The sequence below is a fragment of the Nesterenkonia ebinurensis genome (assembly GCF_008711175.1).
GTDB classification, from domain to species: Bacteria; Actinomycetota; Actinomycetes; order Actinomycetales; family Micrococcaceae; genus Nesterenkonia; species Nesterenkonia ebinurensis.
On sequence record NZ_VWNF01000041.1, the window covers coordinates 229883 to 287553 of the forward strand.

Consider the following 57671-nt stretch of genomic DNA (forward strand, 5'->3'; position numbering starts at 1 on the left):
CGAGGCAGACTGAACTTCAGCGTGGTGACCGGGAAGAAGGCACCGAGCTCGGCATCAGCACCCCCAGTGCCTGCCTCAGGCCCGCCGAAGCAGACCTCCCCACCAGCCTCGATGAGCCGCTGGACTGCGGAGGCCACCTCTTCCTGCTGGTCCTTGGAGGCCAACGCACCCACGGTGGTGGCCGGATCGCGCGGGTCGCCCAGCACCGCACGGGACTCCACCCGGGCGCGCAGGGCCTCCACCACCGCATCCACATGCTCACTGGGCACAATGGTGCGGCGGATCGCGGTGCACTTCTGGCCGGCCTTGACAGTCATCTCCTGCACCACGGCCTTGACGAAGGCCGCGAACTCCTCAGTTCCGGGTGCGGCGTCGGGGCCCAGGATCGCCGCATTGAGTGAGTCGGTCTCAGCGGTGAACCGCACGCCTTCCTGCTGCACATTCTGATGCGAGCGCAGCAGTTGAGCGGTGCCCGCCGAACCGGTGAAGGCCACATGGTCGCGGTAGTCCAAGTGGTCCAGCAGGTCCCGGGCAGAGCCGGAGATCAGCTGCAGGGAACCGGCCGGCAGCAATCCGGAATCCAGCATCAGCCGCACACAGGCCTCAGTGACGTAGGCGGTCTGACTGGCAGGCTTCACAATGGTGGGCACCCCGGCGATGAAGCTGGGCGCGAACTTCTCCAACATGCCCCAGACCGGGAAGTTGAAGGCATTGATCTGGACCGCCACCCCGGTCAGCCGGGTGTAGACGTGCTCGCCGATGAAGCTGCCGTCCCGGGAGAGCTGTTCGACTTGCCCATCGATGATGACGTTGGAGTTGGGCAGTTCCTTGCGTCCCTTGGATGAGTAGGCGAACAGGGTGCCGATCCCGCCGTCGACATCGATGAGATGATCCTTGCGAGTGGCTCCGGTCTTGTCCGAGAGCTCGTAGAGCGGCTCTTTGTTCTCACCCAGGTGAAGGGCCAGCTTCTTCAGGATCAGGGCCCGCTGGTGGAAGGTCAGTTCACCCAGCCCGGCCTGACCCACCGTACGGGCGTAGTCCACCGCAGCAGCGGCATCCAGGCCGTCAGTGGAGATCCGGCAGACCAACTCCCCGGTGGCGGCGTCGTTGATTTCAGAGACCCTCTGTGGATTTTCCGGAGTCCACCAGGAATCCGCAATGAAGCTGGGCAGGATGGCCTCGGGGCTGTGCGGGCTGGTCTTCGAAGTGCTTGCGGCGGGGGTTTCGACGGTCATTCGGCGTCCTCAATTCCACGTGCTGAAGGCTGGCTTCTCGGTAACACAACACGTTACCGACCAATCGGTCAGTATTTACGATACACTAGCGTGACAGGTATCACACAATGACGTGCGCCCAGTTAAGCGCCCATCGAAGAGAGGGGGATCATGGACGATCCCATCACCAGCCCGGAGCAGGGTCACCAGAAGGCCGAGCAGGCTTCCCGGATCCTCGAGACCAGCAGAACCTTCGGCATCTCCCCGGAACAGTACATGCTGCCGGCCCAGCAGCAGATCCGCATGCTGGACCCGGACGGCAGCCTGGTTCCCGAGGACCAGCAGGGCACCGGCCCCGGGCACGAATACCCGATCCCGGAGGATGATGTGCTGCTAAAGGCTTACACCACCCTTGTGGCCGGCCGCCGCATCAATGATCAGAACTACGCCCTAGTCCGGCAGGGCCGGATGGCTGTCTACCCCTCCTCGCACGGCCAGGAAGCCTGCCAGGTGGGCGCCGCGCTGTGCCTGGGTGAGGGCGACTGGATGTTCCCCACCTACCGAGACTCAGTGGCAGTGATCTCTCGCGGAGTGGACCCGCTGGACGTGATGGTCTCCTTCCGCGGGGACTGGCACTGCGGCTACGATCCCAAGGTCTACCGGGTGGGAGCGATGTCCACCCCGCTGACCACCCAGCTGCTGCACGCGGTCGGTGTGGCCCATGCCGCCAAGCTGCGCGGTGAGGACACTGTGGTGCTTGCCATGTGCGGCGACGGGGCCACTTCCGAGGGCGATTTCCACGAGGCGCTGAACTTCGCCGCAGTCTTCGAGGTGCCGGTGGTGTTCTTTGTGCAGAACAACGGCTATGCCATCTCGGTGCCGCTGTCCAATCAGTCCGCCGCACCCTCCCTGGCGCATAAGGCCATCGGCTATGGGCTCGCCGGGGAGCAGGTGGACGGCAATGACATGGTGGCCGTGCTGGCCACCCTGCGCCGGGCAGTGCACCTTGCCCGGGAGAACTCCATGCCGCTGCTGCTGGAAGCCGTCACCTACCGGATGCAGGCCCACACCAACGCCGATGATGAGACCCGCTACCGCGACCGGGAGGAAGTGGAGCAGTGGAAGCGCAAGGATCCGCTGCTGCGCATGCAGAAGTTCCTCACCGCCAAGGGGCTGCTGGACGAGGCCGCCGAGACCCAGATCGCCGCAGCCGCCGAGGAGGTGGCCGCCTCACTGCGCCAGGCGATGTCTGCCGAGCCGGAGGAGGATCCACTCGAGATCTTCGATCACGTCTACACCGAACCCACTGCCCAGCTTTCTGCTCAGCGTGCACAGTTGGCCGATGAGCTGGACAGAGCCCATGGAGAAGCTTGGGCCGGCACCGAGGAGGGCACCCGCTGATGAGCACCGCGACAGCAACGGAAACCACCACCTTCGCCTCCGCCCTGAACACCGCGATGTCTGACGCCATGGAGGCAGATGACTCCGTGGTGGTCTTCGGCGAGGACGTCGGCACCCTGGGCGGGGTCTTCCGGATCACCGACGGGCTGACCAAACGCTTCGGGGAGAACCGCTGCTTCGACACCCCGCTGGCCGAGTCCGGAATCGCCGGAACTGCGGTGGGCATGGCCATCAACGGGATGCGCCCGGTGATCGAGATGCAGTTCGACGCCTTCGCCTACCCGGCCCTGGAACAGGTCTTCAGCCATATCGCCAAGATGGCCAACCGCACCCGGGGACGGGTCCGCCTGCCGATCGTCATCCGCATTCCCTACGGCGGTGGAGTGGGCGGGGTGGAGCACCACTGCGACTCCTCCGAGGCCTACTACGCCCACACCGCCGGACTGAAGGTCTTCACCCCAGCCACCGTGGCCGATGCTTACCTGATGCTGCGCGAGGCCATTGACACCGAGGATCCGGTGGTGTTCTTCGAGCCTAAGAAGCTCTACTGGTCCAAGGCCGGCGAGGACCTCTCCGCGCTGCGCCAGCAGTACGAATCCTCTGCGGACACCGCCGAAGCCGACAGTCCGCGGGTGGGACCCACCGGCAATGCCAAGGTGGTCCGTGAGGGCACCGATGTCTCGATCATCAGCTACGGACCCTCGGTCTCCACTGTGCTGAAGGCTGCTGAGGCCGCCGCTGAGGACGGGATCTCCGCCGAGGTGCTGGACCTGCGTTCCGTGGTGCCCTTCGATGAGGAGGCCCTGGTGACCACGGTGGAGAAGACCGGCCGCGCCGTGGTGGTGGCCGAGGCTCAGGGCTTCGTCTCAGTGGCCAGTGAGATCACCGCCCGGATCCAGGAGCGCTGCTTCCATTCCCTTGCCTCCCCGGTGCTTCGGGTCACCGGCTTCGACATCCCCTATCCGGCACCGAAGCTGGAGGAGCACCACCTACCGGATGTGGAGCGGATCCTCGATACCCTCGACGAACTCCAGTGGGAGGACTGAGCATGACCACTTTCAATCTGCCCGATCTGGGCGAGGGCCTCACCGAGGCCGTGCTGCTGAACTGGCTGGTGGCCGAGGGCGACCCCGTGGAGGTGGATCAGCCCATCGCTGAGGTGGAGACCGCCAAGTCTGCCATCGAGGTGCCCTGCCCCTACGCCGGGCTGGTGCAGACCCTGCACGGTGAGGTCGGAGAGACTCTCGAGGTGGACAAACCGCTGATCACGGTCACCACAGGGGACGACGACGCACCCTCAGCTGCCGCTGACGAAGACGCAGGTGCCTTGTCCTACCGTGAGGAAGAGCGCGCAGGCACCGCCGCGCCTGAGGAAGCTGGATCGGAAGGCTCCGGGAACGTGCTGATCGGTTACGGCACCTCAGCATCCAGCAACGGACGACGCCGCCGCCGCAAACGGCAGGTGCCCACGCAGGCCGCACCGGGCGAGACTGCCCCGGGCGAGCCCCAGCTGGTGGAGGCCACCCCTACTCAGACTCCAGCCGTGGAGGCCACACCCTCCGGTTCGGCCAAGGCTCCCCGGGTCTCCTCTCCCCTGGTGCGCAAACTGGCCCGGGAGCAGGGCGTGGCCCTGGATTCGCTGCCCGGCAGTGGGCCGGACGGGCTGATCATGCGCCAGGATGTGCTCACTGCCGCTGGCGCTTCCACCGACGGGGTGGCCGGCTCTCCAAGCGAGCCTGTCGCAGCCCAGGCCGCAGGGACGTCGTCATCGGTTGATCCCGACCCGACCACAGGGTTGGCGGTGCGTGATCAGACCCCGGTGACCGGGATCCGCAAGGCGATCGCCACCAAGCTTTCGCAGTCACGGGCCGAGATCCCGGAGGCCACCGTCTGGCAGGACATCGATGTCACCGCGCTGCTGGATCTCCGCACCCAGCTGAAGGCCTCGGATCAGGGGGCGCCCTCGGTGCTGGCGTTCCTCTCCCGGTTCGTGATCGCCGGGCTGCAGCGCCACCCTGAGCTGAACTCCCGGATCGACTCCGATGGGACTGGTGAGACCATCACCCAGTTCCAAGGGGTGAACCTGGGCTTCGCCGCACAGACCCCTAAGGGACTGCTGGTTCCGGTGCTGCGTCACGCGGAGCAGCACTCCGCCCGGGCGCTGCATACCGAGATTCGTCGGCTGGCTGAGGCTGGCCGGGAAGGCACACTTTCCGGCAAGGAGCTCTCCGGCGGCACGTTCACGGTGAACAACTATGGGGTCTTCGGCTCCGACGGAGCCACCCCCATCATCAACCATCCGGAGGCCGCGATCCTGGGCATCGGCCGCATTATGGACCGGCCTTGGGCGGTGGACGGTCAGCTTGCTGTGCGCAAGGTGACCACTCTGACCCTGGCCTTTGACCACCGGGTATGCGACGGTGGTTCCGCCGGCGGGTTCCTCAACTATGTGGCCACCTGCATGGAGAACCCCGGAACGGCCCTGGCTGACCTCTGACCCTGTCTATCTCAATCACTAAGGAGAACGTTCCGTGTCTCAACCTGCTTTTCTCCTCGAAGGCACCCGCACTCCGGTGGGCCGCTACGGTGGCGCGCTGTCCTCGGTGCGTCCGGATGATCTGGCCGCCCTGGTGATCCGCCGGGTGGTGGAGGAGTCCGGGGTGCCCTCAGCCGAAGTGGATGAGGTGATATTCGGCAACGCCAACGGTGCTGGGGAAGAGAACCGGAACGTGGCCCGGATGGCCTGGCTGCTGGCCGGGTTCGAGAACACTGTTCCGGGGATCACGGTCAACCGGCTGTGCGCCTCCGGAATGTCTGCTATCGCACAGGCCCATCACATGATTGCCGCCGGTGCGGCTGATCTGGTGGTGGCCGGCGGGGTGGAGTCGATGTCCCGGGCACCCTGGGTGATGGCCAAGCCGGAGAAGCCCTTCGCCCGGCCCGGTGAGGTGGTGGATACCTCCATCGGCTGGCGGTTCGTCAACCCGAAGCACTTAGAGCACCGGGGCCGGACCTTCTCCATGCCGGAGACCGCCGAGGAGGTGGCCCGGGTGGATGGGATCACCCGGGAGGATGCCGATGCTTTTGCTCTGGCCTCTCAGCAGCGCACTGCTGCAGCGATCGAGGCCGGCCGGCTGGTCCGGGAGATCACCCCGGTGGAGGTGACCGGACGCAAGGGCCAGGTCACAGTGGTGGACACTGATGAGGGTCCCCGCCCCGGGACCACACTGGAGGCGCTGGCTGGTCTGCGCCCAGTAGTCAAGGGCGGTTCGGTGGTCACCGCGGGAAACTCCTCAACCCTGAACGACGGCGCCTCCGCGGTGATCGTGGCCTCCGAGCGTGCCGTGGAGCGTTACGGTCTGACACCCCGGGCCCGGGTGGTGGGCTCAGCGGCTGCCGGGGTGCCCCCGGAGATTATGGGCATCGGTCCGGTGCCGGCCACCCAGAAGGTGCTCGAGCGCACCGGCTGGTCGCTGGACGATGTGGAAGCCGTGGAGCTCAACGAGGCCTTCGCCACCCAGTCCTTGGCCAGCATCCGCAGGCTCGGCCTGGATCCGGAGATCGTCAACCCTGACGGCGGGGCGATCGCCCTGGGCCACCCGCTGGGCTCCTCCGGCTCACGGATCGTGCTGACCCTGCTGCGCCGGCTGGAGGATGACAATCTGACCCGCGGCCTGGCCACCCTATGCATCGGGGTGGGTCAGGGCCAGGCGATGCTGATCGAGAAGGTGTGAGCAGCCTGATGACAACACACACCGGGCCCATCAACCCTGACGAATTCACCACCCTACGCATCACTGAGTCTGAGGACCGGGTTCTCGCCCAGCTGGACCGGCCTGAGGTGCGCAACGCGATTGATGCGATCATGATCGCTGAGCTGCATAATCTCTGCGGCTACCTGGAGGAGCACCCGAAGATCCTCATCCTTACCGGCACAGTCGTCGAAAGCGATGGAGCCGACGGCAAGGGCATCTTCGCCTCAGGGGCTGATATCGGCCAGCTTCGTGAACGGCGGCGGGCCGATGCGCTGCGCGGGATCAACTCAACCGCCTTCGACCGGCTGGCCAAGCTGCCGATGCCGGTGATTGCCGCGGTCGACGGCTACGCCCTGGGCGGAGGCGCTGAGCTTGCCTGGGCGGCCGATTTCCGGGTAGCCACCACCCGGGTGAAGGTGGGCCAGCCGGAGACCAATCTGGGCATCATCCCTGCCGCCGGGGCCCTGTGGCGGCTCAAGGAGCTAGCCGGGGAATCCATCGCCAAGGAGCTGCTGCTCACCGGGAGGATCCTCAGCGCCCAGGAGGCACTGGAGCACGGCCTGGTCACCTCGGTGCATGAGCCCGGGGAGCTGCTTCAGGCCGCGGAGGCCCTGGCTGACCGGATCGCTGCCCAGGACCCGCTGGCGGTACAGGTGGCCAAACGGGTCTTCGCCATGCCCCGGGAGGCCCATCCGCATGTGGATGACCTGGCCCAGGCCATCCTGTTTGAGTCTCAGGCCAAGTTCGACCGGATGCAGGCCTTCCTCGACCGCAAGAAGACCAAGGAGAAGAATGACTGAGACAGTGCCATCCCGCATCGGTGTGCTCGGCGGCGGCCGGATGGGCGCGGGCATCGCCCATGCCTTCCTGGTCTCCGGGGCTCAGCAGGTCACCGTGGTGGAGATCAACGACGACGCCGCGGCAGCAGCTGCCGAGCGGGTCACCTCGGATCTGGCCGCCAGCCTGGACCGGGGGAAGATCACCGGGCCGCTGGAGGACTGGACCGCTAAGCTCGCAATCTCCACCGACTACAGCGTCTTCGCCGACTGCCAGCTGGTGGTCGAAGCGGTGCCGGAGAAGTGGGAGATCAAGGTCGCCTCCCTGCAGAAGGCTGAAGCCGCGCTGGGCGCTGATGCCTGGCTGGCCACCAATACTTCCTCCATATCAGTCACCCAGCTGGGTGAGCAGTTGGAGCGTCCGGGGCGGTTCTGCGGTCTGCACTTCTTCAACCCGGTGCCAGCCTCGAAGCTGGTGGAGGTGGTGCTGGCTGCCCAGACCTCCAGCGAACTGGAGGGCCTGGCCCGGACCTGGGTGCTGGGGCTGGACAAGACCCCGGTGGTGGTCAAGGACGCCCCGGGCTTCGCCTCCTCCCGGCTGGGTGTGGCCATCGGCCTGGAGGCCATCCGCATGGTGGAGGAGGGTGTGGCCTCAGCCCAGGACATCGATAACGCCATGGTGCTGGGCTATAAGTTCCCCATCGGCCCGCTGGCGCTGACTGACATTGTGGGCCTGGATGTGCGCTTAGGGATCGCCGAGTACCTTCACTCCACCCTGGGTGAGCGATTCGAGCCCCCGCAGCTGATGCGCGATATGGTCGCCCGCGGGGAGCTGGGCCGAAAGACCGGCAAGGGCTTCTACACCTACGATTGATCCACAAGGATCCCGGCGAAGAACTCTGCCAGCTCCTCGGTGGCGCTCAGCGGCAGCACCTGGGCCACGTACTGGTCCGGGCGCACCACCACCACCGCACCATCCCGGCTGATGCTGCGCTCCTCAAAGATGTCAGTCTGCGGATGCACCCCGAATACATCGTTGTAGTAGGTCAGCCGGAAGGGCCCCACCTTGGGCTTGAAAGCATCAGGCACCGCGTTGATGTCGATCTCAGGGTGAGCCTGCTGGTAGACGACCTTGGTGTCGAACACGGCGTCCTCGTCACCCTCTGAGGGGGTGAACCGCACCAGAGGCGAATCAGGAGCGGTCTTGAACCACTCGGCCCAACGGCTGACCCCGGACTTATCGCCCGCGGCGGGTGCATCGGCGAACACATAGATTCGCCAGCGGCCGTCCGCGGTGGCCAGATGCCCCAGATGCAGCGGATTGCCGTCGCAGACCCGGGAGACCTCCGCTGACTTGAACCGTTTACCCACGGTGTAGCCGGCGGCCAGCTCCTGATGCTCGGCGGTGCCGGTGATCATCGAGGGCTCGTACTCGGTCATAAACCCGGCGGGAAACTCGAAAGTCTTCACATAGAAGTCCTCCAGCACCGAGGGATCCTCCATCTCCTCAGGCTTCTTGGCCATCAGGGTGGACCATTCCTTGTCGAAATCGATGAGGTTCTTGGCCACCACCTGACGTTCCTCGGAGTAGGTGCTCAGCAGCGACTCGGGGCTACGCCCGGCGACCACCTGACCCAGCTTCCAACCCAGGTTGAAGCCGTCCTGCATAGAGACGTTCATGCCCTGACCCGCCTTGGCGCTGTGGGTGTGGCAGGCATCCCCGGCGATGAACACCCGGGGAGTGCGCTGGCCGGTGAGCTCATCAGGCACGTCATCGAACTTGTCGGTGATCCGGTGACCCACCTCGTAGACACTGTGCCAGGCCACATGCTTCACCTCCAGGGTGTAGGGATGCAGAATCGCATTGGCTTTGGCGATGATCCCCTCCAGGGAGGTCTGACGGACCTTTCCGGCATCGTCATCGGCGACCTCGCCCAGGTCCACGTAGAGCCGGAAGAGATGCCCGCCCTCCCGGGGGATGAGCAGGATATTGCCCCCGGAGCGGGACTGGATGGCACATTTGAGCCTGATGTCGGGGAAATCGGTGACAGCAAGGGTGTCCATCACCCCCCAGGCGTGCTTGGCGGAATCGCCTTCCAGCTTCCGTCCGATGGAGCGGCGCACCTGGCTGCGGGCACCGTCGGCGCCGAGCGCATACTTGGCACGGACGGTGCGCTCGGCGCCCTCATGGATACCAGTGAGGTGGCGGACGGTGACATGCACCGGATAGTCGGGGTCCTCCGTAACCTCCAGACCCAGGAACTCCACCCCGTAGTCAGGGGTGATCCGGGAGGCGGAGCGCTCCATGAACTCGGCGAAGTAGTCCAGCACCCGGGCCTGGTTGACGATCAGGTGCGGGAACTCGCTGATGCCGTGCTCGTCGTCGAGCGGGCGGGAGGTGCGCCTAATGTGGTCAGGGTTCTGCGGGTCCGGCTTCCAGAAGGCCATCTCGGTGATCCGGTAGGCCTCGTTGGTGATCTCGTCGGCGAAGCCGAAGGCTTGGAAGGTCTCCACGCTGCGGGCCTGGATGCCGTCAGCCTGGCCCACTTCCAGCCGTCCGGGGCGGCGTTCGATGATCCGGGTGTGCACATCCGGGTACTGGGAGAGCTGGGCGGCGGTGATCATACCGGCCGGGCCGGTGCCGACGATCAGCACGTCCATCTCATCGGGCAACTCCTCAGGCCGTTCGGTGCCGATGCCGGCCGGTGCCTGGATCCGGGGGTTGCCGGTGACATAGCCGTGGTGGTGGAAGTGCATCCTTGCTCCTTCTAAGTTCTCTGATAGCTCAGTTCTCTGTGCTGATGAAGTCTGTGGCCAGCTGCTCGGCGCCGCGGGCGAGCAGGGCGACGTCGGCTCCTACCAGAATCCAGGAAGCACCTGATGCGGCGTAGTCACGGGCGGTGGCGGAGTCGAAGGCGTTGACCCCGGCGGGAGTTCCGACTGAGGTGATGGCGGTGAAGGCCTCCTTGACCGCAGCGACCACCTCTGGGTGGGTCTGGGCGCCCAGGTGCCCCATGGAGGCGGCCAGATCGCTGGGGCCCAGGAAGACGCCGTCGATTCCTTCCACCGCGGCTATCTCCGCTGCGTTGCGCACCCCCTCAGCCGTTTCGATCTGCACGAAGACGCAGACCTGCTCGGCTGCGTTCTGCAGGTATCCCGGGACTCGGTTCCAGCGGGCCGAGCGGGACAGCGCACTGCCCACACCGCGGACTCCGGCAGGCGGATAGGCGGCCATGGCGGCCACCTGTCGGGCCTGCTCGGCAGTGGAGATCATGGGCACCAGGATGTTCTGGGCACCGAGGTCCAGCACCTGTTTGATGATCACGGTCTCACCGACCGGGACCCGCACCATGGGGGTGACCGGGTACCCAGAGACCGCATGCAGCTGGGCGAGAACGGATTCCAGGGAATTGGGGGCGTGCTCCATATCGATGAGCAGCCAGTCGAGCCCAGCCCCGGCCATGATCTCTGCGGCCACTGGAGAACCGGAGCAGACCCAGCCGCCATAGAGGGTGCGCTCGGCCTGGTTGAGCTGTTCGCGGAAGGTGGGATTCAGCTGAAACGGCATGTCACTGTTCCTAGGTCTGCGTAGTCACAGAGCACGGTGTCCCCCTGCTCCACCCACATCGGCCGGGTGAAGGAGCCGGCCAGGATGATCTCACCGGCAGCCAGGGAGTCCCCGTGCTGGCTGAGCTTATTGGCCAGCCAGGCCACCCCGTTGGCGGGATGGTTGAGCACTGCGGCAGCCACCCCAGACTCCTCGATCGTCTCGTTGCGGTAGAGCAGTGCGGAGACCCAGCGCAAGTCGATCTCATGGGGTTTGACCGGGTTGCCCCCGTAGACCATCGCACCCATCGCGGCGTTGTCGCTGATGGTGTCCACAATGGTGCGGCCGGCCATTTCGATCCGCGAGGAGAGGATCTCCAGGGCTGGGATCACGTAATCGGTGGCGGCCATCACGTCGAAAACGGTGACGTCTGGGCCGGTGAGGTCAGCACCGAGAACGAAGGCCAGCTCCACCTCGATACGCACATTGGAGAACCGGCTGTGCTCGATCACTGAGCCGTTCTCGTAGACCATATCGGCGAAGATGGCCCCATAGTCGGGTTCGGTGATGCCGGTGGCGGCCTGCATGACCTTGGAGGTCAGCCCGATCTTCCGGCCCACCGGCTTACGACCGGCCTCGATGCCGCGGCGTCGCCACTCATTCTGCACCGCATAGGAGTCCTCGATGGTCATCTCAGGGTAGCGGGCTGTCAGCAGGGCGATGGTACTGCGGGCCTGCTCAGCCTCGGCAAGCTCATCGACGATGGCGGTGATGGTGTCCTTGGGCAGCATAGCGGTCTCCTACAGTTGGTTCCCGAGCTTGTACTCGCCTTGTTTCCACTCGGGCAGCCCGGCGTCGTCGTCCTTGCGGGTATAGGAGAAGCCGTCGGCGCCGATGGTGACTTCCATCTCGGAATCATCGGTGCGCTCGGTGGTGGGCATCAGATTTCCGTCTAGGTCCAGCACAGTGGAGGCCTCGGTGTACCAGGAGGGGACCACCGGGTTACCCCACCAGTCGCGTCGTTGGTTGTCATGGACGTCCCAGGTGACTACGGGGTTGTCCGGATCCCCGGTGTAGTAGTCCTGGGTGTAGATCTCAACCCGGTGGCCGTCTGGATCGCGCAGATAGAGGTAGAAGGCGTTGGAGACTCCGTGCCGGCCGGGGCCGCGTTCGATGGCGTCGGAGAGCCGAAGGGCGCCGAGCTTATCGCAGATGGACAGGATGTTGTGCTTCTCGTGGGTGGCGAAGGCCACGTGGTGCATCCGGGGGCCTGCCCCGCCGGTCATCGCGGTGTCATGCACGGTGGGTTTGCGGCGCATCCAGGCGGCGTAGGTGGTGCCGGTCTCGTCACGAATATCTTCGGTGACCCGGAAGCCGAGGTCCTCCATATGGGCCACCGCCTTGGGCACATCGGGGAAGACCTGGTTGAAGTGATCCAGGCGCACCAGGGCACCGGGGGTGTAGAGGTCGTAGCGCCAAGCCAGCCGTTCCACATGCTGAACCTCGTAGAAGAATTCCAGGGGGAAGCCCAACGGGTCCTGGACGCGCACAGATTCGCCGATACCTCTGACGAAGCCTTCCTTGCTGCGGCGGACTTCGCAGCCCAGCTCAGTGTAGAAGGCCTCGGCCTTGTCCAGTTCCTGCGGGCTGCGCACCCGGTAGCTGAAGGCGGCCACAGCGGGCTGCTCGCCTTGGCGGAGCACCAGGTTGTGGTGGATGAACTCCTCCATGGAGCGCAGGTAGATGGCGTTGTCGTCCTCGGCGGTGACCACCAGATTGAGCACGTCCACATAGAAGTCCCGGGAGCGGGCCAGGTCGGTGACCACCAGCTCCATATAGGCACAGCGGAGAATGTCCGGTGCCGGCACGCTGGGGGTGGGGATGCGGTTCTCTGTCATGTCAGGCGTCCTTGCTCTGTCTGCTCTGCTGGGAGAGGCGGGAGGGTTCAGTCGGCTTTGCCGAAGACGGGGTTGTGGACCTCGCCGAGGTTGATGTGCACCGCCTGCTGGTCGGTGTAGAAGTCGATGGAGCGGTAGCCGCCCTCATGGCCGAGTCCGGAGGCCTTGACCCCGCCGAAGGGGGTGCGCAGGTCGCGGACGTTATTGGAGTTCAGCCACACCATGCCGGCGTCCACCGCCTGGGCGAAGTTGTGCGAGCGCTTCAGGTCATTGGTCCACACATAGGCGGCCAGCCCGTACTTGGTGTTATTGGCCAGCTCCAGGGCCTCCTCCTCGGTGTCGAAGGGGGAGATGGCTACTACTGGTCCGAAGATCTCCTCCTGGAAGATCCGGGCGGTGGGCGGTACATCGGCAAACACGGTGGGTTCGATGAAGTTGCCGGCGGGGAAGGCTTCGGGGCGCTCGCCGCCGGCGACCAGCCGGCCTTCGGATTTGCCGATCTCCACGTAGCTGAGTACCTTCTCAAAGTGCTCGGGGTGCACCAGGGCGCCCACCTCAGTGGCGGGCTCATGCGGGAAGCCGACTTTGACCCGCTTGGCCTGGGCGGCGTAGCGCTCCACGAACTCGTCGTAGATGGCCCGTTCCACCAGGATGCGGGAGCCGGCTGTGCAGCGCTCGCCGTTGAGGCTGAAGACCCCGAAGATGGTGGCGTTCACGGCAGCTTCCAGGTCAGCGTCGGCGAACACGATGGCCGGGGACTTTCCGCCCAGCTCCATGGACAGGCCCTTAAGATACGGAGCGGCGTTGGCGAAGATCAGCTGCCCGGTGCTGGATTCCCCGGTGAAGGAGATCAGCGGGACACCCGGATGCTTGACCAGGGCGTCGCCGGCCTGCTCACCGATGCCGTTGACCAGGTTGAACACACCTTTGGGGAGTCCGGCCTCCTCGAAGATCCCGGTCCATAGTCCTGCTGAAAGCGGAGTGAACTCGGCGGGCTTGAGCACCACCGAGTTACCGGTGGCGATCGCCGGGGCCAGCTTCCAGCTCTCCAGCATGAAGGGGGTGTTCCAGGGGGTGATGAGTCCGGCCACACCGATCGGCTTGCGGTTGACGTAGTTGGCCTGCCGGCCGGGGACTTTGAAGGCGTCGTCGTGCTGGGCGACGATCAGGTCGGCGAAGAACCGGAAGTTCTCGGCGGCCCGTTTGCCCTGGCTGCGTGCCTGTGTGATCGGCAGGCCGGTGTCGAAGGTCTCCAGCTCGGCCAGCCGGGCGCCGCGCTCCTCCACAATGTCAGCGATCCGGTGGAGCACCCGGGCGCGCTCCCGGGGCAGTGCGTTGGCCCATACACCGGAGTCGAAGGTGCGCTGGGCGGCGGTCACCGCGGCGTCGATGTCTTCCTTTTTACCCGCGGCAGCCTGGATGTAGGGCTCATTGGTCACCGGGTTGAGCACTTCGAAGGTCTCACCGTCGGCGGAGTCGACGAACTCGCCGTCGATGTAGTGCTGGATGCGCTCGGGAAGCTCGGCGGGGACTTGGGTGGGGTACTGACTCATCGTGACATCTCCTTGAAGGCCTTGACGGTGCGCCATTTGTGGTGGCGGACGGTCATTTCGATCTGGGTGGGGTCGGCATCCTCGCGGATCAGCCGGAGGATTTCGTCGTGCTCCTCCACCGAGCGCGGCGCGCGGTCGGGGACAAAGCTGAAGGTGGAGCTGCGCAGTCCGGCCATCCGGGTCCAGCCGCGGTCCACCAGCATGCAGATATGCGAGTTGGGGCAGCGGTCACAGATGGCGCGGTGGAATTTCTCGTTCAGGGCGGTGAAGACTGCCGGGTCGAAGTCGGTGAGCATGGCACGCATCTGGTCGTTGATGGCCTGTGCGCGAGTGAGCACGGTCTCGGTGATGTGCGGCAGGGCCAGCGCGGTGGCCGCACCTTCGAGCACGCCGAGGCTCTGCATGGTGTCCACGTATTCGCCCTCGTCGACCATGGCTACCCGGGCTCCGACGTTGCGTTCGAACTCCACCAGCCCTTCAGCCTCGAGCCGGCGGATGGCCTCGCGCACCGGTACGGTGCTGACCCCCAGTTCGGCGGCGATGCTGGAGAGCACCAGTCGGTAGCCGGGGTTGAAGTCACGGGTCAGAATGCGTTCGCGGAGCCAGTCGTAGGTCTGTTGGGACTTACTGGTGGTGGTCGTGGTGGACGGTGCGGCCTGGGCGGGCATAGGTCACCGCCCCTCAGTCTGTTGGGGCTGTTGTTGGGCGTTGTCGTTCTCCTCAGCCTGGTACCGGGCGCGCCATTCCTTATTCATGGGGAACAGCTCCGCCACGGATCCGCCCTCCTTGACCCGTTCGGCCACCCAGGCGTCCTCTGCCTCCTTGGCCAGGGCGGCGTCGGCCACCTCTTCTGCCAGGTGCGGGGGGATGACGACGACGCCGTCATCGTCACCGACGATCACATCGCCGGGCTGGACAGTGGCTCCTCCGCAGGCGATGGTGAGATCGGTGTCCCAGGGCACGTGTCTGCGTCCGAGCACTGCGGGGTGGGCCCCGACGGTGAAGACGGGAAGGTCGATCTCGGCCACGGTGGCGTAGTCGCGCACGCCGCCGTCGGTGACCACACCGGCGGCTCCGCGGGCTTTGGCGCGCAGAGCGAGAATATCGCCCAGGGTGCCGGAGCCGGTCTCGCCGCGGGCTTCGATCACGATGACCTCGTCTTCGATGACTGCGTCGAAGGCCCGTTTCTGCGCGTTGAGCCCGCCGCCGTGGGTCTTGAAGAGGTCTTCCCGGTTGGGCACAAACCGCAGAGTCTTGGCGGTGCCGACCAGTTTGGTGCCGGGGCGGGTGGGTGAGATCCCGTCGATGGAGACATTGTTGAGTCCGCGCTGACGCAGCTGCTGGGAGAGCCCGGCTGTGGGGACCTCTAGAAGCTTGGCCTTCAGCTGGCGGGTGAGCGTGCCGGGTTTGGGGCTGAGGCCGGCCTTTTCGGCGGATCCCCAGGCCTCTTCGCGCTGGTTATCGTCCACGGTGGGCAGGCTGCCCAACTGGGGGTCGAAAGTATCGGCGCCCTCGGTGACCTGGGAGACCAGGCGGCCGGTGCTGAGCCCGTTCTCCGGTGAATCGACCTCCACTTCGATGGTGTCCCCGGGCTCGGCTACGGAGGCCCCGGCGGGGGTGCCGGTGAGGATCACATCGCCGGGCTGCAGAGTCAGGTGCTGGGAGAGGTCGGCCACCAGCTGGGCCGGTGGGAAGATCATCCCGGCGGTGGTGTCCTCCTGGACCAGCTGGCCGTTCTTCCAAGTGCGGATGCGCAGGGCATTGGGGTCGATACTGGCGGCGTCGATGGTGTCGGGTCCGAGTGGGGTGTAGCCGTCGCGACCCTTGTTGCGCACGTTGGAGCCCTTGTCGGCCCCGCGCAGGTCGTAGAGGCCCCAATCGTTTGCGGCAGTGACAGCTTGTACGTGATCCCAGGCCTGCTCCAGGGGGACCTGGCGTGCCTCGGCGCCGATGATCAGGGCGATCTCGCCTTCAAAGGCCAGCAGCTCAGTGCCGGCCGGGCGTTCCACGGTGTGGCCGGAGGCGGCCACGGAGCTGGCGGGCTTGAAGAAGTAGGAGGGATCCTTGGGGCGGCGCCCGCGCTCGGCGGCACGGGACTCGTAGCTGATGTGTACCGCGATGATCTTCCCGGGCTGCTCTGCCGCAGGATCAATTTGAACTGTCACCAGCAGGAACCTCCTCGTCGTCTTGAACGCAACCTCTCGAGCTCGTCCAATCAGGATCGTATTCCTGATCGTATATCATTCGCGAGCCTCGTACAAGCCTTTTTTGTGACTCCAGTCACGACCCTAAAATCCCCTCTCTGAGTGCATGGTTTGTGCAGCTGTTTTCGGTAATTTAGAGCCGAATTGCTGCACAAATCACGCACTCAAGAAGATTCATCCCCGAGGCAGGCCCTTATACACAGCGGTCATTCTCAGACAGTGCGGGCGTGCAGAGCGTCAGCGGGAATTGCCCACCAGCTGCCGCCCAGCGGCCTCCTCGGTGCATTGCTGGCGATGACGATATTGAGAACTTTCAGCACTCAGGCTATGACAGCTCGGCTTCCAGGTGGGCGTCTTTGAGCTCCAGGTAAGTGTTGGCATTGCGGTGCAGAGCGGCAACCTCGTCATCGGTGAGTTCGCGGCGGACCTTGGCCGGGGCCCCAGCCACCAGCGAGCGCGGCGGGACCGCAGCGCCCTCGAGCACCAGCGCGCCGGCGGCCACCAGAGACTCCGCGCCAATCACTGCCCCGTTCATCACCGTGGCAGACATCCCAATCAGGCAGTGGTCACCAACCGTAGCACCGTGCACCACCGCGGAGTGGCCTACTGAGACTCCTTTGCCCAAGGTGCAAGGCACTCCCTCATCGGCGTGCAGCACCACATTGTCCTGCAGATTGGTTCCCTCTCCCACGCGGATGGTGTCCGAATCTCCGCGCACCGAGACCCCGTAGAACGCGCTAGCGTCGTCAGCGAACTCCACATCACCGGTGATCGCCGCTGTGGGTGCGAGGAACACCCGCTGCCCCATTCGCGGAGTTTTGTTCTTAACCGTCAGCACATATGCCATAGCTCTTCTCCTTCACTCGGTTCAGAACTCATTACACCAGGGGAACTCGTCAGTGACTAGAACAGGCACTGCTACCGCGCTCAATCCCACTGAAGGGATAGATACTGGGGCCCGGTGAACTCATCAATGCCCCACTGACCGCCCTGGCGGCCAATGCCCACCCATCGAGTGAAACTGGCGAAAGAGAGCTTCTTCACCGCATCACCAGCCGAGCTGACAACCGCCTTGAGTCGCCCGGGCGGAGTACTCACCGAGGGGCTCAAGGCTTGCGGCAAGACTGTGACTGCCCAGCAGGCGGCTCCACTGGGCACTTCTCCTATCCCCACCCCGAGCATTCGAACGTCAATATCGTGGGCATCGGCCATTTAGGCCCGTAGAGCACCACTGGTCAGCCTCAGTCCCACTGCACTGAGAGGTACTGCGGCTCGGTGAACTCCTCGATGCCCCACTGGCCGCCCTCCCGACCGATTCCGGCCTGCTTGACCCCGCCGAAGGGCGCGCTGGGGTCTGAGACGATGCCCCGGTTAACCCCGACCATCCCGGCCTCAAGCCGCTCGGCGATCTTCATGGCATTCTGCAGCTGCCCGGCGAACACGTAGGAGGAGAGCCCCACCTCCGCATCATTAGCCCAGCTGATCAGCTCCTGCTCATCCTCCCAGACCACCACTGGGGCCACCGGACCGAAGATCTCCTCCTTGAGGATCCCGGCGTCGGCGGGCACTCCGGTCAGCAGGGTCGGGGCCACAAAGGCTTCAGTTGCCACATCATCCGGGACAGCAGCCTGATAGGCGATAGTGGCACCTTCAGCCACGGCCGAGTCGAGCAGCGCACGGATATCGGCTGCGGCCCTGTCATGGATCATCGGGCCGATCTGCGCCCCGGTGGCGGGGTCGCCCACCGAAAGCGCGGCGATCTTCTCTCCGAAGCGGGCAGTGAACTCCTCGGCTACCTCTGCATGGACGTAGAAGCGGTTGGCCGCAGTGCATGCCTGCCCGGAGTTGCGGAATTTGGCCACCATGGCGCCTTCCACCGCAGCAGGGATATCTGCATCGGCGGTGACGATGAACGGGGCGTTGCCGCCCAGCTCCATCGAGGCGTTGACCACCCGATCGGCGCATTGAGCCAGCAGGGTGCGGCCCACCGGGGTGGAGCCGGTGAAGGAGAGCTTCTTCACCGCATCGGCGGCCAGCAGTGCGGGCACCACTTCCCGGGTGGCGGTGGTGCTGGCCACCTGCACCGCACCCTCCGGGACCCCGGCCTCCACCAGGATCTCGGCGATGGCGATGGCGGTCAGCGGGGTCTCCCGGGCCGGCTTGAGCACCACGGAGCACCCAGCGGCCAGCGCCGGGCCGATCTTCCGGGTGGCCATGGCCGCCGGGAAGTTCCAGGGCGTGATGAGCAGGGCCACGCCCACCGGGTGGTGGGTGACCACATTGCGCACCCCGCCAGCCGGGGCGGTGGTGTACTCCCCGTGCAGGCGCACTGCTTCCTCGGCGTACCAGCGGAAGAACTCGGCGGCATAGCGCACCTCAGCCTCGGCATCAGCCTGGGACTTGCCGTTCTCGGCCACGATGAGATCCCGCAGCCGCTGCACGTCGGCGATCATCAGCTCATAGGCCCGCACTAGCACCTCGGCGCGCTTGCGGGGGGTCACCGCCCGCCACTGGGCGAAAGCCTCCTGGGCGGTCTCCACCTGGACCAGGGCCTGGTCGGCGGTGAGGTCCGGCACGTCCCCAAGGTGGGCGCCGGTGGCGGGATTGGTGACGGGGAAGACTGCGGTGCTCATGAGGGCTCCTGAGGTGGGGGCGACGTCGTGCTCTCATGGACTACTGTCCTCCCCCAGCCCCTATGCCGTCCAATACTTGTTTCCCATAACAGGTATGCTTTACAGGCATGGAGACTCGTCTGCTGCGCTACTTCACCACCGTGGTGGCGGCCGGCACGGTATCCGCGGCAGCGCAGCAGCTGCACATCACCCAGCCCTCGCTCTCCCGACAGCTGAGGCAGCTGGAGCACAGCCTGGGACTGGCCCTGTTCCACCGTGGGCACGGGCGGCTGCAGCTGACCACGGAGGGCCGGGAGTTCTACACCACCGCCCAGGACCTGCTGCAGCACCACCATGAGGTCGCCGAGTACGCCGCGCAGCTGGCCCAGGGGCGGATGCCGCGGATCTCGCTGGGCGCCCCGAACACCACACTGACCGATGTGGTGGCTCCCTTTGTCGCCACGTTTCAGCCGGCGGACCCGGTGCCCTCGGTCTCTGAACTCTCCATTGATCTGGAGGTCACCAGTGCGCTGTCCGAGTTCGACATGGTGGTGGCCCCGGTGCGCTGGCCGGACTCCGTGGCCACCCTGCACCTGATGGACCTGCCGGTATGGGCTTATGTGCCCGCTGAGCACCCTTGGGCAGAGTACGACGCCGTCCCCCTCACCTGGCTCGCCGAGGAGACCCTGATTCTGCCCACCGGCGGGTTCAAGGCCCGCCGAGTACTGGAGGCTGCCCTGGAGGAGGCCGGACTGCAGTCCGAGGCGGTGTTGGAGACCAAGCACAGCGAGGTGGCCCATGCCCTGGCCGCAGCTCGTCGAGGGGCGGCGATCCTCACCGATGACCCCCGCTACGATCTGCGCCCGGTGCGAATTCTGCACCAGGAAGCGCCGCTGCAGATCCGCCTCTTTGCCGCGTGGAGAGCCCGCCATCATGCCGCCGGGACGCTGGAGGCGCTGGCTAGGAGGCTGCGCGAGTTCTGCCGAGCCCGGTATGCGCAGGCTCAGTAGCCGGCCGCGGCGTCCACCACTCCCTCTGGAACCTCCCCGGCACGGATCCGGTTGATGTTCCGGCCCACCCGCTCGGCGAACAGGGGCATGATCATCTCCAGGGTGTCGGCGGCATGCGGGGTGATCAGTGCCCGGGGCTCCTGCCACAGCGGGTGCCCCTCCGGCAGCGGCTCCGGATCGGTGACATCCAGGCCCGCCCCGGCCAACCGTTCCTCCTGCAGGGCCGTCACCAGCGCAGCAGTGTCCACCAGACCGCCTCGTCCCACATTGACCAACAGTGCGGTCTTGGGCAGCAGGCTCAGCCGGTGCTTGCTGATCAGCTGCCGGGTATCTGGGGTGAGGGCTGCGGCCAGCACCACCACATCGGTCTCCGGCAGGTGCCGGTCTAGGTCCTCAAGGATGACGGTGGCATCTGCCTGCGGCACCGGCTCGGCGAGCCTGCGCACCACGGTCACCCGGGTGTCGAAGCACTTCATGAGCCGGAGAATCTCCAGCCCCACTCCACCAGCACCCACCACCAGGACCTTCAGCCCGTGCAGAGAGGTCCCGGTGGCCGGCGCCCAGCTACGGGCCCGCACCCGGGTGGGAAGCTCGCGCAGCAGGGCCAGGGTCAGGGTCAAGGCATGTTCGGCAACCGGCAGGGCATAGGCGCCCTTGGCGCTGGTCCACAGCAGCTCCGGGTAGGTCTTCAGCGGCTCGGCGAAGGCCTCAATCCCGGCGCTGGGCAGCTGGACCCATCGCATTGCCGGAGCCTTCTGAAGGATGTCCGCCAGCTCCTGAGCCCGTCCGCGGTAGCTGACCACGACCCCCTCGGCCCGGGCCGGGTCGGAGACCGGCTCCGCTCCGGCCTCCCGGATGGTCTCCTGCAGCTGAGGGTAGTGTTTGCCGATGGTGATGACTCGCATCCTCGTCCGCCTCTCACGGTGAATGGGCTGTGCTGTTCAGCTTAGCGCCGCCGCCGGGGCTGAAAATGCGGCGGCGGGCTCCCCGGTCCGGAGGAACCCGCCGCTTTGCTGGGTGGAGTCGAAGCTCTACTTGGTCTTCAGCACCGAGCCGACCTGCAGCGCCTCACGGTCGCTGTCATCGTGCAGGTTGATGCCCTGGAGGTTCTTCGGCACCAGGGAGACAGCGATGAAGGAGACAATCGCCAGGCAGCCGATGTAGACGCCGATCAGCCAGGACTGGCCGGTGGTGTCCAGGATCGCCTGAGCGATGGTGGCCGCGAAGGCACCCCCGATGATCGAACCGAAGGCGTAGCCGATCGAGACCCCGGAGAATCTGATCGAGACCGGGAACATCTCAGCATAGAGCGCCGACTGCGGACCGTAGGAGGGCCCCAGCCCGATCGTCAGGATGAAGATCGCCAAGGCGAACAGCGGCAGTGACGCGGTATCCAGCAGGAACCACATGGGCACTGCCCAGATGATGATGATCGCATACCCGATCTGGAAGGTCCGCACACGCCCGATCCGGTCGGAGATCCAGCCCCCGAGCATGGTGAAGATGAACCAGCCCACGCCTCCGATCAGCGAGGCGATCAGAGTCTCTGTACGTGACATGCCCAGAGTGGAGGCCCCGTAGGAGGCGAAGAACGCGATCACCAGGTAGCCGGCGGCATTATTGGCCGCAAAGATCAGGGCGGCCAGGAAGGTGTACTTCTTGTGGGTGGTGACCAGTTCCTTCAGCGGGGCGGAGGACTCCTTCTTCCGATCCTTCATCTCAGTGAACACCGGGGACTCCTCCACCTTCAGGCGGATCAGGTAGCCCACGATGATCAGCACGAAGGAGAACAGGAACGGCACACGCCAGCCCCAATCCAGGAACTGCTCGTCATCGAGCACCGCATTGAGCCCAAACATGAACAGGGTGGCCATCAGCATACCCAGCGGCACACCGATCTGCGGGTACATGCCGAACAGCCCGCGCTTATGTCGGGGGGCGTGCTCCACGGAGAGCAGGGCGGCACCGCCCCATTCGCCGCCGGCGGAGAGCCCCTGCAGCACGCGCAGCACAATCAGCAGGATGGGGGCGGCCATGCCCCAGGCGGCATAGGTGGGCAGCAGGCCGATCAGCACGGTGGCACCGCCCATACCCATCAGGGTGATGACTAGCACCAGCTTGCGGCCGAATCTGTCGCCGATATAGCCGGCCAGGATGGCTCCCAGCGGGCGGAAGAGGAAGGAGATCCCGATCGAGGCCCAGGCAACCAGCTGTGCCAGTGCGGCGTTCTCCTGCCCGAGCGGCTCGAAGTACAGCACCGCCAGGACGAACCCGGCCGCCTGCGCGTAGATGAAAAAGTCGTACCACTCGATAGTGGTGCCGACCAGCGTTCCCGCAAGGACTTTCTTCTCCTCGCGAGTCAGCTCATGACCCTCTTTGCTGAGATATGCCTGCTGGCTCATTGTGCCTCCATTGACACTTGTGACACTTCAATGACGTGGCGCAGCCCACGTGAGGGGCCACACAGAGCGGGGTGATTCAACTCACGTTGGAGTACTTTAGCAGACTTACTGACCGTTCGGTTAGTAACGGGTGACTTTCCTGATAGTTTTGTTGTGACTCAGAGCACTCATCGCCGCCATGGAGGGGTCAAGAATGACAGTTGCCAGTACGACGCCGTCTGCCTACTTCACTGCCCTCGGCAGCGGCCGATACCTGGCCACGGAAGCTACTGGTGGTGCCTGGGACCCCGCCGAGCAGCACATTGCCCCCTCCCTGGGCCTGCTGGTCCATGCCCTGGAACGATCAGAACACACCCAGGCCGGTCCCGGCAGCCGGCTGAGCCTGTCCCGGCTGTGCTTCGACATCTACGGCGTGGTGCCCATTGCTGAGGTGGAGGTCGCCTCCTCGGTGCTGCGCCCAGGGCGGACCATTGAGCTCAGCGAAGCGACCCTGAGCCATGCCGGCCGGACTGTGGCAGTGCTGCGAGCCTGGGCCCTGGCAGCCTCTGACACCCACGACATGGAGATCTCCGCGCTGCCTACGATGCCTGCCCCCGAGACCATGGAGCTCTGGAATCCTGACCATCAGTGGCCCGGCGGGTTCATCCGCACCCTGCCGGAGTCCCGCCACAGGAAGATCAATCCCGGCCGAGCCCAAGCGTGGGCGCGCAGCACGGCAAAGCTGGTAGCCGGTGAGGAGACCAGCGCTCTGGCTGACTATATCGGGCTCATCGATGTGGCCAATGGGGCCGCCGCCGCCATAGACCACAGCAAGGCGGCCTACCCGAATGTGGACTCCACCGTCTCACTGTTCCGGCATCCCAAGGGAAAGTGGGTGGGACTGGACGTCACCCAGTCAGCCGGACCCGGCGGCGTCGGACTCACCCATACTGTGCTCCACGATGAGCACGGGCCGCTGGGCACACTCAGTCAGACCCTGACCATCCGGCGCGTGAAAGGCTAATCCCCATGTCTGTTTCCCCCGCCCCAGCCGTGCTCAAGGAACTCACCACAGCCCTTGGCGCAGGCAGAGTCTCCGCTGATCCAGGCCTGCTGGAAGCCAAGGCCCATGACCGCTCCTACCACTCCTGGCAGCCCCCGCTTGCGGTGGTGCAGCCACGCAGCACCCAGGAGGTCGCAGAGACCATGCGGATCTGCCACGAACACAAGGTGCCGGTGGTCCCTCGCGGCTCGGGCACCGGCCTGGAGGGCGGAGCGAACACCTCAGCGGACAGTATCTGCCTGGATCTCTCGGCGATGACGCAGATCCTGCACATCGCCGCTGATGATCTCTATGCCACTGTCGAGGCTGGGGTGATGAAGTCCCAGCTCAATGCGGCACTGGCTGCGCACCGCCTACAGTTCCCTGCCGGGCCGGGAGTGGATGCCAGTGTGGGCGGTATGGCGGCCACCTCAGCCAGCGGCACCATGGCGGTACGCTACGGCACGCTGAAGGAGAACGTGCTGGCCCTGACCGTGGTGCTAGCCGATGGTTCGGTAATCCGCACCGGGTCCACCGCCAAGAAGAGCTCCTCCGGCTACGATCTCACCCATCTGTTCGTGGGTTCGGAGGGCACTCTGGGGGTGATCACCGAGGCCACAGTGACTCTGCACCCGGTGCCTGAGGCCAACAAGTCCGGAGTCTGGTCGCTGCCCTCGCTGCAGAACGCGGTGGAGCTGGTGGTGGCCGCACTGCGCTCCAGTCTGCGGCTGACCCGGGTGGAGCTGCTGGACGATCTGACCGTGGATGCACTGCGGAAGTACAACGGCTACACCGCTCCAGTCACCGAGACCCTGATGGTGGAGTTCTCAGGGTCTGCGGCCGAGGTGGAGGCCCAGTACGCCCAGTTTGCGGAATTGGCGGCACACTACGACGCCGCCGAACACCTGCAGGCCACTGAACCGGATGAGTGCCAGCAGCTTTGGCAGGCCCGTCACGATGTGCTGCCTGCAACAGTGGCGCTGATACCGGGGGCGGCACCCCTGGCCACTGATGTCTGTGTGCCGATCTCTAAGCTGCCCGAATGCATTCTGCAGACTAAGGCGGATTTGGAGTCGGTGGACCTGCTGGCCCCGATTGTGGGACATGTGGGCGACGGCAACTTCCACCTGGCGATGCTGCTTCCGCCCGGTGATGACGCGGCTGCGACAAAAGCCAAGGAGATCAACGCCCGGCTGGTGGACCGCGCCCTGGCAATGGGCGGAACCTGCACCGGTGAGCATGGTGTGGGGATCGGCAAAATCGGGCCGATGCGCACTGAGCATGCCACTGCGCTGGAGGCTATGCGGGCGGTGAAGGCTGCTCTGGATCCCGCCGGGCTGCTCAACCCGGGGAAGGTGCTGGGCTGAGCACAAGCCGGCTCAGTCTGCTGCCGCCTGCTTCAGGATTGCCTCCGCTGCGGTGTGGGCGTCAGCCAGGGCGCGGGCTGTGGCCCGAGGGTCGCCTCCGGCCTCGGCTGCAATAGCAGTGCCCCACTGGGCTGAGGAGAGTTGCAGTCCCAGCACATAGATCTGTCCGGCAGCACCGTCGCGGTGGATCAGCCGGTGCGGTTGGTCGGTCACGCTGAAGCCTTTGTGGACGTGGATCTCTCCGCCTGCCTCCAGCGCCGCCGGGAAGCCCAGGTCTCCCTGGAGCAGACCGCGGACCAGCGGGGAGGTGGCCTGGGTGATCCGGTTGGGCGGCATCATCGCCTCGATCATGTGCTCGGCGGAGTAGCGGACGCCCTGGACTGCGGCAGAGTCGGCAATGAAGCTCTTCTGCGTTCCGTCGACCCCGTAGACCGGTTCCGGGCCCAGGAACTCGACGACGCCGGCCCTGGCCACAGCTGCCAGCTCCTCGATCCGCTGCAGCGGCGGACCGGAGGCCAAACCCTCCACCAGGGCTTCGAACCAGCCTTCCACATCCCGCAGCCGGGACTCCGGGCGGATCAGATGTTCGGTGACCAGGTGTTTGACCTTCAGCCTGGCGGCATGCAGTGCGTTGACGGCCATCTTCTCCGGTGAACCGGTGCCGGCGGCTGCCGCCGCGGCGTCGTCTCTCAGCCACTGAGTCATAGTCTGCTGGTACCACTGGGGGCTTGCCCAGTGCTGACCTTCGAAGGGGCGTGCGTATGCCTGGATGTCGAATTCGCCCTGTCCGCCGAACTGGGCGTAGGTGGCAGTGAGGTCCTGCTGGATCAGCGGCCAGAGGTGCTCGGTGAAGTCCAGCTCCCCATAGGTCTCAAGCAGTGCCTCCACAGCGTGATCGGTCAGGTACTGCAGCTCAATGCCCTCAGGTACGAATCCGGGGGCCACTGTCTTGGCCCGGTAGGGTGTGCCGCGACGGGAACCAGCGATCAGGTGGGGCTCCTGCCCGGAAGCGGTGTAGGTGAGCCGCTGTCCGGGAGCTGCCTCAGGGTTAAGCCGGAAGCGGCCGCCCCGGCCGGCGGTGACCTGGATCATCAGGTCGAAGAAGTTCAGCCCCATGCCGCGAACCAGCACCCGTTCCCCTGCGCCGAACCCTTCATAGTCCACATCGGTGGGAATGGCCGGGGGCTGGTAGTGGAGGTTGAGCCGATGGGCCTGGGCCGCCAGATGGGAGGGCCCGGCCCCTTGCTCGGCCTCCAGGTGCCCCAGGGCGAGGACCACCGCATCGGCGCGGTATTGGCGGCCGGCGGCACTGAGCAGATAGTTCCCCTCTTGGCGGGTGAGGTGGGTGACCTCACTGCTGATATGCTCCACTGCCACGGCACGGCCGTGCAGATGGGCTGATACCTGCTTGCTGAGCCAGGCGAGGTAGGTGCCGTAGGCGGCGCGAGCCGGGTAGGCAGCGGCGTCGTCATTCAGCCCGTTGGCACGACAGTAGTCCAGGAAGCTCAACGAGCAGGATGAGGCCGGCAGCTGGTTCTGGGTGTCCCCGGCAGGCGCGGCGGTGGGGTAGCTGGCCGGGGTGTTCATCAGGTAGAGCTGGGACTGTTCGGGATGCCAGACCCGGCCGGGACCGTGGGGCGCGGGGTCGAACACGCTGACTCGCAGTGGTCGCCACTGGTCGGGGCTGCTGTGCTCTACCTGGGCGAGCAGCCGCTCCAGGAAGCCGGTGCCACGAGGTCCGGCCCCGATCACAGCGATGGTGTACTCCTGCTGATTCACCTGCTCCACACTACCGGCTGGTCACCGCCACTTTGCCCTGCTGTCCCGGTGCCGGTACGCTGGATAGGCGCGTCTTGAGCGGATTCCGCACTCGACGTGACCAGGAGGCGTGCCGGAGCGGCCGAACGGACTTCACTGCTAATGAAGGATCCTCTTAACCGGGGATCGGGGGTTCAAATCCCCCCGCCTCCGCCAAATGTTCGACGTTAGAACCCTTGCCGAGAGAAATCGTGGCGGGGGTTCTTTCGTTGAGTGCCAGGCCGCCGGGGTGGCGGCCTTTGCGGGAGCCCGGCGCGTGGGCGCGCGTCGGGCCGTTTCCGGGGCTTTGCGCGCCGGAATGGGCATGGAGGCGACCAGGCGCGCGTGAGGCGGCGTTGCGACCAGGAAAGGCCACAGGGGCGCCTCCAGTCTGGCGGCAGGTCTGGACGGTCTGCCCGATGACGGCTGGGATATCAGCGATATGCGCTTCGGTGGAACCAGAGTCGTCGGAGTCTTCGTCGTGGATGTTGATGTCAATCCGCTCGAACATTGCCTGCATCAGGGCGTGCTTAGCGGTATCATCAGCTGCCCGGTAGAGCTCGACGGCGTTATCCAGTAGATCCAGTACGGTATCGAGTCGCTGGTGGGCGTCCTCGCCGGTGTTCTGTGCGTCCTGGAGCAGGGCTTGGGCGTTGACGATTTCAACCTCGATCTGCTCCTGGCGCTTCTTCAGCTCAGCGACGGGAATGGCGGCTTCTAGATAAGCGTCGTAGAGGCGCTGCTTCTTGGTTTCGAGGTCTTTGAGACGTCGCGCCTGTTCGCGCTTCAGGTGGGTAGTATCAGCTAACTGGTCTTCGAGCATCTGGTGCGTCATGGCCCGAACCTCAGAGATGAACCCATCCGGGTAGCGCAGTGCTTCCCAGATGCGCTCAACGTGTTTCTCCAGATCCTCCACCAGCAGATATGGCAGGTCGCAGGACTTGCGTCCAGTGTGACGGCCCAGGCAGAAGAAGTATTCGTAAGTGGCACCGGTTTTTCCTCTGGATGGTCCGTAGCCCATCTTGGAGCCGCAGCGTCCGCAGTAGGTGATGCCCTTCAGGTGATGCTTGTGCCGCCAGGACCGGTCACCGTTGATCCGTCGGTACTCCAGCAGTTCCTGGACCCTCTGGAAGGTCACCGCATCCACCAGCGGGGCGTGTTTGCCGGGGTAGTCGACCCCGTCGTAGGTGACGATGCCGCGGTAGTACTTGTTGTGCAGCAGCCGGTGGACCTGGGCGTTGCTCAGTGGTTTGCCGCTGTTCTTCGCAGTTGGGCGGCTGGTCATCCCGCGCTTCTTCAATTCGGTGGTGATCTGGGCGATGCTGTACTGGCCGCTGCTGTAGGCCTGAAACGCCCAGGTGATATGCGGGGCGCGTTCGTCGTCCACGACCACGGTTCGGATGTCTTTGCCGCCCTGGTTGCTGGTGATGTTCAGATACCCAACTGGGACCTTTCCTGGGGTGCCGCCGTTCTGAGCTTTCTGTCGCATGCCTTTCTTGGCTTCAAACGAGAGGTTCGAGGAGTAGAACTCGTTGAACGCTGCCATAATCCCCTGGGTCAAGATGCCCGAGGGCGTCTCCGCATCCATGACCTCCATACAGGAAACCAGGGCTACGCCCTTCTTCTTCAGCGAGGAGACGATAGCGACATGGTCTTCCAGGGACCGGGCTAACCGGTCCGATTTATGGACGATTAGGGTGGAGATGTCGCCTTGTTTGATGCGCGAGAGCATGGCATGGAGTTCCGGACGGTCAGCAGAACGAGCGGACTGTCCCCGGTCGACGTATTCGCCGACAATCTCGAGGTCGAGGTCCTTAGCCTTCTGGTGACAGGCGGCACGCTGAGCTGGGATGGAGTAGCCCTCGGCCTCACCGCCTTTGGTGGCCTGTCGCATCGTAGAAACTCGCAGGTAGATGACTGCCCTGCCTGTCGGGGCGCGAGGAGCCGCCGCAGTTGCTGCGGCATCACCGGATGGATTTGGGGTCGCAGTCGGCATAGAGCGACCTCCTGTATTCGGTTAGAGATTGGCGTAGAACCGCGGAAATCCGGGCCAATTAGGCCTGGGATGCGGGCCGCGGTGTCCTGAAGATAGCTCGGAACACCCAAACGATCAAGTGTCTTTTCGCTCTGACCTGGACCGATACGACGCCCGACGCGACGGTCACCAACAGGGGTCACAACACTGGTTTCTGCACCCGCTTAGGAGTCGTGTGGAATAAACAACACTTCGCCGCAGCCCGGACAGCGCGCGGACCAGACACCCGCACCGAACCGCATCCAGTGGGACAAGGGACCCCGCACAGACGGGGTGAGTCACCGGCAGCATCCCGACCATTCAGCGCACCACGCCGCCGAAGCAGCCGGTGCGCTCAGTGCAGCGAAATGTCTGACGAGACGTCGCTACTGTCTGACTGTCAGTCGATAAGTTCGAAAGCATGCGCGAGGGGGTCATCGCCAAGCCTATCCTTCAAAGTAGAACCTTTAACGCCAATTTGCTGCGCAACCCAAAAACGTAAAACAAGCAGGTTCTCTCGCAGGGTGTTGAGAAGCACGAGAGAGTCAGGTGTAGGACGGTCTGGGTGCTTAAGACCCATGTAAGTTGCATTAGCACGCGTCTTCCATCCCTCTACATCATCTAGCGGGACACCATCCATGTCCTGAAGGATTACATCGAGACCTGTATTGAATTTCATCTGCTTTCGACCATCCAAGTGCGCGCCTCCGTTCTTCAAAGTATCAATGAGGTACGCAAGATTCTCTAGCGCTATCCCACTTTGCACAACACTGGAATTGCTCCATGGATTGTCTGATCGCAGTATGCCCAGCATGGGTCCCGTGGCTAATCCATAGTGCTGTCTTAGCTTCAGCCAGCGCCCAATGCCGTGTGAACCAACCTCCGAGTATGGGAACAGAAACCTCGGATCCTTCTTCCACGAATACTCGTCTCGAATAATCTTGTGTGTGGCCACTGGTGACCAGCGCTCATGGATTGACCGACCACTCATAACCCGCTCTGGGTCATCTGCCCGGCAAACTTCAATCGACGAGAAGCCAAACTTGCGCCATGCGGAGATAGCCACAAGATCAACCAAGGCTCCATGAAGTTTCAAGTGCTCCTCCCACTCGCGAGCACGAGTCACTTGCGTAATGATATGTACACCCTCATCGGCCTTAAACTTTCCGCGACTCTTATTTGTTCTCCATCGTGACTTCATTTTAAGATTCAGGCTGCGTGATAGATTAATCTCTTCACTGCCCTCGAGTGTCATTTTTACAGATTCAACTCGGCTTCCATTCAACCTTGGCTCAACTTTCATCGCGCTAAGCCCTGTCCATACATTCCAAGCCGTGACCTCTGTCCTCATGCCATGAATTCGCTCGTAGTTCGGAATCCTTCCGCCGAGTACCGCATAGTTCGCAACGATCTGTCCGTTGCCGCTACTCAGGCTCTGGCTATACCCAGTTGCTCGGCACCCAACGAGAACTACAGGGCCAAGGTTGTCATCCATCATGAGGACACGGGGAGGCTTGTAGTCATACTTGGTCTTGTCTGGGTCGTCTCCGAAGCTGATTCCTGCTGACCACCATCGCCGATAAACGTCCCTCGACGCAGTCATCCCCTGCAGGGGCACTGTTAGCTGAATAGCCTTCCCCGTATCTTCTAGCATCACCGCGATATCGGCCGTGTCAGGATTGCCATCGAAGAGCCACCCGATTCGAGGCTTACCTTCATGGAGTTCATTAGCCATAGTGCTACTCCCCCAGACCTTTGAACCTGTCGAAGAACGTGTTCAGCTTTTCTATGACCACACGTTTCTTTGCGCCGTGCATGTTGGCGCGGGAGAACCGTGAGGAGCGCTGGGCGAAGAGCTTGTTGATCCGGGTGCCCACAGTGGGCACGGTGCCGTCGCGGAAGGCGTCAGCGATGAGCGCTTCAGTCTCTTCGGGCTTGAGATTCTCCTCGGCGATCAGCGCCTGAAGCTCCTCGGTGCGCTTCTGCTCGATGTATTCGCGCCAGGCTTCATCGATGGGTCCTGTGATGGAGACCTTGTCGACGAACTGCTCGATGAGGTCTTTCTTGTTCCGTAGGGTGGGACTGGCGTCGACGGCCCGGTCGATACTGGCGCGCAGCTCTTTGTCCTCGCCCTTACCATCCTCTCGGTACTTCTCGACCAGCATGAGGATGTAGTCGACGTTGACCTCGTCCTGCCGGGCAAGTTCGATCTCGAAGACCACATCCTCATGGATCTGAGTCTTCTCGGCGGCATCCTGGGTCCGGTGCTCCTGGTACAGGTCCAGGTAGATGCTCTGCCGCTCTTGCAGCTCACCGTCGGTCAGCGAGTCATCCTCAGCGAACTCATCAAAGCTGGTGAGGATATTGCGCAGCCGCAGCAGGTTGCCGTGGAGATTGATGTAGTCCTTCTGGGTGTCCTCGCCCTCCACCAGTTGCCCGGCGGGGTATTTCTCGCGCAGTTCAGCCAGCAACTGTTCATATTCCTGCAGGTACTCGGCGTAGGGACGCAGCAGCACCACGCCGCCGGCATCTTTGTTCCCGAACAACGCCAGTGCGTCATCGGTTTCGTCTTTGAGGTCGCGGAAGCTGACGATGTTCCCGTAGGTCTTCACCGAGTTCAGAATCCGGTTGGTCCGCGAGTAAGCCTGAATCAGCCCGTGGTAGCGCAGGTTCTTGTCCACCCACAAAGTGTTCAGTGTGGTGGCGTCGAAGCCGGTGAGGAACATGTTCACTACGATCGCCATGTCCAGTTCGCGGTTTTTCAGCTTGGCGGAAAGGTCCTTGTAGTACCCCTGGAAACCTTCAGCACTGGTGTCCCAGCTGGTGGAGAACATGTCGTTGTAGTCCTGGATGGCATCCTCCAGGAAGCCACGGGAGTCGCCGTCGAGTTCGTTAGGGTCGAAGCCTTCCTCGGCCAAGATTCCGTCAGCGAGTTCCTCGTTCGGCGCAAAGCTGTAGATGATGCCGATCTTCAGCGGCTCATAGCCGGGGTTCTGCGCTGCACGTTCTAGCTGCGCTTTGCCGAATGCGTTGTAGTACCGCTTAGCAGCGTCGATGCTGGAGGCAGCGAAGAGGGAGTTGAACCCGCGCACGCGTCGGTCCTTCAGTGTGTAGCTGGCGTCCCGCTTGGTCTTCTGGTTGAAGTGATCGAGCACGTACTCCACCACGAGCTTGATACGCCGAGGATCCAACAGTGCCGAGGCGGTGTCGATGCTGGAAACTTCGGAGGAAGTCTCGATCGGCTTGGCCTTGATGGTGTTGATGTAGTCGATCCGGAAGGGCAGTACGTTCTTGTCGTTGACGGCATCGACCACGGTGTAGGTGTGCAGCTTCTCCCCGAAGGCTTGCTCAGTGGTCTTCAGCTTCGGGTTGCCCCCGGAGCCGGAGTTCTCCGCGAAGATCGGAGTGCCTGTGAACCCGAATAGGTGGTACTTCTTGAAGCTCTTGGTGATAGCAGTGTGCATGTCACCGAACTGCGAACGGTGGCACTCATCAAAGATCAGCACCATGTGCTGTCCGAAGACCGGATGTTTGGGGTTCTGCTCGATGAACCGGGAGAGTTTCTGGATGGTGGTGACCACAATCCGAGAACTAGGGTTCTCCATTCGTTTCTTCAGGTGGGCGGTGTTCTTGGTGTTATCCACCGCACCCTTTTCGAACCGGTCGTATTCTCGCTGGGTCTGGTAGTCCAGGTCTTTACGGTCGACGACGAACAGCACTTTCTCCACCGACTCCAGCCGCGAGGCCAATTGGGCGGCCTTGAAGCTGGTCAGCGTCTTCCCGGAGCCGGTGGTGTGCCAGATGTATCCGCCGGCGGTCACAGTGCCGTATCGCTTGTAGTTGGTGGCGGTCTCGATCTTCCGCAGAATCTTCTCAGCAGCGACGATCTGGTAGGGCCGCATCACCAGCAGGTTCTGGTCCACATCGAACACGCAGTATTTGGTGAGGATGTTCAGTAGTGTGTGTTTGGCGAAGAAGGTTTTGGTGAAGCCGACCAGATCGGTAATCGCCTTGTTGTTGGCGTCAGCCCACCAGCTGGTGAACGCGTAGGAGTTGGAGGTTTGCTTCCGCGATTTCCTTGACTTTCGCGCCTGTTCGCGCAGGTGCCCGTCGCGGGTGGTGTTGGAGTAGTACTTGGTCAACGTGCCGTTGCTGATGACGAAGAGCTGGATGTATTCGTAGAGCCCGGACCCGGCCCAGAAGCTGTCCCGCTGGTAACGACTGATCTGGTTGAAGGCTTCACGGATATCCACACCTCGACGCTTGAGCTCGATGTGCACCATCGGCAGACCGTTGACCAGCACGGTGACGTCGTACCGGTTGGAGTAGGCGCCCTCGGCCTCGTACTGGTTGAGGACCTGCAGTCGGTTGTTGTGAATGTCTGATTTGTCGATGAGGTAGATGTTCTTGCTGCTGCCGTCTTCGCGGTGCAGCACTTGGATCCAGTCCTCGTGGATGCGCCGGGTCTTCTCCACAATGCCTTCGTTAGCACTGGAGATCGACGTCTTGAAGAACTGCTCCCACTCGGCGTCGGTGAAGGTGATCTTGTTCAGCGCCTCCAGCTGGGTGCGCAAGTTATCGATCAGTTCGGCTTCGCTGGTGATGGTGAGGCGTTCGTAAGCCTGTTCCTGCAGTTGAGTGATGAAGGCGTCCTCGAGCTGCTGCTCGGATTGGTAGTCCGCCGCGGTCCGCGCCGGGGCTTCGTATTCGGCGACGACGGTGGATTCATCCGATACCGCAATCGGCTCATAGTGCTTCGCTGATTCCGGAGCCGTCATGCCGCGGCCTCCTCGAAGGTCAGCAGCCGATCCCGGTAATACTCATACTGCTTGCGGCGTGCCGAAATCTCAGCAGGGAGCCCGGAGGTGAGGTCATTGACTAGGGCGTCAAACTTATCGAGTTGCCCTGCCGTTCGCTTCTGTGTTTCGAGCGGCGGGATAGGGAGAGGAATTTTAGAGAAGTCCGTCTTATTGATTATCGGCATGGTTCCGCCGCTACGCTCTCCTTGCTTACGAAGCTGATCTCTCATGGCGGTCAAGACGTGGAACACGTAGTCAGGCAACACCTTCGAGCAGTCGGGAACAAGCGAGTTGATCTGCTGATTGGTAGCACACTCATTCGCATTAATTACGGTCTTACCCATGTCCGCCCCGATGCAGGTGACCAGAATGGATCGCTCCGGAAGAATCACTTTATTCATGTTTTCTGCGCCTCGTTTAGACAACATCCTGGTGGGCGATGAGACCTCCTTCATGCCATTCTTGATATCGCTAGGTGTAATGAAATCCATCTCCTTGCCCCAGAATGAGGCTTCGGAAGACTTGGGAGTCCGTCCTGTAACGACTTGTCCCAATTCACCGATGGGCACCTCGGATCCTTCTTGGCGGGCTCCGTCAAGAAGCGCGTCGCGGTAGTACTCGTACTGAGCGCGACGCGCTTCCAGCTCCGCTGTAAGCGCGCTGAAGTTGTCGAGAATCCTCACGATCTCGCCCTGGACCTCAAGAGGTGGAACTGGAACTGGATACTTCAAGATTTCAGGCTTATTTCCGCGAGGCATCTTGGCGCCTTTTGTGTGCTGCATGTTGTAGGCGAAGAACTGGTCCGAGGACAGCACGTAGTAGAGAAACTCGGGCTTCACCTCTCCTCGGTCTGGTTCGCTCAAACGCACGGCAAGAACGTCGCCACTACAACCACCACTTCGATCACTGAGCCAGACTTTCTTCAGATTAAGGACGAATGTTGCCTAACAGGATGTCGCCTGGCTCGTATGCGGTGAGCCTGGCTGTGTTGGGCGGGTAAGTGGAGTCGACGCGACCGCCTTTATTAGCGACCAGGTTATCGACACCAACGAACATCGTTTCATTAAGTTCAGAAGCATCCACTTTGGTTTTGGAATAGTTGGCGATCTCTCCCAGCCGTGGATACGGCACGCCGTCGGGGCAGAGGTCGCGGATCAGGTCATCGATGCGGCTCATTTCTTCTCCCCCTCGATGCGCTTCTGGGTCTGTTTCAGCGTCTCCAGGTACTGGCGCTCGACCTCAGTGAGCTCCTCGCTCGCAGCTGCGCGGTACTTGGTGTACTCGCCATAGGCTTTATCGTCCGCCTGCTGCCGGGAAACCGAACCACCATCTTCCAGAACTGCAGCACCCATAGCAGTGAGCAGACCATCCAAGTGGTTTAGCCAGTCCGCCATATAAGTGGGTTCACGGTTCATCGCGCGGAACTCAGCGGCATCAAAGTATGCCGAGACCACAGTGTTCAGCCGACGAAGCTCGTCCTCAGTCAGATAGTTCTTCGCCACAATGACATCAGCCCGCAGGGGCTTGTCGCCCTTGAACGTCGTCAGCCCCATAAACGGCTTCTCGGCATCTGCGCGCTCCAGGATCACCTCGGGTGCAGTGTGCCCGTGGGCTGCGTGATGGAGCTTGTTCTGAATCTTGGCGAAGAACTCCTTAGCCTCCGGAGCCTGCGGCTTGTAATCCACACTAGTGGCGAAGAGGTCCAGCACTTGGCGGTAGAGAACTTTCTCGCTGCTGCGGATATCGCGAATGCGGTCCAGCAACTCACGCCAGTAGCGGCCGCCGCCGAGCTCTTTCATTCGCTCGTCATCCATAGTGAAGCCTTTGACGATGTACTCGGTGAGTCGTTCACTGGCCCACTGGCGGAAACGGGTCGCGGTCGCGGACTTCACGCGGTAGCCGACCGAGAGGATCATGTCGAGGTTGTAGTGGGGCAGTTCGCGCCTGACCTGGCGGTTTCCCTCCTGACGAACTTGCAAGAATTTCTTGCAAGTTGCCGACTCGGGGAGCTCATCCTCGTCGTAGATGTTGCGGATGTGCTGATCGATGTTCTGGCGGGTGGTGCCGAAGAGCTGCGCGATCTGCTGCTGAGTCAGCCAGACCGTCTCCTCCTCGAGTCTGACTTCGACCCGGGTGTCGCCGTCGTCGCCCTGATAGAACAGGATCTCGCTGTCAGGACCTTCAGCCATTACTCCGCGCCCTCCAGGTCGGCGACGATGGCGTCGATCTCTTGACGCAGCTTGGCCTGCCGGGCCACAATCTGCTCGATCTCGGCGTTCAGAACCTTGATGTCAATCTCTTCGCGGGTGTCCTCAGCCTCCACGTAGGAACTGACCGCGATGTTGTAATCGTTCTCCGCGATCTGGCTGTTCTCCACCAGAGCTGTGAAGTGGTCGACCTGTTCCCGGGCCACCACAGCGTCGTAGATTTTCTGCCGGTGAGCCGGGGTCAGTTTGTTCTTGTTGCCCTGACGTTCGAACTCCGCTGAGGCGTCCACGAACAGGATGCTGTTGTCCTTCTTCGACTTCTTCAACACGATGATGCAGGTGCCGATCGTGGTGCCGAAGAACAGGTCCTGCGGCAGCTGAATCACGGTGTCCACATAGTTGTTGTCCACCAGGTACTTGCGGATCTTGGCCTCAGCACCGCCGCGGTAGAGCACGCCGGGGAACTCGACGATGGCCGCAGTGCCGTTGACTGCCAGCCAGGACAGGATGTGCATGGTGAAGGCCAGGTCAGCCTTGGACTTCGGGGCCAACACACCGGCGGGCGAGAACCTGGGGTCATCAATCAGGAGAGGATTCGAGTCCCCCTCCCACTTGGTGGAATACGGCGGGTTGGAGACGATCGCCTCAAAAGGCTCATCATCCTCATGCTGCGGGTCAGTCAAGGTGTCCCCGTGGGCGATATCAAACTTCTCGTAGTTGATGTCGTGCAGGAACATGTTGATCCGAGCGAGGTTGTAGGTCGTCAGGTTGATCTCCTGGCCGTAGAAGCCCTGCCGGACATTGTCCTTGCCCAGGATCTTGGCGAACTGCAGCAGCAGGGAGCCCGAGCCGCAGGCCGGGTCGTAGACCTTGTTCACCGCAGTTTTGCCATGCACCGTGATCTTCGCGAGCAGTTCCGAGACCTCCTGCGGGGTGAAGTACTCACCACCGGATTTGCCTGCCTGGGAGGCGTACATCGCCATCAGGTACTCATAGGCGTCGCCGAAAGCGTCGATCGTATTGTCGGCGAAACGTCCGAGATTGAGGTCTCCAATCGCGTCCAGCAACTTGACCAGCTTCTCGTTCCGTTTGATCACCGAGTTGCCCAGCTTGGCGGAGTTGACGTCCAGATCGTCGAAGAGTCCTTTGAGATCGTACTCCGACTGGTGACCGACAGCCGAGCCCTCGATATTGCGGAACACCTGGGCCAGAGTCTCATTCAGCGTCTCGAGCTCCGTCCGTGCTCGCTTGCGCACATTGACGAAGAGGTCGCTGGGGAGGATGAAGAAGCCCTTCTCCTCAACCGTGGTCTCCCGGCCGAACTCGGCGTCCTCATCGGAAAGCTGGGCGTAGTCGAAGTCAGGGTCGCCGTCGTCGGCAGCTCTTTCCTGCTCGTTGAGGTACTCGGTGAGATTCTCCGAGATATACCGGTAGAAGAGCATCCCCAGCACATACTGCTTGAAGTCCCAGCCATCCACCGAACCGCGCAGATCATTGGCCATCCGCCAGATCGTTTTGTGCAGTTCAGCCCGCTGATCAGGGTTCAGGCGAGTCTCGGTCACCTCTGTTTCAGGCGCAGTAGTGCTCATGTTCGGTAGTCTCCTCAGCGCGTGGCGCGATTATGTGATTCATAGATCAGCCTATCGGCAGGCACAGACATGACCCTGTGCAGCTGTGTAGTGCTGAGCGCATGTCGCGGAAGCGGGAGCTGCAGCTCGGAACCGCTTATTGCGAACTTCTCTTATTTAAGCACATTTGGTGCTGTGAGAGAAGAGTCCGGAGTCGGGCGATGGATGCAACGTGTTGCAGTCAGTCACATCCTGCTTTGTTAATACCACCCCGGGATCACGCAGTGGTTAGGGCACTCCGGAGCAACACGGCACGAACCCCGGCATGACAGTCGGTGCGACGGTTTCGGCATCATTCATCCTGCCAAAAATTCTGACTGGCTCTCGTGTACCGCAAGCAATAAAGTCGCCCAAGGGGGATGGGCCGTTTGCGAAAGGGCTCGAGGCGCTAGGAGCCTCCGGGGATAACAGCTTCCGCTCCACAACGCGATAACTCCACCGAAGACCCGCCCGATGACACTGTGCGCTACGCTGAATGAAAAGGCTATCTGCGGCAGCGTTGCAGGTCCTCCACCGCCCGGCGACCTTTTCCCGGGTAGATTCCTTCCAGCTACGCCTCAGAACGGCCTCCCGGGGAAGCTTCAGGCAGCTGGGAATCTCGCCGGGCTGCCTGGCGAATACTCTCTACCTGTCTGTGCAGGTTAATTTGGCCCTCAGCTCCGAGCTTGTTCATTAGAGCCGTGGCTCGACGCGCAAGCTCGTCATCGCCCGAGTCCAGCGCACGGGCTATTACAGTTGGAGCAGTTTGCTCGCGAAGGTCGTAGTCGTGCATCTCGGCTCGACTGCGAGTCAAGGCGATGACGGCGTCCAGGACTTCTTCCGCGTGGTTCGGGAGGGCCTCGAGGAGTTGGTCGCCGATCACACCCTGCGAATCGCGCAAGCCACCGAGTTCTGCCGCTTCTTTGAGGCGCGGCAGCCACCACTCCGGGGAAAATCGCCCGCAGTTTACGAACCAGTAGAAGTCTTGAAGTTCCTGTACGTCTTCTGGAGTTCTGCGTACGTGCTTGACGCGTCTATCCCATAACGCGCCCAGTCGGTCACGGAAGTTGTCAGAGACCGAGTTAGCGTGCTTGAACTGAAAGGCCATTCTTCCTAGTGCCTGTCCACGCACCTTCGGGTCTACCTTGCTGAAGTACTCCTTTACAAGGTCATCGTCCGAATCGAGCTCGTCGCGGATTATGCCCTCAATAAGCCATATCCCTAGCTGCTCCAACGTGGGCTGCGCCTGGTTCCAGGCGTCAATGATTTTGCCTTCGTGATGTATTAATCGTCGAAAAGCCGGGCGTAGCTTGTTCAGCACTTCTGGATGGAATCGATAGTGGGACAGAGAGGCAGAGAGAGCAACTTGCTGTTGAGTAGTCAGCGGAGACTCAGATGAGAAGTCCTCAGCCAGATATTTATCAAACCACTCTGGTAGTTCGTAGACGATGCGCCCGAGACTTTCACCCAACACAGCACCCGAGGCTCCCGGCGTATCCTCGCGAGCCAACTCCCTCAAGGTAGTCGCAGAGACGGACTTCCACCAAGGCTCGTCAACCCCCTGAAGCAGCAAGCGAACGAGTCCGCGGAAAGCCGTAGGCCATCGCCAGTTCAGGGAGATGTGAAGAGGGTCGTCGTTCGATGACGGCGAGTTTTCTATGTAATCTCGCCAGGAGTTCTCATCCCATACATGCTCTACTAGCAGATTCGCTACGTCCGCCAGCATCGCGTTGTTCAGCAATGCCTCGCTACTGTGAGCGCGCAATAGCTCTTCCAATAAATCAATAGCGGAAGACTTTGCCCCACTGAAGTCTGGGTCATCCTCAAGTTCATCGTTCTCAAGGGAAAATTCCGATTTGTCCTCATGATTCAGTACTGCACGAGCTAGCTCTAAGGCGTCTTCAGGGTTGAGCTTGCTGTTGATTTTAAGCGCCGATCGCCAACCATGCAATATGGCGGACAGGTAGACAGGATGAAGACGATCGATGCGAGCCGCTACACCGCTCAACATCGATGGATTCGTGGTCAGCAGGCTGGCGAGCTGTTGTCCTTGATCCCAGCGCCCATCAAAGAATGAGTCCGTAGGCTCCCAATTTTCCAAGTGATCCAGCAGCTGCTCGTTACTCATTACCGATAGGTCCACACTGCTCTTGAGCGGATTGAAGCCTGCTTTCGCGCTGAACCTAGTCTCGTCTTCCAGAGGATCTTCGACCTTACCTTGTTGCTCATTTAGTCGGAGCAGTTCTTGGCGAAAGTCTTCCGGAAGGGATTCTTCACCTGCGGCAGCTAATAGACGATGCCTCCATGATTTCATCGCCTCGGCGAACTCTTTATCCGCTTCATCTTGATCCCCGTGTCTTGTAATGAGGAACTCATACAACTCTTCTCTGGAGCCGCGCACTCCTGCATCTAGTGCTTTACGTAGGGCAGCTTCAGCTCCAGCTGGCAATGGAGCTACTGCGCGGAGGAGCAGAGCAAATTCTCGTCGGGATGAGTATCCCCATGCCGCCGCCTCATCCAAAGCGCGTGTAGCAGTGGCCACCATGTCTGCACGAGCAGCAGAGTTCTCTTCTGTATTAAGTGCGTCAGTTAGAGCAATGAGGGCTATCTTGCGCAGTAGTCTCGCGCCGCTCTTCATCAACTGATCCCAGGTCGTTCTGGGTTCATTCCGGAATTCGTCAACAGCAAGGTCACGCAGGGCTGTCACAAGTGCCTGTTTTGCATCCGGACGGTCATCTGGGTCTTCTATCGAGACGCTTCCGATGTCGGAGTGGTCCCAATCCTTTGTCAGTGCCTCACTAGCACTGAGGTAGCCGACTAGCCAGCGCTCTACATGCCAGAATGCGTCCTCTCCAAGCGCAGCTACGACCTTAGGCAGCTCCTCTGAGTACCAATGTTCTTTGAGATGCAGAACGGGCTTACTCCTCCAAGTCCAAAGATCCTCATCCTGGCGTTCCGAAGGCTTACTTGGCCAGAACAGAGCATTCGCGAACTGCTTACCTGCCTCTCGTTCTCCCTGAGTCAGCATGTTGACGGCTATCTGGACTAGATCCCTCTCATCTACGCGCCATCCGAAACCTTGTTTTTTCCATTCCATGAGCAACGGTTTGGCACGGATTGCCTCGCTCGCAGGAACAGAAGCAATAGCAGAAGTAACTGCGCGCCGGACCAGGTGGTTGTCGGAATTCTTCAGGGTAAGCAGCACGTCGACTACTTCACTTGGGGCCATCGGAGCGACTCGTTCCAGATAGTTAATCTCTGGCCAAAGAGGATCCCTAATGCCTCCTTCGACGGGTTCTGGGCTAGGGGGAGCGGTAAAAGCCCCAGCTACGAAAAGTGGGCGGACCCAGTTTGGGTTTCGCAGCTCCCCGTAAAAGACACGACGCAACTGCAAGGAGGGTATTCGCGCCAATGCCACTTTCACATCATCTTCTGACGGTTCTGCAAAAGCTCCAGTTTTGCCCTGATCATTTGCAGACTCAAGAAGGTCATCCACTCTCTGACGAGCGGCAAAGAAGTCAGCTGTTCTAGCACTGATTACGTCTTCAACAGTTTTGATCTGCGCTTCAATCTCGTCATCACTGGGAAGATCCATCTCAGCAGTTGGCTTACGCTCCCAGTGACACCAAGCGACAAAAGCATCACGAGCAGTGATCCACTGGCCAATTGCTGGCGTTTCTTCTCGTCCATCATCCGTAAGAAGTGCTGCCGCATCACTACGGCTACGCCCAACCTCTGCGGTAGCGACTTCAATAATCTCCTGAAACTGGGTGGCGAGGGGCTTCGAAACCGGAACCTGACCACCATCGACTGTAAGGTCGATACCCGGGGACTTGGCCGCCAAGTATGGCAAGTGCTTAATCAAGTCAGCGGAGCTCTTTCGTTTCGGTCGAAGCTCACCGCCCATCAGAACGTCAGGCATGCCGTTCACGACCTCACGCATGGCATGCCCTATATGGGCGATTCGAGCGCGCTCCTCGCCTGGGGCGGGTATTTCTACCAGATGCCGGATTCCCGAGGAGTACAACCCAGCAAGCTCCGGACTTAGCTCACGCAAGGAGTTATAGAGTTTCAGCCGCCTCTCGTCTAAGTGTGACAGATGTGGGAATTTGGCTTCCTCGTTCAAGGGAACTACTCCTTCGCGCGGGCTAGCGCGGGTTATGTCTTGATGTTCTCAGCCTAGCCGCAGGGTTGGACATGACCTCTGAACGGCGGCTGGACTCGCAAGCGGGAGCACCTACTCAGAACCGCTTGTTGCGAACTGGTCCTATTTAAGCACATCGGGCCTCGCGAGAGAAGCCTCTGCTCGAGGAGAAACAACCGCCCAACAGCGGTTAGTCACATCCCGCTTCCATGACTTCATCGCGACAACAGGGAACATGCGGAGTGTTGAGAACTACGCGGTGCGACTACCGGCATAACCATCGGCACGACGATCCCCCTGCGCGGCCTCCATGCACTGAGGTTGCACACAACAACAGGGGTGAGTCCGTTCCAAGACCGAGCGCAAATCCGCATGTTTCCGCGGTCGAGCGCGGTGCTCTCCACGATGCGAAGACCTACTCGGTGACCCGGTGCCCAATTGTGCAACATGCTGCTGCACAATTTGCCAACAGCCGTTGGCAAAACTATCGAACCTACCGTCGTCTGCCCTGAAGCTCCTCCACCGCGCGGGCGACCTTATCCCAGGTGGATTTCTTCCAACTGCGCCTCAGAACGGCCGCACTGCAAGCCCCCGTCTGACTAGGAGTTTTCCTAATTGGGTGGGGGTTTCCTGGGTTTCCTCGTAGAAGCACCGTTACGCGTTGAAGCCAAAGGTGCTCACCGGCGGCAGTGTTCCCTGTTCCCACTGCTGCAGAATGACTCGCTCATAGGGCACCACCGGCTCAGGGAGCTGATCCGGGCTCACCCAGCGCAGTTCCGCGGCTTTATCCTCCTCCTGGATACGCGGTTCGCCCTCCCATCGACGTACCGAGAAAAAGAAGTCCACGCGCTCATCAATGGGTTTGCCATTGCGTGAGGTTCGGTGCCCTACCGTCATAGGCACCAGGTCAGCCTCGGCGATCTTCACGCCCAGCTCTTCTCGGACCTCGCGCACCGCCGCCTGCAGCACCGTCTCACCGGCCTCCACATGTCCAGCTGAGCCGAACGACCAATGTTCATCCATATATCCGGTCCCGCGCCGGTAACACAGCAGCACCTGCTCCTGACTATCGACCAACAAGACGAAGGCCGCAGGAATCACCTGGTATCGGTCCACCGGCTCGCTCATCACTTTTCCCTCTGGTTTCTGTCCGCTCTGCACGATAGTCGGCAGGCGGTTGGCCCTGATCGCGCAGTGCCTATTCTGCGGCCACTTCATTCTTAGTCTGGCACAGCAGCAGTCCGATGGTCGGGGTGCTACGCCTCATAACGGTCGCAGATCGATCGCTTGAGGAGAACCCTCGCTATGAGAGATCCTGGCGGGAGTTCTTTCGTCCGCTTGGGGCGTGGCATGGAGGGAGTGTCAAGGTGGTTTTGGGGCGGCGCTGACCTGGGGCTTCTAGCGTGATCAGTGTTAGTTGAGCAGACCAGATGAAGCGATCCTTCAAGGAAGGTGATGATCATGCAGCTCGCCAGTCTTCGACCGATCTATGAGGCTGATCCCCCGTTCGCCACGGTCTATCTGCAGGCCCAGCCCGCTACGGCCAGCGCGGAGCAGGAGGTCCGGTTGCGCTGGGACGCCCTGCGTAAGCAGCTGACCGATGCCGGCGCCCATGACGAGACCCTCGAAGCGCTCGACACTGCGGTGCTCTCCGAGGAGATCGCCGCAGTTCAGACCGAGGGCCGGGTGCTGGTGGCCAACCGCAGCGGCCTGCTGCTGGAGGAGGATTTCGATGCCACCCGCGATGGCGGCGACCGGTCCGTCTTCGGCGAACCCCCGGCTTTGGGTGACTACGTGCGCCAACGGGTCCGCTCAGTCCGCGCCCTGGTGGTGCTGGTAGATAAGGAGCGTGCCACCTTGCGCCGGGAGGTCTTCACCTCTTCGGCGGTACTGGAGGAGGCGGCGTCCTCCGCTGTGGAAGGTTCTGCCACCGAGACGGTGAACAAGCCACGCGAGGGCGGCGAGCATCACCGCCGGATGCAGCAGCGCGCCGATGAGGCCGCCTGGCTGAACATCCGAGATATCACCGCCCACGTGGGCAAGGCTGCCTCCAGCTGGAAGCCCGATGCGGTGGTGGTGGGCGGTGAGGTGCAGGGCCGCAAGCTGCTGCTGGACGAGCTGCCCGCCGATCTCAGTGCCATCGCCTACGAGCTGGAGACCGGCGGCGGCATCCCCAATGACTCCGCGGACTCCGGCGGCGAGCAAGCCCTGGCCGAGGAACTCAGCAGCCTCGCTCGGCGTATCACCATTGAGCGCGCCCGGGAGCAGACCGAACAGTTCGGCGATGCACGAGCCAACGGGCTCGCCGTCGAGGGCGCTGAGGACATCCGGCGCGCCGCCCAGCTCGGAGCGGTGGACACCCTGCTGCTGCGCTACGACGCTGAGGCAGAGGATGAGGACCAACTGCTGCAGGCTGCCGCAGAGGTGGACGCGCAGGTGGCCCTGGTGGGTGCCGGGGTCGCTGGAAATGCCGCAGCGGTGCTGCGCTATGCGGCCCCGGTGGACCAGATGGATGTCCATCCGCAAGCTGCTTAAACCCTGCTGCCCTACCCTCACCAGGAACAAACTCTGTGTCAGCACAGCAGTAGACTGGCACGAGTGACCACAGAGCACGAGACCGCCCCCGCACCTTCTGCTGAGCTGCGGGAGGAGTATGCCCAGCTGGCCGAGGACGTCGCCAAGCATCAGGTGGCCTACCACCAGAAGGACGCCCCGCTGGTCTCCGATGCGGAGTACGACCAGCTGATTCACCGACTGCGGGCTATCGAAGCCGAGCACCCGGAGCTGAGGTCGGCAGACTCGCCCACTGAGCAGGTGGGTGGGGCCCCTTCGGAGGCTTTCGCCCCCGTGGAGCACCTGCAGCGGATGTACTCCTTGGAGGATCTGTTCTCCCTGGAGGAGCTGCGCATCTGGTACGACCGCGCTGCGGCCTCCTTGGAGAAGCAGCGCCCGGGTGAGAAGCCCCGCTGGTTGGTGGAGGTCAAGATCGACGGGCTGGCCATCAACCTGCTCTACCGTGGGAGTGAACTGGTGCGTGCGGCCACCCGGGGCGACGGCACCACCGGTGAGGACGTGACCCATAATGTGCGCACTATCGGCGATATCCCCCAGCAGCTGAACGGGGAGAATCACCCGGAGGAGTTGGAAGTCCGCGGGGAGATCTTCATGCCTTCAGCCGAGTTCGCGCAGTTCAACGAGACGCTGATCGCTGCGGGCAAGCCGCCGCTGGCCAATCCACGCAACGCGGCCGCCGGCTCCATCCGTCAGAAGGATCCAGCCAAGACCGCTCAACGGCCGCTGTCGATGTTCGTGCACGGCATCGGCGCCCGTTCCGGATTTGAGCTGACCAGCCAGCACCAGACCTACGATCAGCTGGCCGCCTGGGGGTTGCCGGTGTCTCCCTATACCGAGGTGCTGGAGAGCTTTGAGCAGATCGAGGCGTATCTGAAGCGCTTTGAGGACAAGCGGCACAGCCTAGTCCACGAGATCGACGGCGTAGTCATCAAAGTGGACAGCTTCGCCCACCAAAGGGCGCTGGGCCATACCTCCCGGGTGCCGCGCTGGGCGGCGGCGTTCAAATACCCGCCGGAGGAGGTCACCACCCGGCTGCTGGACATCCGCGAACAGGTGGGGCGCACCGGCAGGGTCACCCCCTATGCGGTGCTTAAGAAGGTCAAGGTGGCCGGTTCTGAAGTGCAGCGGGCTACTCTGCACAACCAAGACGTGGTGAAGGCCAAAGGCGTGCTGATCGGCGATGACGTGTTCATCCGTAAGGCGGGTGATGTGATCCCGGAGGTGCTCGGTCCGGTGCTGCCCGCCCGTGAGGGGCGGGAGTACGAACTGCGCGAGTACGTCTTTCCCCAGAACTGTCCGGCCTGCGGCACCCTGCTGGCCCCCGGCAAAGAGGGCGATGTGGACTACCGCTGCCCGAATGCGGAGACCTGCCCCGCTCAGCTGGCCGAACGAGTGATCCACATCGGCTCCCGCGGTGCCCTGGACATCGAGGCGCTCGGCGAGGAGGCCGGCCATGCGCTGACTCAGCCCGCGGAACCGGTGCCTGGACCGCTGCGCAATGAGGCAGACCTCTTCGGTCTCACACCGGAGGACCTGAAAGAGGTGCGCATCTGGCGGCAGAGGCGCGGCAAAGAGGCCACACCCGGTGAGCTGGAGCTGGTTCCCTACTTCTGGACCAAGAACGGCCAGAAGCCCACCGCGAATACGACGAAGCTCTTTGACGAGCTGGAGAAGGCCAAGCAGCAGCCGCTGTGGCGGGTGCTGGTGGCGCTGTCCATCCGGCATGTGGGACCCACCGCCTCTCGCGCCCTGGCCTCCGCCTACGGGTCCATGGACAAGATCCGTGCGGCCAGCGAGGATGAGCTGGCCGGGATAGACGGGGTGGGCCCGGTGATCGCAGCCTCTGTCCGCGAATGGTTCAGCGTGGACTGGCACTGCCGGGTGGTGGAGCGCTGGACGGCCGCCGGAGTGCGTATGGAGGACGAGGTCAATGAGGACACCCCACGCACCCTGGAGGGTATGACCGTAGTGGTGACCGGCTCGTTGGAGAACTACTCCCGGGATGAGTCCAAAGAGGCGATCATCTCCCGCGGCGGCCGGGCCTCCGGCTCAGTGTCCAAGAAGACTCACTACGTGGTGGCCGGTGAGAATGCCGGCTCCAAACTCGCCAAGGCCGAGCAGCTCGGCGTACCGGTGCTGGACGAGGAACAGTTCGACGTACTGCTGACCCAAGGACCGGAAGGATTACAAACGAACGAATGACTGACACAGATCTTCACGCACTGCTGAGCATCGCCCGCCAGGCCGCTGATGCCGGAGCCGCAGTGCTCACAGAGCGCGACGCCGTCGCCCTGGCCGGACAGCCTCTGGACGGCTCTGGGCACGGCATCACCACCAAATCCTCCGACTCCGACTTCGTCACCGACTTCGATCGCAGGGCAGAGGAGGCGGTGCGTTCAGTGATCAGCCACCACCGGCCCCACGATGTGATTTCCGGGGAGGAGTACGGCACTACTGAGGTGAGTGATCCTTCCGGGTACCGGTGGTCCATCGACCCCTTGGATGGCACCACAAATTTTGTCCGCGGCATCGTCTACTACGGCACCTCGGTGGGGGTGCAGGCTCCCAATGGTGAGTGGGTGGTGGGCGTCGTCGTCGCCCCTGCACTTCAGAAGCAGTGGTGGGCGCTCAAGGGCGAAGGCGCCTGGACTGCTCGTACTGGTTCTGACCCGGTGCGGCTGGCCGGACCGAAAGGGAATCTGGGGTCGGGGCTGCTGGCCACCGGATTCGGCTACGATCCGGCGCGCAAGGCCCAGCAGGTAGCTACCGTAGCTGCGCTGAACGAGCACTTCGGCAACATCCGCAGGCTCGGCGCCGCCGCCCTTGACATCTGCATGGTGGCTGAGGGCGCTCAGGACGCTTATGCGGAGTACGGGATCCAGGAGCACGACTGGGCCGGCGGGGCTGTGGTGGCCGAGGAGGCCGGAGTTGACGTCTACCGGCCGGTCTCAGCTGACGGCACGAACCGTCCTGACTGGTGCCTGGTAGGGGATATCGGGATATCTCCCACTGATCTCAATCCCGCGCCGCAGGGCTGAGCAGGAGCCAGGAACCGGCGCCCCATTCCGCACTCCGGCCTGGATGTGAGGCCCAGAACCTTCGGTTTCCACTGAAATTTAATCTCAACGGAAGTTCCAGGCCCTCAATGTAGGCAGGAGAGTACGACGCTGCCCCGGCTGGCTCTCTTAGGAAAAGGAACCAGACCGGGGCAGCGTCGTGATGTATGAAATTATTCAACTGATCCGGTGCGGATCAGAGGCTGGCGGAGTCCGTGCTCTTCTGGCCGCGCATGGTGGCGGCGATGAAGGCGTAGGCTTCCTTGTCCTCCTGGGAATCCTCCTCCGGGTCCTCCAGCAGAGTGCCGGCCTTGCGGGCGGCCACGTAGGACTGGATCTCCTTCTTGACCTTCGGTGCCAGGATGACACAGCCGATCACGTTGATGAAGATGCACAGGAACAGTGCAGCGTCAGCGAAGTCAAGGATTGAGCCGAAGCTGGTCAGGCAGCCCAGCACCACGAACACCAGCACAATGGACCGGAAGATGTTGTCCTTGAGGTCGGACTTGCCGAACAGGTGACGCCATGCCTGGTTGCCGTAGTAGGCCCAGGTGACGATCGAGCTGAAAGCGAAGCAGACCACTGCGAAGAACAGGAGGTAGGGGAACCAGGGCAGCACGGTCTCGAAGGCGTCCGATGTGTCGCTCACTGCGCCGGTCAGCTCGCCGGCTGCGTGACGCTCCACGTAGTCGGGGAAGGCCAGCATGATGACCAGAGCGGTCATGGTGCAGACCACCACGGTGTCGATGAAGGGCTCCAGCGCGGCCACGAAACCCTCGGAGGCAGGGCGCTTGGTCTTCACCGCGGCGTGGGCGATCGGCGCGGAGCCGATGCCGGCCTCGTTGGAGAAGGCAGCGCGCTGAGCACCCATGATGATCACACCGATGATGCCGCCGAAGCCAGCCTCAGGGCTGAAGGCCCCGGAGATGATCTCGCCGAAGGCTGCGGGGATGTTGGTGATGTTCACCAGCAGCACGATCAGGCCGGATGCCACGTAGACCACGGCCATGATCGGCACCAGGGTGCCGGCCACCCGGCCCAGCGACTTCACGCCGCCGATGATGACCAGGCCGATCAGGGCGGCGAAGATAATGCCGAAGATCAGTGCGCCGGCGCCGGTGGCCAGCGGGCTGGTTTCGCCGCCGGTGATGCTGATGGTCTGCATCATCACCTGGTTGGTCTGGTACATGCCGCCGCCGCCGACGCCGAAGGCGATGATGGAGATGGCGAATACGCCGGTGATGATGGCCACCGGGACAGTGCCCAGCTTGCGGAAGGCGACTTTGAGGTACTGGAAGGGCCCGCCGTGGACCACACCGTCCTCATCGATGTAGCGGTACTTCACGCCCAGGGTGCACTCCACGAGCTTGGTGCACATGGCGAAGAGACCGATGACGATCATCCAGAAGGTCGCACCTGGGCCACCGAGGTACAGCGCTGCGGCCACACCACCGATATTGCCAAGGCCCACCGTTCCGGAGAGTGCGGCGGAGAGCGCCTGGAAGTGCGAGATCTCGCCGGGGTCGTCCTTCTTGGACCATTTTCCGCGGACAGCTTCCAACGCGGTGGTGAAACCGGTGAACTGGACGCCCTTGAAGTAAATGGTGAAGCCGATGGCCGCGATGATCGACCACAGCACCACAATGCGGATCGGAATATCATCCTGCCCTTCAAAGCCCCACAGAATGACCGATTCGAATCCGGATGCGATGTTTCCGAACCAACTGTCAATCCATGCCGCAAAGTCGTCTAGGAAGGTCTCCGGCAGCTCAGCTGCCCTCAGATACCCAGTCAAACTCATTTTCTCATCCCCTCATTCGGATGTATTGCGAGTTGTTATCCCCCGCTGCGGCGCAACGGTGGCTGGAATTTGTCCCAGAATGCGCTTAAATCTACTCGGCTTCTGTTTCACTGGGTTTGCAAAACTTGCGCCGAGTGTTACAAGAACATTTCCGTGTGCCGGATACCTTACACGCTTCAGTGATCTGAGTCACTGATCGACAAGCGGCAGCATCCCAAGAACTTTTCAGTCCTGGGGCGCCATGGTCGCGGTTCAGTGCCTGGGATCAGCCTTCAACACCGAGTTTCTCCAGCACGATCTGCCGCACTTTTCCGGCATCAGCCTGGCCGCGGGTCTCCTTCATCACCGGCCCGATCAGGGCACCGATGGCCTTGAGCTTGCCACCTTTGACCTTCTCCACCACATCGGGGTTCTCCGCCATGGCCTTCTCCACCGCGGCACTCAGAGCGCCGTCGTCAGAGACCACCTCCAGCCTGCGAGCAGCGACGATCTCGGCCGGGGTCCCCTCACCGTCCACATGGTGCTCCAGCACCTGGCGAGCGATCTTGTCATTGATCTTTCCCGCCTCGATCAGTCCATTGAGCTCCACGATGGTGGCCGGCTGGACACCAAGGCCTGCAGGGTCAAGATCCCGGGCGTTGGCCAGCCGGGAGATCTCACCCATCCACCATTTGCGGGCCACCGCGGGGCTTGCCCCCTGCTTCACTGTCCCTTCGATCGCATCCAGCAGACCGGCGGCGATCACGTCACGGAACTCAGCATCGGAGTAGCCCCAGGTCTCACGCAGTCGGCGCCGCCGCTCCGCCGGGGGTTCGGGCAGCTCAGCCCGCAGAGTCTCCACCCACTCTTCGGTGACGGTGATGGGCACCAGATCCGGCTCCGGGAAGTACCGGTAGTCATCGGCCTCGGACTTGGGCCGCCCTGAACTGGTGGTGCGGGTGGTCTCCTGCCAGTGCCGGGTCTCCTGGACGATGGAGCCTCCAGCGGCCAGAACACCTGCGTGACGGCGGATCTCGTAGTGCACCGCATGCTCCACCGCGCGCATGGAGTTGACGTTCTTGGTCTCAGAGCGCGTGCCGAACTCGGAGGCGCCTTTGGGCATCAGCGAGACGTTGGCGTCGCAGCGCACGTTTCCGCGCTCCATCTTCGCCTCCGAGATATCCAGGGCCTTCACAACGTCGCGGATGGCGGACACATAGGCCCGCGCCAGTTCGGGCGCCCGCTCGCCGGCCCCTGTGATGGGCTTGGTGACGATCTCGATCAGCGGCACCCCGGTGCGGTTGTAGTCCACCAGGGAGTAGTCGGCCCCTTGGATCCGCCCGGAGGCTCCGGCATGAGTGAGCTTGCCGGCGTCCTCCTCCATATGGGCCCGTTCAATCTCCACTCGGAAGATCTCGCCGTCGTCGAGCTCCACGTCGATGAAGCCGTCGAAGGCGATCGGCTCGTCGTACTGGGAGGTCTGCCAGTTCTTGGGCAGATCGGGGTAGAAGTACTGTTTGCGGGCGAACCGGCAGTAGGGGGCGATCTGGCAGTTCAGCGCCAGACCCAGCTTGATCGCCGACTCAACCGCCTTGCCGTTGACCACCGGCAGGGTGCCGGGCAGCCCCAGGCAGACCTCGTTGACATTGGTGTTGGGCTCATCGCCGAAGGCATTGGGTGCTGAGGAGAACATCTTGGTCACAGTGTTCAGCTCCACATGGACCTCAAAGCCGAGCACCGGCTCGTAGGACTCCAACGCCTGGTCGAAAGTGAGCGGTTGCGGTTCTGTCACTGTTGCAGTCATTTGGCTCCTCCAACTTCAGGCGTGAAGGCCGGCGCCGCTGCAGCCGGCCGAGAGGCGTCGGGACCAGCGCCCGCCGCCGGAACCAGCGCAGGGATCTGCGCCCACAGGGGCGACTCGGCGGCGTCGTTGAGCAGCTTCTCCAGGGCACCGGCGGCGTGGTAGACCCGGGCGTCCTGTCTGGCCGGGGCCAGGAACTGGATACCCACCGGTAGCCCCTCGGAGAGACCCCCCGGCACCGAGATGCCGGGCACACCAGCCAAATTGGCCGGGATGGTCGTCACGTCGTTGAGGTACATCGCCATCGGATCGTCCAGCTTCTCCCCCAGCGGGAACGCCACCGTGGGCGAGGTCGGGGAGATCAGCACATCGGCTGCCTCGAAGGCGGCGTCGAAATCCCGCTGGATCAGGGTGCGGACCTTCTGGGCGGAGCCGTAGTAGGCGTCGTAGTAGCCGGCCGACAGTGCATAGGTGCCCAAGATGATCCGGCGCTTGACCTCGTCGCCGAAGCCTGCGGCACGGGTGGCTCCCATCACTCGCTCAATGGTCAGCGGTCCCCCTTCCGGCAGCACCCGGGCCCCGTAGCGGACTCCGTCGTAGCGGGCCAGGTTGGAGGAGGCCTCCGAAGGCATGATCAGGTAGTAGGAGCCGACGGCGTAGTCGAAGCTGGGGCAGTCCACCTCCACGATCTCCGCCCCAGCCTCGCGCAGCGTGTCCAAAGCCTCCTGGAAACGGGCGAGCACACCCGCCTGGTACCCCTCGCCCTGCAGTTGTTTGATCACCCCGATCCGCAGCCCGGCGACATCGTGGTTGGCCGCGAACTCGGCGAAAGCCGGCACCTGCTCCGGCAGGGACGTGGAATCCCTAGGGTCGTGGCCGCCGATCAGCTCATGCAGCAGCGCAGCATCCTCCACCGTGCGGGCCACCGGACCGATCTGGTCCAGGCTGGAGGCCATCGCGATGGCGCCGTAACGGGAGACCGAGCCGTAGGTGGGCTTGGTGCCCACGGTACCGGTGACCGCACCCGGCTGCCGGATGGAGCCGCCGGTGTCGGTGCCCAGGGCCAGCGGCGCCTCGAAGGCGGCCACTGCGGCCGCGGAGCCGCCCCCGGAGCCGCCGGGGATCCGCCCGGTGTCCCAGGGGTTGCGGGTGGGCCCGAAGGCCGAATGCTCGGTGGAGGAGCCCATGGCGAACTCATCCAGGTTGGTCTTGCCCAGGATCGGCAGCCGGGCGGCCCGGATCTTCTCGATCACCGTGGCGTCATAGGGACTCATCCAGCCCTGGAGCATCTTTGAACCGGCTGTAGTGGGCTGGCCCTTGGTGACGATGAGGTCTTTGATCGCGATCGGCACACCGGCCAGCGGGTGCAGGGATTCAGCCTCAGTGCCGCCGGCGGCGCGCAGCTTGTCCACTCCGGCCGCGGTCTCCAGGGCTTGCCCAGCGTTGACGTGCAGGAAGGCGTTAATGGTGTCATCCACTGCGGCGATCCGGTCCAGATGCGCCTGGGTGAGCTCCACCGAGGTGATCTCCCCGGCTGCCAGCTTGGCTGCCATCTGGGCGGCGGTGAGCCGGATAAGTGACTGGGGCGTCGTCGTCATCTTGTCCTCACTCCTCATCCAGGATAGCCGGCACTTTGAACCGTGAGCCCTCGGCATCGGGCGCATTGGCCAGCGACTCCTCAGCGGTGAAAACGTGCCCCACGGTGTCGTCACGGAACACATTGGTCAGCGGCAGCGGGTGACTGGTGGCCGGGACATCCGCACCGGCAGCCTCCTGGACCTGCTTCACGGAGTTCACGATCACACCGAGCTCGCTGGTCATCTTCTCCAGCTCAGCATCGGTCATCGCGATATGGGCAAGTGCGGCAAGATGCTCGACGTCGGCGCGCGAGATCTCAGACATAGAGCTCCCTAGAGAGTTGATGGCGTGGTGTCCTGCAGATCAGTCTATCTGGCGGGGTCACTGCTCTTGGATACCCCTTCGCGGCCCCACCTGTGGCTGACCCGCCATGCGGGAACCCTTACCGTGCGGGGACCCGGTGATGTCACTGAGTGACATCCACTAATACGACTGTGACATTGTCCCGGCCGCCGTGGCGCAGTGCCTGGTGGATCAGCCAGTCCACCGTCTCCTGCGCATTGCGCCCGGCATTGAGGATCTGGGCGATCTGCTCATCGGTGAGCTCCCCGGTCAACCCATCGGAGCAGACCAATAATCGCTGTCCGGTGGCCACGGTGGCCTTGGTGAAGTCGGCGCCGAGCAGATCCCCAGCACCCAGGGCGCGGGTGATCACATTGCGCTGCGGATGCGAGTGCATCTCCTCGGCGGTGATCATCCCGGAGTCGGCCAGCTCCTGGACCTGGGAGTGGTCGCGGGTGAGTCTGATCAGCGCACCGTCGTTGAGCAGGTAGGTGCGGGAGTCGCCGATGTTGAACACCAGCCACTGCCACTGGCCGTTGTGGTCTTCGCCGGTGTGCTGGTCCTGCGCCTCCACTACAGCGGCACCGGTGAGCGTGGTGCCGGCCTTGGAGTCGGTGGCCTCCCGGATTCGTGAGTCGGCCTCATTCAGGAACTTCTGGAGGTCCTGCTCAGCGATCTTGCCGGCATGTGCCTCCCAGCCTTCGGCGAGCGCCTGGACAGCCAACGACGACGCCACCTCACCAGCCTCGTGCCCGCCCATTCCGTCGGCCACCGCATAGAGCCGGTCAGTGACGACGAAGGAGTCCTCGTTGAGCTCACGGCGCAGCCCCACATGAGAGCCGTAGCCGTAGTCGACGTAGGGGACCGCAGTGCTGTCGGCGGAGTTGGCGCTGGTGGTCACGGCACTATCTTGTCACGGATCGAGACCTGACCGTTACCCCCGCGTGCCCTAACTGTTATCTGTGCCGGCCCCGGCGGCGGGCACGCTTATGCCGCGGTTCCCCTCGCCCACTTACGGGCAGCTTCACGCCTGAAGCTCCTGCATCATTAGGTTCGCAGCTCAGCCGTTAGGTGTGGTCCAGTGCGATACCTGAACCACGTGCTCTCAGGAGCATGGAGGGGGCCACCTCGCCGAAGCCGCGGACGATTCGTGGCGGCTGGGGCACCAGCATGTAGTCGGGGTTCTCATCCAGCCGGGCTGCGGTGGTGGAGTCCACCAGGATGGTGCCAGGATCGGCCAGGGAGGTCAGCCGGGCGGCCAGGTTCACCGTGGGGCCGTAGATATCACCCATCCGGGAAAGCACCCGTCCCCAGACCACTGAGACCCGCGCCTCGGGCAGTACATCATCGGTAGCGATGGTCTCTGCCAGGGCCAGGGCGATCTCAGCTCCGGCCTCCGGGGTCTCGGCATTGTAGAGCACCTCGTCACCCACAGTCTTGACCAGCCGGCCACCGCCGATAGAGATGATCTCCGCGCATATGGACTCGAACCGCTGGACCATATGAGCCAGGGTGCGTTCGCTCATCTGCCGGGACAGTGAGGTGTAGGAGACCAGGTCGGCGAAGCCCACTGCTCTGGCCAGCGGCAGCGGCGCGTCGGGTTCGGTGCCGTCACGTCCTCTGGAGACTGAGGCGAGCCCGGACTCCACCCGTACGGTGAGTCGCTGCAGGGCTGCGGAGAGCTGGCGCCGCCAGGCGTAGCCCATCAGCTGCTGCAGAGGGTCGATCAGCTCCGGCAGGGCTTCGACCACCTGGGTGCGGGCCTGGGCATCGGAGAGCTCCTGGTTGGCGATCTTGTCCTCCACCAGGGCCTCAATCTGCCAGACCACCATCCGGTCGGTCATCTGGCCCACCGAGCGGGTGAGGCTGATGGCGGCCTCCTGGTTCAGGTGGCCTTCCCGGACCAGATCCACCATCTGGGCCAGAGCCTCGGCATCTGTTTCGGTGAAGGCTTTGACGTCGTCGTCGAGGTTGGGGAATCCTAGGGCGCGCCAAAGCCTGCGCGCCGAACGGGTGGAGACCCCCATCCGTTGGGCCATCTCCCGGTAGGTCAGGGTGCGCTCAGCGCCCAGCAGCCGGTGCTCCAGGTCGCGGATGTTCCGATGCCACTCACGCTCCTCCAGGCTGGGGGCGGGAATCGGAGCTGTGGCCGAAACCCCTTCTGAGTGGGTGTCGGCCAGCGGCTGGCCGATAAAAGCTGCCGCTCCGGCTGGATCGGCCGGAGCGGAGGTCTGCGATATCCCGCTGCTGGCCGGCGCAGTGCTGGCACGTCCGGTGCTCACGGAGGGGAAGTCGCTCCAGTCGGCGCGGGCTGCAGAGAGCTGCTCTGCGGTATAGCCGCCCTCATCGCCCAGGCGGGGCACCTCAGCCGTCTCATCGGCCATATAGGGGCTGGCGCCGAATCCGCTCTGGCGGGCACGCTTCCAGGAGGGCGGCGGGCCCTGCTCGGAGATCTCCTCAGACACGCCCGGCTCCGAAGGAGGCGCCCTGAACGTCGCCGCGGGCTGCTGCGGCGTAGTGGGCCTGCTGGGCGGCAGCTGCCCGGGCTGCGGCACGTCGTCGGTGCTCCCCCAGCTCCTGGGCCAACAGGGTGTTGAAGCCCTCCGGGTCAGGCAGATCACGCAGCCGGGTGCGCTGGTGCTGGCCGTAGGCGCCGTGGACCACCACCAGGTCCCCGGCCCCGGCCATCTCCTGCATGGAAGTACGCTTGACCTGGTGCTGGGTCAGCAGCGACAGCGGGATCACGGTGGCCTGCGGCGCACCGATGAGGTTCTTCTCCACCAGTCGCTCGGTGGTCAGGAAGGTGAACCGATTCAGCCATCCGATCAGCGGTTTCAGCGTTCCCACCCCCAGACTGAGCAGTCCAATCGCCCAGATCAGAAACACCGCGATATGGCTGTAGTGCTGCACGAAGGCCGGCTGGGTGTCCCGAGTGAGGTAGCCCAGCAGAAAGCTCATCAGCGCGATGGTCATCAGCAGGTTGATGGCCGCCGGGATCAGCGCCCGGTGGTGTGCGCGGGTGCGGAGGATTACCTGCTCGCCGTCGACGAGTCTCAGCAGCACTGTGAGCGCCTCCTTGGTCTTTCGCTGTGAGTAAGGAACAGCTTGTTTCAGTCTACGTGGCGGATTGAGATCAGCGTGAAGGCCGCGGTCACGCGGTAGAGAAAAAACGAGCAGGCGATCGGATTGAGCTGAGCGGAGACTCGAGCTTGTTCAAGGTCTTCTGAGACGAGGATTGGAGCACCGTAGGTGCGACACAAGAGCCCCTGACGGTGGGACTAGCGTAGGTGGAACACATCTCCCACAGTGAAGGAGCGGCGCCGCCCTCCTTCTTCCACCATCAGTGCCCCGTCGGTCTGCACTCCCACTGCCCTGCCGTGGACTGATGTGCCGTCGGGAAGCTCTACCCGCACCTGCTCTCCCACAGTGCTGATCACGCTGATGATCTCCTCACGGACTGGAGCAATATCACCCTGTGGCTCCATCCGGCGGACCAGGCCGGTGAACTCCTCCAACCAGTCAGCCAGCAGAGATGTGCGCAGCTGCCCGATCTGCTGGCTGTCCGAATCCGGGACGCCGGTCTCGGCGCGCTCCAGCTCCAGCAGTACGGAGGTTGACCTAGGGGTGGGCAGCTGGTCCCTGCGCAGCAGCACGTTGATCCCGCAGCCGAGGACCACCGTGTCAGGTGCTTGAGGGGGGACTGCGGCGAGAATGCCGGAGATCTTGCGGCCGTGCACATGCACGTCATTGGGCCATTTCATCGCCGCCGGGATGCTCACCCGCCGCAGCACTGTGACCAGGGCCAGGCCTGCGGCCAGGGACAGCCAGTGCCGCTGCTGTGCCGGCAGACTGGGCCGCAGCACCACTGAGGTGGACAGGGAGGCGCCTTTGGGGCTTGACCAGCTGCGGGCCAGCCGGCCGCGGCCGCCGGTCTGTTCCTCGGCGGTGAGTACAGAGGTGTGCGACCAGACCTGGGCGAAGTCAGGCTCGGCCGCAGCGGCCAGCAGGTCGGTATTGGTGGAGCCGGTGGATTCGACCAGCACCAGCTTGGCGCAGTGGCCGGGGACCACCAGTCTGCGATGCAGCAGCTCTTCATCCAATGTGGGTAGCCTCGGTTGTGCCATCCCTCCACGCTACTGCACCACCCTGCATAGCTGGGGCCATCGCGTGCGCCAGTAGATCACCCGCCACCTGAACCACCCAGCACCACCAACCACTATCTACACGGCGTTTTCACGTCTACACCGCTTTATAACCCCGTGCACTTAAGAAAAGTCGGTGTACTTGCGCTATTGAACGTGGCCGAACTGACCTGTGGCTCACACTCGAGGCCAAGATTATCCACAGCCTTGATATTCTCATGTTGCATTTTGTCTCATTTGATGAAGGCTGATGGTATGAGTGCAGCATCCACTACTTCAACGACCATCCAGATCATCACTGCGAGCTTGCAGGACGACGGGGCACACTCAAGCAATCAGCTGGCACCGAAGGTCAAAGCCGGCCAGCTGTTGCGGGTGCGTCGCGGCGTCTATGTAGAGGCCACCAGCTGGATCAGAGCACAGCCTTGGACCAGACACCGGATCGCGGTGGCAGCCACGGCCGCGGCAAGTGATCCGGTCTTCTGCCGAGAGACCGCCCTGCTGCTGCACAATGTCCCGCTGATCCGCGTTCCCACAGCCGTAACTGCTCGCACGCTGCAAGCCGGAGGCAGCAGAACCGTCAAACCACCTCCCTTGACTGGGCCGCTGAACGTCAATCAGTTCCGCAGGCTGTATAGGCAACGGTTCCCCGGAGAGCCAGATGTGCATCCCAGCAGACTTCTCAACATCCCCACCAAGCTGCTGCACCCGCCGCTTTCGGAAGGCATCTCCCGAAAGCAGTCACTTGGGCAACTCCGCAGCGGCACCGTGGCACCGGCTGAGACACATACGACGCCGTTCCCAGAAGTCACTGTCCCTGGCCTCGGAACATACCGAGTCGAACCACTTGAGCTGGCCGTGGTGGACACCGTGAGTCGGATGCCCTTCGAGGACACAGTGGTCGCGCTTGACTGGATCAAAGCGCAGCCGACTCTAGATTTAGAACCCTGGCTGGTCTACCTGAGCAACGGCAGATTACGCACCCGGTGGACCAATGCATGGGAGTTCGCCAGTCCCCTGAGCGAATCCCCCGGCGAGTCGAGGTCCCGGGCGCTGATCCACCGCATGGG

43 protein-coding genes and 1 tRNA gene (2 of these 44 running past the window's edge) are annotated in these 57671 nt (G+C 63.0%); 14 read left to right on the plus strand and 30 right to left on the minus strand.

Translation table 11 applies throughout. From position 1 onward, the window contains the following. Positions 1–1235 carry the 5' portion of a phenylacetic acid degradation bifunctional protein PaaZ gene (paaZ, locus tag F0311_RS12345; RefSeq protein ID WP_150462227.1) on the minus strand. The gene continues 901 nt to the left of window position 1, outside the view, so 1235 of the gene's 2136 nt are visible here — the first part of the coding sequence; its start codon is at positions 1233–1235; the stop codon falls past the left edge of the window. A gap of 150 nt (positions 1236–1385) precedes the next feature. On the opposite strand from paaZ, the gene pdhA reads away from it, so the two are divergent. Genes pdhA through F0311_RS12375 form a run of 6 tightly spaced genes read left to right on the plus strand, consistent with a single transcriptional unit; the run spans position 1386 to position 8020 of the window. Then, positions 1386–2615, plus strand: a complete 1230-nt coding sequence (gene pdhA / locus F0311_RS12350; RefSeq protein ID WP_150462228.1) for a pyruvate dehydrogenase (acetyl-transferring) E1 component subunit alpha — start codon at positions 1386–1388, stop codon at positions 2613–2615. Then, positions 2615–3661: an alpha-ketoacid dehydrogenase subunit beta gene (locus tag F0311_RS12355; protein WP_150462229.1), complete on the plus strand. Its 1047-nt coding sequence runs from the start codon at positions 2615–2617 to the stop codon at positions 3659–3661. Before pdhA ends, F0311_RS12355 begins: the two co-directional genes overlap by 1 nt. 2 nt (positions 3662–3663) lie before the next feature. Further along, the gene (locus F0311_RS12360) at positions 3664–5112 is read left to right on the plus strand and encodes a dihydrolipoamide acetyltransferase family protein (protein WP_191089911.1); all 1449 of its coding nucleotides are present in this window, start codon (positions 3664–3666) and stop codon (positions 5110–5112) included. 34 nt (positions 5113–5146) lie between these two features. Beyond that, positions 5147–6349, plus strand: coding sequence for an acetyl-CoA C-acyltransferase (locus tag F0311_RS12365; protein ID WP_150462230.1), 1203 nt, complete (start codon positions 5147–5149; stop codon positions 6347–6349). 8 nt (positions 6350–6357) lie between these two features. Next, a complete protein-coding gene (locus F0311_RS12370; RefSeq protein WP_150462231.1) occupies positions 6358–7170 on the plus strand; it encodes an enoyl-CoA hydratase/isomerase family protein in 813 nt (270 codons plus the stop codon). After that, positions 7163–8020, plus strand: coding sequence for a 3-hydroxyacyl-CoA dehydrogenase family protein (locus F0311_RS12375; RefSeq protein WP_150462232.1), 858 nt, complete (start codon positions 7163–7165; stop codon positions 8018–8020). The genes F0311_RS12370 and F0311_RS12375 overlap by 8 nt, the downstream gene beginning before the upstream one ends. Here F0311_RS12375 and F0311_RS12380 read toward each other — a convergent pair. The 9 genes from F0311_RS12380 to F0311_RS12420 all read right to left on the minus strand — a co-directional run bounded on the left by F0311_RS12380 (position 8011) and on the right by F0311_RS12420 (position 18981). After that, positions 8011–9903 carry an FAD-binding monooxygenase gene (locus F0311_RS12380; protein ID WP_150462233.1) on the minus strand — a complete coding sequence of 631 codons (1893 nt, stop codon included), beginning with the start codon at positions 9901–9903 and terminating at the stop codon, positions 8011–8013. The genes F0311_RS12375 and F0311_RS12380 overlap by 10 nt on opposite strands. Positions 9904–9931: 28 nt before the next feature. Further along, the gene (locus F0311_RS12385; protein ID WP_150462234.1) at positions 9932–10714 is read right to left on the minus strand and encodes an HpcH/HpaI aldolase family protein; all 783 of its coding nucleotides are present in this window, start codon (positions 10712–10714) and stop codon (positions 9932–9934) included. Then, on the minus strand, positions 10699–11484 hold the full coding sequence (gene hpaH, locus F0311_RS12390; RefSeq protein ID WP_150462235.1) for a 2-oxo-hept-4-ene-1,7-dioate hydratase: 786 nt from the start codon (positions 11482–11484) through the stop codon (positions 10699–10701). The genes F0311_RS12385 and hpaH overlap by 16 nt, the downstream gene beginning before the upstream one ends. Positions 11485–11493: 9 nt before the next feature. Then, positions 11494–12591, minus strand: coding sequence for a 3,4-dihydroxyphenylacetate 2,3-dioxygenase (hpaD, locus tag F0311_RS12395; RefSeq protein WP_150462236.1), 1098 nt, complete (start codon positions 12589–12591; stop codon positions 11494–11496). A gap of 47 nt (positions 12592–12638) precedes the next feature. Then, a complete protein-coding gene (gene hpaE / locus F0311_RS12400) occupies positions 12639–14144 on the minus strand; it encodes a 5-carboxymethyl-2-hydroxymuconate semialdehyde dehydrogenase (protein ID WP_150462237.1) in 1506 nt (501 codons plus the stop codon). Then, positions 14141–14812 (minus strand): GntR family transcriptional regulator, encoded by a 672-nt coding sequence (locus F0311_RS12405; protein WP_150462238.1) that lies wholly within the window; start codon positions 14810–14812, stop codon positions 14141–14143. The genes hpaE and F0311_RS12405 overlap by 4 nt, the downstream gene beginning before the upstream one ends. 3 nt (positions 14813–14815) lie before the next feature. Continuing rightward, positions 14816–16309, minus strand: a complete 1494-nt coding sequence (locus F0311_RS12410) for a fumarylacetoacetate hydrolase family protein (protein ID WP_223881313.1) — start codon at positions 16307–16309, stop codon at positions 14816–14818. A 364-nt stretch (positions 16310–16673) separates the two neighbouring features. Beyond that, positions 16674–17195 (minus strand): gamma carbonic anhydrase family protein, encoded by a 522-nt coding sequence (locus F0311_RS12415; RefSeq protein ID WP_150462240.1) that lies wholly within the window; start codon positions 17193–17195, stop codon positions 16674–16676. A gap of 394 nt (positions 17196–17589) precedes the next feature. Further along, positions 17590–18981 (minus strand): NAD-dependent succinate-semialdehyde dehydrogenase, encoded by a 1392-nt coding sequence (locus F0311_RS12420; RefSeq protein WP_150462241.1) that lies wholly within the window; start codon positions 18979–18981, stop codon positions 17590–17592. A 107-nt stretch (positions 18982–19088) separates the two neighbouring features. On the opposite strand from F0311_RS12420, the gene F0311_RS12425 reads away from it, so the two are divergent. Beyond that, on the plus strand, positions 19089–19970 hold the full coding sequence (locus F0311_RS12425) for a LysR family transcriptional regulator (RefSeq protein WP_150462242.1): 882 nt from the start codon (positions 19089–19091) through the stop codon (positions 19968–19970). Here F0311_RS12425 and F0311_RS12430 read toward each other — a convergent pair. Beyond that, positions 19964–20875 (minus strand): NAD(P)-dependent oxidoreductase, encoded by a 912-nt coding sequence (locus F0311_RS12430; RefSeq protein ID WP_150462243.1) that lies wholly within the window; start codon positions 20873–20875, stop codon positions 19964–19966. The two genes, F0311_RS12425 and F0311_RS12430, sit on opposite strands and share 7 nt — an antisense overlap. Before the next feature lie 126 nt (positions 20876–21001). Next, positions 21002–22372, minus strand: a complete 1371-nt coding sequence (locus F0311_RS12435) for an MFS transporter (protein WP_150462244.1) — start codon at positions 22370–22372, stop codon at positions 21002–21004. A 193-nt stretch (positions 22373–22565) separates the two neighbouring features. On the opposite strand from F0311_RS12435, the gene F0311_RS12440 reads away from it, so the two are divergent. Next, positions 22566–23375 (plus strand): thioesterase family protein, encoded by an 810-nt coding sequence (locus F0311_RS12440; RefSeq protein WP_150462245.1) that lies wholly within the window; start codon positions 22566–22568, stop codon positions 23373–23375. Between the two features lie 5 nt (positions 23376–23380). Continuing rightward, a complete protein-coding gene (locus F0311_RS12445) occupies positions 23381–24760 on the plus strand; it encodes an FAD-binding oxidoreductase (protein WP_150462246.1) in 1380 nt (459 codons plus the stop codon). A gap of 12 nt (positions 24761–24772) precedes the next feature. Here the strand turns inward: F0311_RS12445 and F0311_RS12450 are convergent, their stop codons facing one another. Beyond that, entirely contained in the window at positions 24773–26539 is a 1767-nt protein-coding gene (locus tag F0311_RS12450; RefSeq protein ID WP_223881314.1) for an FAD/NAD(P)-binding protein, read from the minus strand. Positions 26540–26642: 103 nt separating this feature from the next. Here F0311_RS12450 and F0311_RS12455 point away from each other — a divergent pair. Further along, positions 26643–26734, plus strand: a tRNA-Ser gene (locus F0311_RS12455). Here the strand turns inward: F0311_RS12455 and F0311_RS12460 are convergent. From F0311_RS12460 to F0311_RS12495, 9 genes are all read right to left on the minus strand, one after another. After that, positions 26694–28553, minus strand: coding sequence for a recombinase family protein (locus tag F0311_RS12460; RefSeq protein ID WP_150462248.1), 1860 nt, complete (start codon positions 28551–28553; stop codon positions 26694–26696). The genes F0311_RS12455 and F0311_RS12460 overlap by 41 nt on opposite strands. 418 nt (positions 28554–28971) lie before the next feature. After that, positions 28972–30306: an ApeA N-terminal domain 1-containing protein gene (locus tag F0311_RS12465; protein WP_150462249.1), complete on the minus strand. Its 1335-nt coding sequence runs from the start codon at positions 30304–30306 to the stop codon at positions 28972–28974. 4 nt (positions 30307–30310) lie between these two features. Then, positions 30311–33349, minus strand: a complete 3039-nt coding sequence (locus F0311_RS12470; protein ID WP_150462250.1) for a type I restriction endonuclease subunit R — start codon at positions 33347–33349, stop codon at positions 30311–30313. Next, on the minus strand, positions 33346–34209 hold the full coding sequence (locus tag F0311_RS12475; RefSeq protein ID WP_223881315.1) for a restriction endonuclease subunit S: 864 nt from the start codon (positions 34207–34209) through the stop codon (positions 33346–33348). Before F0311_RS12475 ends, F0311_RS12470 begins: the two co-directional genes overlap by 4 nt. Before the next feature lie 88 nt (positions 34210–34297). Next, positions 34298–34546, minus strand: coding sequence for a hypothetical protein (locus F0311_RS18550; protein ID WP_223881316.1), 249 nt, complete (start codon positions 34544–34546; stop codon positions 34298–34300). Next, positions 34543–35559, minus strand: coding sequence for a virulence RhuM family protein (locus tag F0311_RS12480; protein ID WP_150462251.1), 1017 nt, complete (start codon positions 35557–35559; stop codon positions 34543–34545). Before F0311_RS12480 ends, F0311_RS18550 begins: the two co-directional genes overlap by 4 nt. Continuing rightward, positions 35559–37166 carry a type I restriction-modification system subunit M gene (locus F0311_RS12485; protein ID WP_150462252.1) on the minus strand — a complete coding sequence of 536 codons (1608 nt, stop codon included), beginning with the start codon at positions 37164–37166 and terminating at the stop codon, positions 35559–35561. Before F0311_RS12485 ends, F0311_RS12480 begins: the two co-directional genes overlap by 1 nt. A 589-nt stretch (positions 37167–37755) precedes the next feature. Next, the gene (locus tag F0311_RS12490) at positions 37756–41310 is read right to left on the minus strand and encodes a hypothetical protein (protein WP_150462253.1); all 3555 of its coding nucleotides are present in this window, start codon (positions 41308–41310) and stop codon (positions 37756–37758) included. 672 nt (positions 41311–41982) lie between these two features. Next, the gene (locus tag F0311_RS12495; protein WP_150462254.1) at positions 41983–42456 is read right to left on the minus strand and encodes an NUDIX hydrolase; all 474 of its coding nucleotides are present in this window, start codon (positions 42454–42456) and stop codon (positions 41983–41985) included. Between the two features lie 327 nt (positions 42457–42783). Between F0311_RS12495 and F0311_RS12500 the strand changes: the two genes are divergently transcribed. The 3 genes from F0311_RS12500 (at position 42784) to F0311_RS12510 (ending at position 46940) form a co-directional block, all read left to right on the plus strand. Beyond that, a complete protein-coding gene (locus F0311_RS12500) occupies positions 42784–43863 on the plus strand; it encodes a baeRF2 domain-containing protein (RefSeq protein WP_150462255.1) in 1080 nt (359 codons plus the stop codon). A gap of 63 nt (positions 43864–43926) precedes the next feature. Beyond that, the gene (gene ligA / locus F0311_RS12505) at positions 43927–46104 is read left to right on the plus strand and encodes an NAD-dependent DNA ligase LigA (protein ID WP_396897441.1); all 2178 of its coding nucleotides are present in this window, start codon (positions 43927–43929) and stop codon (positions 46102–46104) included. Then, positions 46101–46940, plus strand: a complete 840-nt coding sequence (locus tag F0311_RS12510; protein WP_150462257.1) for an inositol monophosphatase family protein — start codon at positions 46101–46103, stop codon at positions 46938–46940. Before ligA ends, F0311_RS12510 begins: the two co-directional genes overlap by 4 nt. 214 nt (positions 46941–47154) lie before the next feature. Here the strand turns inward: F0311_RS12510 and F0311_RS12515 are convergent, their stop codons facing one another. From F0311_RS12515 to F0311_RS12550, 8 genes are all read right to left on the minus strand, one after another. Beyond that, positions 47155–48759 (minus strand): alanine/glycine:cation symporter family protein, encoded by a 1605-nt coding sequence (locus F0311_RS12515; protein ID WP_150462258.1) that lies wholly within the window; start codon positions 48757–48759, stop codon positions 47155–47157. A gap of 265 nt (positions 48760–49024) precedes the next feature. Then, positions 49025–50542 (minus strand): Asp-tRNA(Asn)/Glu-tRNA(Gln) amidotransferase subunit GatB, encoded by a 1518-nt coding sequence (gatB, locus tag F0311_RS12520; RefSeq protein ID WP_150462259.1) that lies wholly within the window; start codon positions 50540–50542, stop codon positions 49025–49027. After that, positions 50539–52137: an Asp-tRNA(Asn)/Glu-tRNA(Gln) amidotransferase subunit GatA gene (gene gatA, locus F0311_RS12525; protein ID WP_150462260.1), complete on the minus strand. Its 1599-nt coding sequence runs from the start codon at positions 52135–52137 to the stop codon at positions 50539–50541. The genes gatB and gatA overlap by 4 nt, the downstream gene beginning before the upstream one ends. A 7-nt stretch (positions 52138–52144) precedes the next feature. Next, on the minus strand, positions 52145–52441 hold the full coding sequence (gatC, locus tag F0311_RS12530; protein ID WP_150462261.1) for an Asp-tRNA(Asn)/Glu-tRNA(Gln) amidotransferase subunit GatC: 297 nt from the start codon (positions 52439–52441) through the stop codon (positions 52145–52147). Between the two features lie 142 nt (positions 52442–52583). Then, positions 52584–53360, minus strand: coding sequence for a PP2C family protein-serine/threonine phosphatase (locus F0311_RS12535; protein ID WP_150462262.1), 777 nt, complete (start codon positions 53358–53360; stop codon positions 52584–52586). A 166-nt stretch (positions 53361–53526) separates the two neighbouring features. Next, positions 53527–54924: an adenylate/guanylate cyclase domain-containing protein gene (locus F0311_RS12540; protein ID WP_317982615.1), complete on the minus strand. Its 1398-nt coding sequence runs from the start codon at positions 54922–54924 to the stop codon at positions 53527–53529. Next, complete coding sequence (locus F0311_RS12545; protein ID WP_150462263.1) at positions 54917–55522, minus strand: hypothetical protein; 606 nt, start codon at positions 55520–55522, stop codon at positions 54917–54919. Before F0311_RS12545 ends, F0311_RS12540 begins: the two co-directional genes overlap by 8 nt. 215 nt (positions 55523–55737) lie before the next feature. Then, positions 55738–56583: a biotin--[acetyl-CoA-carboxylase] ligase gene (locus F0311_RS12550; RefSeq protein ID WP_150462264.1), complete on the minus strand. Its 846-nt coding sequence runs from the start codon at positions 56581–56583 to the stop codon at positions 55738–55740. 273 nt (positions 56584–56856) lie between these two features. Here F0311_RS12550 and F0311_RS12555 point away from each other — a divergent pair, with 273 nt between their 5' ends. Further along, positions 56857–57671 carry the 5' portion of a hypothetical protein gene (locus tag F0311_RS12555; protein ID WP_150462265.1) on the plus strand. The gene runs 295 nt beyond the window's last position, so the window shows 815 of its 1110 coding nt (coding positions 1–815); it begins with the start codon at positions 56857–56859; the stop codon falls past the right edge of the window.

Excerpts from the sequence above, each read along its gene's own strand:
- pdhA (WP_150462228.1), top strand. The coding sequence starts at position 1,386 with ATGGACGATCCCATCACCAGCCCGGAGCAGGGTCACCAGAAGGCCGAG.
- F0311_RS12355 (WP_150462229.1), top strand. The coding sequence starts at position 2,615 with ATGAGCACCGCGACAGCAACGGAAACCACCACCTTCGCCTCCGCCCTG.
- F0311_RS12360 (WP_191089911.1), top strand. The coding sequence starts at position 3,664 with ATGACCACTTTCAATCTGCCCGATCTGGGCGAGGGCCTCACCGAGGCC.
- F0311_RS12370 (WP_150462231.1), top strand. The coding sequence starts at position 6,358 with ATGACAACACACACCGGGCCCATCAACCCTGACGAATTCACCACCCTA.
- F0311_RS12375 (WP_150462232.1), top strand. The coding sequence starts at position 7,163 with ATGACTGAGACAGTGCCATCCCGCATCGGTGTGCTCGGCGGCGGCCGG.
- F0311_RS12380 (WP_150462233.1), bottom strand. The coding sequence starts at position 9,903 with ATGCACTTCCACCACCACGGCTATGTCACCGGCAACCCCCGGATCCAG.
- F0311_RS12385 (WP_150462234.1), bottom strand. The coding sequence starts at position 10,714 with ATGCCGTTTCAGCTGAATCCCACCTTCCGCGAACAGCTCAACCAGGCC.
- hpaH (WP_150462235.1), bottom strand. The coding sequence starts at position 11,484 with ATGCTGCCCAAGGACACCATCACCGCCATCGTCGATGAGCTTGCCGAG.
- hpaD (WP_150462236.1), bottom strand. The coding sequence starts at position 12,591 with ATGACAGAGAACCGCATCCCCACCCCCAGCGTGCCGGCACCGGACATT.
- hpaE (WP_150462237.1), bottom strand. The coding sequence starts at position 14,144 with ATGAGTCAGTACCCCACCCAAGTCCCCGCCGAGCTTCCCGAGCGCATC.
- F0311_RS12405 (WP_150462238.1), bottom strand. The coding sequence starts at position 14,812 with ATGCCCGCCCAGGCCGCACCGTCCACCACGACCACCACCAGTAAGTCC.
- F0311_RS12415 (WP_150462240.1), bottom strand. The coding sequence starts at position 17,195 with ATGGCATATGTGCTGACGGTTAAGAACAAAACTCCGCGAATGGGGCAG.
- F0311_RS12420 (WP_150462241.1), bottom strand. The coding sequence starts at position 18,981 with ATGAGCACCGCAGTCTTCCCCGTCACCAATCCCGCCACCGGCGCCCAC.
- F0311_RS12425 (WP_150462242.1), top strand. The coding sequence starts at position 19,089 with ATGGAGACTCGTCTGCTGCGCTACTTCACCACCGTGGTGGCGGCCGGC.
- F0311_RS12430 (WP_150462243.1), bottom strand. The coding sequence starts at position 20,875 with ATGCGAGTCATCACCATCGGCAAACACTACCCTCAGCTGCAGGAGACC.
- F0311_RS12435 (WP_150462244.1), bottom strand. The coding sequence starts at position 22,372 with ATGAGCCAGCAGGCATATCTCAGCAAAGAGGGTCATGAGCTGACTCGC.
- F0311_RS12440 (WP_150462245.1), top strand. The coding sequence starts at position 22,566 with ATGACAGTTGCCAGTACGACGCCGTCTGCCTACTTCACTGCCCTCGGC.
- F0311_RS12445 (WP_150462246.1), top strand. The coding sequence starts at position 23,381 with ATGTCTGTTTCCCCCGCCCCAGCCGTGCTCAAGGAACTCACCACAGCC.
- F0311_RS12460 (WP_150462248.1), bottom strand. The coding sequence starts at position 28,553 with ATGCCGACTGCGACCCCAAATCCATCCGGTGATGCCGCAGCAACTGCG.
- F0311_RS12465 (WP_150462249.1), bottom strand. The coding sequence starts at position 30,306 with ATGGCTAATGAACTCCATGAAGGTAAGCCTCGAATCGGGTGGCTCTTC.
- F0311_RS12470 (WP_150462250.1), bottom strand. The coding sequence starts at position 33,349 with ATGACGGCTCCGGAATCAGCGAAGCACTATGAGCCGATTGCGGTATCG.
- F0311_RS18550 (WP_223881316.1), bottom strand. The coding sequence starts at position 34,546 with ATGAGCCGCATCGATGACCTGATCCGCGACCTCTGCCCCGACGGCGTG.
- F0311_RS12480 (WP_150462251.1), bottom strand. The coding sequence starts at position 35,559 with ATGGCTGAAGGTCCTGACAGCGAGATCCTGTTCTATCAGGGCGACGAC.
- F0311_RS12485 (WP_150462252.1), bottom strand. The coding sequence starts at position 37,166 with ATGAGCACTACTGCGCCTGAAACAGAGGTGACCGAGACTCGCCTGAAC.
- F0311_RS12495 (WP_150462254.1), bottom strand. The coding sequence starts at position 42,456 with ATGAGCGAGCCGGTGGACCGATACCAGGTGATTCCTGCGGCCTTCGTC.
- F0311_RS12500 (WP_150462255.1), top strand. The coding sequence starts at position 42,784 with ATGATCATGCAGCTCGCCAGTCTTCGACCGATCTATGAGGCTGATCCC.
- F0311_RS12510 (WP_150462257.1), top strand. The coding sequence starts at position 46,101 with ATGACTGACACAGATCTTCACGCACTGCTGAGCATCGCCCGCCAGGCC.
- F0311_RS12515 (WP_150462258.1), bottom strand. The coding sequence starts at position 48,759 with ATGAGTTTGACTGGGTATCTGAGGGCAGCTGAGCTGCCGGAGACCTTC.
- gatB (WP_150462259.1), bottom strand. The coding sequence starts at position 50,542 with ATGACTGCAACAGTGACAGAACCGCAACCGCTCACTTTCGACCAGGCG.
- gatA (WP_150462260.1), bottom strand. The coding sequence starts at position 52,137 with ATGACGACGACGCCCCAGTCACTTATCCGGCTCACCGCCGCCCAGATG.
- gatC (WP_150462261.1), bottom strand. The coding sequence starts at position 52,441 with ATGTCTGAGATCTCGCGCGCCGACGTCGAGCATCTTGCCGCACTTGCC.
- F0311_RS12550 (WP_150462264.1), bottom strand. The coding sequence starts at position 56,583 with ATGGCACAACCGAGGCTACCCACATTGGATGAAGAGCTGCTGCATCGC.